The sequence below is a fragment of the Cupriavidus sp. MPR-AND1C genome (assembly GCF_058809705.1).
The window spans coordinates 57,672-108,148 of the sequence record NZ_JBXASU010000015.1 but is presented as its reverse complement, the minus strand read 5'-3'; the positions used below and the strand labels follow the sequence as shown (position 1 = coordinate 108,148).

The following is a 50,477-nucleotide window of genomic DNA, read 5'->3' as shown; positions in this document are numbered from 1 at the left end:
CTGGATCTGGCAGGACGGCGAGCGCCTGACCAAGGCGCCACTGAAGATCGAGAACGGCAAGGTGGCCGTGCCGACGGCGCCGGGCCTGGGCGTGGAGCTCGATATGGAGCAACTCGCGCTGGCGCACGAGCGCTACAAGAACATGGGCCTGGGTGCGCGCGACGACGCCGTGGCCATGCAATTCCTGATCCCAGGCTGGACCTTCGACAACAAGGCGCCCTGCATGGTCAGGTAGACCCCCTGGAAATCGCCCCTTCCCTCCCCTTGGCGCCGATTGATGTTCACGGCGCTCCATCTGACTTCCTCGCCAGTGCCAGCGCCAACGCACGGCAGCTCTTCCTGAACCGTGAGGCCAGCCAGCTGGAGTTCCACCGGCGCGTGCTCGCCGAGGCCGAGAACCACGACATTCCGTTGTTGGAGCAATTGCGCATCCTCTGCATCTTCAGCAGCAACCTGGACGAGTTCTTCGAGATCCGCGTTGCCGGCCTGAAGGAGAAGATCAAGCTGCAGGCGCCGGCGATCACCGGCCAGAATGGACTGGACGTGCAGCAGATCTACGCGCTTGTCAGCGCCCGCACCCACAAGCTGGTCGCGGAACAGTACCGCCTGTCGTGAAGTGAAGTAATCGCGCTCCGTTTATGAAGTAAAACTGGGTCTCCCGCACTTTGTGTGACGGCCGCGTCGATGGCTTGATTTCAGGCCGATCTGGCCCCACGTTGATCGTTACCATGGGCCAAGTTCTCGGTGCCATCGATCGTATTCTCGCCCGTGTGGGTAAGCGCGTCGTCTCCAGCGACGCGCGAGGGAAGACCATCACTGTCGAAGCCAGCAGTACGATTCGCGCGGCACCGTGTCCTGCCTGCCATCGTTGGAGTCACCGACGCCACGGCAGCTATGTGCGCAGGCTGGAAGAACGTCCGATGCTGGAGCAGCGGGTCGTTCTCGCCGTTGAGGTGCGTCGCTTCAAGTGCGCGAACGCCAGCTGCCCCCGTCGTACGTTTGCCGAGAACATCGACGCCTTGGCCGGTCGGCATCAACGCCGAACGCGATCGCAGGCTCGGGCGTTGCACGCGCTGGACCACGCCCTCGGTGGTGAGGCCGCAGCCCGGCTTGCTAACGCCTTGGGCTTGCGCACCAATGCCGACACCGTGCTGCGGGAGTTGCGAAGAGCTCCTGAGCGCAAGCGAAAACCGCGACCGCGGGTCGTCGGCATCGATGACTGGGCGATCGCGCTCGGTCACCAATACGGAACGATCATCGTCGACATGGAGCGACGTGAGCCGATCGCAGTGTTCGCTGGCAGGGAAGCCATTGCGGTGGCTGCGTGGACGCGTGCGCACCCATCGATCGAGATCGTCGCCAGGGAGCGGGCCGGGGCCTACTCCGAGGCGGTCGACATCGCGCTGCCGGTAGCCAAGCAAGTCTCGGATCGCTGGTATCTGCTGAGCAACCTGCGCGACAACGTCGAGAGGCTGCTGTATCGACTCGGGCCGCAACTGCGCCAAGCCGCGCAGCAAGTCGAGGTCGGCGGAGTGACCTTGGGCCGGCAAGGGGTGCCGAGCCACACCTCACTGCGGTCATGGCAGCGCCTGAGCGATCAGCGTCGCGCCACGCGGCTGGCGCTGTACGAGCGGGTGTTAGCGGCGGTGTAAAACCGCGCATAAATGGCGGCGCAAGGTTGAGTGAATTGTTCAACAACAAAGGAGCCCGCGCGGCCCTTTTATTTGTGATGCGCGACAGACGTCAGAATGCTGCGTCGCCTGGCTCGCGGCACTGGTGGAGGATCCGCGCTCTTCTCCCATCAAGTCCTGGATCTGATGTAGATAGCGCGAGCAGACGACTTCGCGTAGATCGTCGAGCAACTCGAACACGGCGATCGCCTGCTCGGGTGTCCAGTCGTCAGGCACGACGAACGGCAGGCCGCGTCGGCGTCCCGACGGCAGCAAGGGATCGTGGCTAATGCTGCGGCTCCTTTTTCCGTGACGATCTTCTTCGCGGCCCGCTGGCGGGAACGGGCTTCGGCGCTCTCGCGCGCTTCCTTCAGGCGATAGGACTCACCCTCGATTGAGAGGACCTCGGCACGATGCACCAGCCTGTCGACTAGCGAGACGACACAGGCGGCATTCGGGAACACCTCGGACCATTGTGCAAACGGCTTGTTGGTCGTGACAATAGTGGAACGGGCCTCGTATCTCCGACTAATCAGCTCGAACAGCAGGTCGGCATGACGGTTCGAGCACGACAGATAGCCGACCTCGTCGATTCATGCCATCAGTCCAGCAATTGGTCGGCCGGCGTGTATTCGTAGCCAAGCGCCTTTGCCACCGCCTTGTACGTCACTCGGCCCTCACACACATTCAAGCCGGCCTTCAGGTGCTTGTCCTCAGCAAGCGCGCGCTTCCATCCCTTGTCCGCCAACGCGGCCGCGTGGCCGATGGTTGCATTGTTCAGCGCGAACGTTGAGGTTCTGGCGACGGCTCCAGGCATATTCGCAACGCAGTAATGCACCACGCCGTCCACCACATAGGTCGGCTCCGTGTGGGTGGTGGCGTGCGATGTCTCGAAGCATCCGCCCTGGTCGATCGCAACGTCGACGACAACCGCGCCGGTCTTCATCCTTGCCACCATGCCGCGTGTAACAAGTTTAGGTGCAGCTGCCCCCGGTAACAGAACGCTTCCGATCACCGCGTCGGCGTCCAGTACCGACTCTTCGATGTTGTGTCCGCTGGAGTAAAGCGTCGTGACGCGATTGCCGAAGATCAAATCGAGTTGCCGCAGGCGGTCCACGTTCCTGTCCAAAATCGTGACTCTGGCCCCCATGCCGATAGCTACCTGCAAGGCGTGCGCCCCCACGACGCCCGCACCAATCACGACGACATGCGCCGGAGCGACGCCGGGTACGCCAGCGAGCAGCAAGCCCATCCCGCCCTTTGACTTTTCAAGGTTGGCCGCAGCCACCTGGACGGACATTCGGCCCGCTACCTCGCTCATGGGTGCCAGCAATGGCAGGCCGCCGCTGGGCCCGGTAATCGTCTCGTAGGCGATGCAGACGGCGCCGGACTTCAAGAGATCCGCCGTTTGCTCGCGATCCGGGGCCAGATGCAGATACGCATAAAGAATCTGTCCCGGTCGCAGCATGGCGCGCTCGGCAGCTTGCGGCTCCTTGACCTTGACGATCATGTCGGCACGGGCGAATACATCGCCTGCGTCGCCACATACCGCCGCTCCGGCCGCGATGTAGGCTTCATCCGCCAGGCCGATCGCCACGCCAGCGCCCGACTGGACCAGCACCTGGTGGCCCCGGCTTGTCAATTCCCGTGTACTGGCCGGAGTCAGTCCGACCCGATACTCCTGATCCTTGATTTCCTTTGGCACGCCGATCAGCATTTTCTGCCTCTATCCAGTTGTTATCGAGATTTGGCCCGACCTCGGCAAATCGGATTTCAAGAGAAGCGCGCACATGAACAAGACCTCGCGCGCAGACTCGGGCACGCTAAATGCTTCTCCTTGGCTTGGCTTACCCCAAACCAAGCTGCACCAACTAACAAGTGACATGCAGGACGGCATTGGTCCGGTCGGGGTGCTCCTTCAGATCGGCGATGGCCTCTACCGTCGGCACTATCACCAGTTTGACGCGCCGCCGCCGAGCCTCGCGCTTGACCTCGCCCATGACTGGCAGCGCCCCGGTCCCTGTTCCAATCACCAGCCTCCGGCATTTCCAAGGTATATCCTCCGCCACCGACAGCGGCGTGTGGCCAAAAGCCTGGCGAAAAGCCTTGGATGGCTTCTTCTTGCGCTTGCGGATCTTTCCGTTATCAATTACGACGTCGTGCCCATAGGTCACACCATCAATTTGGATTGAGCCGAAGGAAAAACCTTGGAAGCGCATCAAAAACCCTCGCTCCTGTGCTGGCAGCCGCACGGCGGCTCACCCCCCCGAGTGTCGCCGCCCGGCAAGATCATTATAGGTTGAGGGAAGCCGTCACTTGGCCCCGGATTCGATTTCGCGCACCTTCCCGTTGCGTGTCTAGAAGGCTATATTGATGCCAATGGGAAGTGAGGAACGATGGAATCTTCGTCGATTATCCACAAGACAGCCTCCGATCTGCGGTTAGCGCCCAACCTGGGCGACTATGAAGCCGAGCGCCGCGTTTTTTCCTGGGCTGCCGTGAGCCGCGAGCTGGCGGACCAGCCGCAACGCGCGTTGAATATCGCGTGGCAGGCGGTGGATCGCCATGCCGCCAGTAGCTTACGCGGCAAGGCGGCTTTTCGCATCCTGGCCCGCGGCACACCCACCCACTTCGTCACTTACGGCCAGTTGTCCGCGCTCACCAACCGATTCTGCAATGTGCTGCGAGACCTGGGCGTTGGCAAGGGCGAACGTCTGTTCATTCTTGCCGGCCGCATCCCGGAACTCTACATCGCCATACTTGGCAGCCTGAAGAACGGCACTGCAGTTTCGCCGCTATTCTCGGCTTTCGGCCCCGATCCCATCGCCACGCGCGTCAACCTCGGCGAAGGGGCTGTGCTGGTGACAACCGATATGCTCTTCGAGCGCAAGATTGCCAAATGGCGCGACCGCATGCCGAGCTTGAAGCACGTGTTGCTGGTGGCAGAGGACGGCGGCACCACGGCAGTGCCGGGGACCCTCGACCTTTCTTCGCTGATGGCCAGCGCGTCGGACGCTTGCGAGATCACGCCGACCACGGCCGAGGACATGGCGCTATTACATTTCACCAGCGGCACCACGGGCACGCCGAAGGGTGCCGTCCACGTGCATGGCGCCGTCTTGACCCACTGGTCTACCGGCAGATATGCGCTTGACCTGCATGTCGACGACATCTACTGGTGTACCGCCGATCCCGGCTGGGTGACGGGCACTTCCTATGGCGTTATCGCTCCGCTGCTGCACGGCGTGACGTCGATCGTTGATCGGGAAGAGTTCGACGCCGAGCGCTGGTACGCCATCCTCCAAGACGAAGGCGTGAGCATCTGGTACACGGCGCCTACGGCGATTCGGATGCTGATGAAAGCCGGTGCCGACATCGCAAAGAAATATGCCTTCCCTCGGCTGCGCTTTGCCGCCAGCGTCGGCGAGCCGTTGAACCCGGAGGCCGTATGGTGGGGCAAGCAGGTGCTGGGCTTGCCGTTCCACGATAACTGGTGGCAGACCGAGACTGGCGGCATCATGATTGCCAACACGCCCGCCTTCGATATCAAGCCCGGCTCGATGGGCCGGCCGCTGCCGGGCGTAGAGGCTGCGATCGTGTCGCGGCAGGCAGACGGCAGCGTGCAGGTAATAGAAGCACCCAACAAGGAAGGCGAACTGGCCCTCAAGCGCGGCTGGCCATCGATGTTCCGCGGATATCTCAACAGCGAGGAGCGCTACCGCAAGAGTTTTTCCGGCGAGTGGTACCTGACCGGGGACTTGGCGCGGCGCGATGCGGATGGCTACTACTGGTTTGTCGGCCGCGCCGACGACGTCATCAAGTCGGCTGGACACCTGATCGGACCGTTCGAGGTCGAGAGTGCACTGATGGAACATCCGGCCGTAGCCGAGGCCGCCGTGATCGGCAAGCCGGACCCCATAGCTGGCGAGGTGGTCAAGGCGTTTGTGTCGCTGAACAATGGTTTCGAACAAAGCGAAGCCTTGCGCATGGCGTTGCTGGGCCACGCCAGAACACGGCTCGGCGCGGCCGTCGCGCCAAAGGAGATTGCCTTCCTGACCCAGCTTCCGCGCACGCGCAGCGGCAAGATCATGCGCCGGCTGTTAAAGGCGCGCGAGCTGGGCTTGCCCGAGGGCGATACATCGACACTGGAAGCCGGGCCATGACAGCGGTTGACCATCCAGCCCCGGCGCCGCCAAGCGGTCCGGTACCGTACGATAAAGTCGTCGCGCTCGACTTGCTGCGCGACATGCTGCGCGTCCGCCGGCTCGAAGAAAAGTGCGCAGAATTATATGGCGCGGGCAAGATACGCGGCTTCCTGCACCTTTACATCGGTGAGGAGGCCGTCGGTGTCGGCGTGCTGCATGCGCTTGCACCGGAGGACAACGTCGTCGCCACCTACCGCGAGCACGGCCACGCACTGGTTCGCGGCATGGACATGGGCGTGCTGATGGCCGAGATGTACGGCAAGCAGCAAGGCTGCGCCCGCGGGCGCGGCGGCTCCATGCATCTGTTCGACCGGGCGACCAGGCTCTTCGGCGGCAATGCCATCGTCGGCGGCGGCCTGCCGCTGGCTGTGGGCCTCGCGCTCGCCGAGAAGATGCAGGCGGGACAGCGCGTGACGGCCTGCTTCTTCGGCGACGGCGCCGTCGCCGAAGGCGCGTTTCACGAATCGATGAATCTGGCCTCGCTGTGGAAGCTGCCGGTCCTCTTCTGCTGCGAGAACAATCTCTACGCGATGGGTACGGCCCTGGAGCGGCACGAGTCCCAGACGGATCTCTGCGCCAAGGCAGCGTCCTACAATATGACAGCTGTGGCCGTGGATGGCATGGACATCGTCGCGGTGCACGAGGCGGCACGGGATGCGGCGGCGCACGTCAGAAGCGGCGCCGGGCCGGTATTCCTCGAACTGCGCACCTACAGGTTTCGCGCGCACTCGATGTACGATGCCGAACTCTACCGTCAGAAGGCCGAGGTCGAGGCGTGGGAGGAGTGTGGCCCGATCCATACATTCACCGCGCGTTTGAAGGCCGGCGGCAAGCTGGCGGAAGAGGAATTTCTCGCCCTTGATGCCGCGGCGAACGCCGAAGTGGCCAAGGCCGAAGCCTTCGCCGAGGCGGGCACCTGGGAACCTGTCGAGGATCTCTTGAAGGACGTTTACACGCCCGCGGGAGCCACTCGATGAGCCGCCTCAGCTACCGCGACGCGCTGCGCGAGGCCCTGCGTGAAGCGCTCGCGAACGATCCACGCGTCTTCCTGATGGGCGAGGACGTGGGGCGCTACGGCGGCACCTATGCGGTCTCCAAAGGGCTGCTCGCCGAGTTCGGGCCCGAGCGCGTACGCGATACGCCGCTCTCCGAGCTCGGCTTCACTGGCGCCGGCATCGGTGCGGCGCTGGGCGGCATGCGTCCTATTGTCGAGGTGATGACAGTCAACTTCAGCCTGCTGGCGCTCGATCAGATCGTAAATACGGCAGCGCTCTATCACCATATGTCCGGTGGACAGTTCTCCGTCCCGCTCGTAGTACGCATGGCCACCGGCGCTGGCCGCCAGGTGGCGGCCCAGCATTCGCACAGCTTCGAGGGATGGTATGCCGGCATACCCGGTGTCAAGGTGCTGGCGCCGGCCACCATCGAAGACGCGCGGCATATGCTCGCACCGGCGCTGGCCGATCCGGATCCGGTACTGATCTTCGAACATGCTGCCCTCTACAATATGGAGGACGAATTACCCGACGTGTCCGGCGTGGATATCCGCTCGGCGAAGGTGCGACGCGAGGGCAAGGACGTGGCCATCGTTGCCTACGGCGGCACGCTGGCGAAGGCGCTGCAGGCGGCCGACACGCTCGCAGCCAAGGGCATCGCCGCCGAAGTGATCGACCTGCGGGTGTTGCGCCCGCTGGACGATGCAACGATCATGGCCTCGGTCGCCAAGTGCCGCCGCGCAGTGATCGTCGACGAGGGCTGGCGTAGCGGCAGCCTCGCCGCCGAAGTGATGGCGCGCATTGTCGAGCAGGTCTTCTACGAACTGGACGCGCCGGTGGCGCGGGTGTGTTCCGAGGAGGTGCCGATCCCCTATGCCAGGCACATGGAAGAGGCGGCGCTGCCCCAGGCCGGCAAGATCGTCGCCGCAGTGAAGCAATTGCTTTCATGAACTCCTCCCTGCCCTCGCCGCCCCTCGCAAGGACGGGCGTGCCAAAATGATCGAGTTCAGGCTGCCCGCGCTGGGTGCCGACATGGACGAGGGCACGCTCCTTGAATGGACCGTGAAGCCCGGCGATCCGCTGAAGAGGGGCCAGGTGGTTGCTGTCGTTGATACCAGCAAGGCGGCCGTCGAAGTTGAGTGCTGGCATGAAGGTACGGTGGCCGAGTTGATCGTCACGCCTGGTGCGAAAATCCCCGTTGGCACGCTCATGGCGGTTTTCCTCGAACCGGGTGAGACACCCGGGGCCGCAAGGCCTGCGACCGGACCCGCCGATGCGCCGGCGCCATCCGCCGCCCACGGGCTGCCCGGCATCGCTATGGCACCGCCGACGCGACACATGGTTTCCCCCGCAGCGCGCAAGTCCGCGCTGGAACTCGGTATCGATATTGACGCCGTTTTCGCCACGGACCCCAATGGCATAGTAAAACTTGCAGATGTGGAGCGGGCAGTACGAGAAAGGGCCGCAGCACCAGTCGACAAATCCGCCGGCATCAGGAAAGCCATCGCCGTGGCGATGGCGCGCTCGAAGCGAGAGATCCCCCACTACTACGTGGGCGAGACGATCCCCCTGGGGGCGACGCTGGCCTGGCTCACGCGGGAGAACGCGAATCGTCCGATGGCCGAGCGCCTGCTACCGGCAGCGCTGCTAATCAAAGCGGTGGCTGTCACTCTGAAGAACTACCCCGAACTCAACGGCTTCTTTCGCGACGAGGTATTCCATGCCGTGTCGCAAGTGCATGTCGGCGTTGCAATCTCGCTGCGCCAGGGCGGGCTGATCGCGCCGGCACTGCTCGACGCAGACACCAAGCCGCTGACACTGCTGATGCGGGAATTGAGCGACCTGGTGAAGCGCTGCCGGGCCGGATCGTTGAGAAGCTCCGAGATGGCAATGCCGACAATCACCGTGACCAACCTCGGAGACCAGGGCGCGGAAGCAGTGTTCGGCGTCATATACCCGCCCCAGGTGGCGTTGGTGGGAATTGGTCGCGTGATAGAGCGGCCCTGGGCCGAGAACGGCGAGCTTAAGGTGGTCCCGGCAGTCACCGCCAGCTTGTCGGCCGATCACCGCGTCTCCGATGGTCATCGCGGCGCCCTGTTCCTCGTCGAACTTCGCGAACTGCTGCAACACCCCGAGGAACTGAACCAATGAAGGATGCCGATATCCGCGCCGTCGCCCTGGCCACCCTCCGCTCGATCGCGCCCGAGGTAGAAGCGGAGAAACTTCGCCCGGATCGTCCGCTGCGGAAACAGGTGGACCTTGACTCGATGGACTGGCTCAATTTCCTGATTGACTTGCACGAGAAGCTGGGCGTGGAAATTCCAGAGTCCGACTATGCCAGGCTGGTTACCCTTGACGATGTTGTCGCTTATATTGCGAACGCAACGGGGAATTAGTTCTACTATGTCACAAATTAAGCGGACCATCCATTGATGCGCAGCACGGGCAAAGGGTCAGAATTCGGTGAAAATCAACACTCGCCCCCCCATCGCTTGCACAACAGTTGCGCCGAGCTAGATGGCCGCGACGAACAGCTGCTGCGATGAATCACCGACTCTAGCATCGCCGCCATCCGAATGGCTTCTTGATCGTGGTCATTCGAGATCGGCGTCGACTCGTGCGATAAGGCCTTCGGCATTTATGAACATCTCCAGCAAACCGATCTCGTGCCCAAAATCGCCGGTGAAATCGACCCGCACGCGCGCCCGATTTTCGTCGCGGATCGCAATCGACAGAAAGCGAGTCACAGTGTGATAGCCGATGAAATACCGCTCGATATAGTCGCGGACGCCCGCATGGCCATCGAAACGGTCGCCGGTAGACGGATCATCGATCACCGCCTCTGGCGTGAACAGAGACAGCGCGCGTTCGACATCAAAAGCGTTCGTTGCGGCGATCAGTGCGTCAGCGGCTTTGCGCAGTTTCTCATTCTGTTGGATCATCACATCAACTCCCGTGCTGCCAACTTTTGTAGACGAACTCTAGGCTGTAGCCGTCCAAGTCCGTGACTTGCGCCGCATTGTATCGAGGATCGTAGTGAAGTTGCGGTCCGGGCGGATGGATCTCAGTCGCGCCGGCCGCCAATGCTTCTGCGTAAGCAGAGTTGACCATCTGTTCGGAGTCTGCAACGAAGCCGACATGCACGGCGTCCGGCGCCGCTGTACCCTGCCTCTGCCGGAAAAATATACGGCCCTTTGTGCAGAAGCCCTTCAGGTAGGGATGACCTGCCAGGCCGTCCTCGCCGTCATAGTCGAGGAGGTTGGGGATTTCGAGGATCGGAGGCACCCTCTCATAGAAGGCAATCGAACGATCGATGTCACTGACGGTAAGAAAGATGTGATCAAGCGTGGAGACATTCCTCAAATAATGTAGCCGCCGGCGACTTCGATCGACTGGCCGTTGATCCAGCCGCCATCCTCCGTCAGCAGAGAGGCGATTACCCGGGCGACGTCCTCCGACTCCCCCACGCGCCCGAGGGCTGTCTGGGAAGTCAGTACGGCTTCGAACTCAACACTCAGCCCGCCACCGAGTTCTGTTCGGATCGCTCCAGGCGATACGGCATTAACCCGAACGCGACGGTCACCGAACTCCTTGGCCATGTATCGGGTCAGCACCTCCAATCCGCCCTTAAACATGGCATAGGGCGCAACACCAACAGTCGCCACACGAGTGGTCGCGCTGGTGAGGTTGACGATGCCTGCGCCCTCCCTCAACAGCGGCAGCCGTGTCTGAGTCAGGAAGAATGGGCCTTTCAGATGCACGCCCATCAAACCATCGAACTGGGCCTCGGTGACGGCTTCGATGGGGTTGTACAGACCATATCCGGCATAGCCTGATGCGGCGCTAAGCTCTGCGCTCTGCTTTGCACCCTCATCGATCATTGGATTGGGTAGGAGTACCAATTCTTGGCGATCTGCGTAAGACACCAAGTAGTCGGCGAGGTAGCGTCTGCCGCGAAACTGAATGAACCCAGGACGCTCACAAAAGCGGCCGATTGCCGGATCGGATTCGATCAACACCCATTGGTCGAACGCGCAGCGTCAGTAGAGGGTCAGCCGCCGCTTCAGCTTCGGGCTGAAGGCTTCTAGGCGGTGCGAGCCACGCGGCCGGACGAGTGCAATCGGCTCCGTTATGTGCAGAGAATCTTCCATAAGATCAATGCCTTACGAGCGGGATTGGAAGTCTAGGACGCCAATTGACAAAATTAATCCGGACTTATGCGAATTGACGGTTTTGCTTCGTTTTGAGTGGAAGCAATATTGTCAATTCGCCGGCCTGGCTTCTATATTCAGCGCGGTTTCGGCGGGATTCCGGAGTGACAGAATTACTTCGTTCTACGCCTGGCCATTCAGAATGGTACATCTCCATAGCGTGGATGAAGTGGGCTTCCCCCTGATGCGAAAGCCCTCCCCCCCGTTCGGCTCTCACTCCGCGGCCCTCCGCTGGGTGATGCCTCCCTAGCATTCCAGCCAGAACAGCTCAATTCTGCAAGAATTCCAGCACGGCGTCCGTGAACCCTTCGACCTGCTCGAGGTTCGAAAGGTGCGCAGCGTCCAGTTCGGCATAACGTGCGCCCGGAATCTTCTGCGCCAAATACTGGCCGTCGTGCGGCGGCGTGGGGATGTCGCCGGAGCCGGCGATCACCAGCGTCGGGCGGGTGATGCCTGCCACGGTATCGCGCAGATCCGAGTCCCGCACCGCGCGACAGTTGGCGGCGTAGCCGGCGGCATCGGTGGCGGACAACATGGCTTGCAGCAATTGCACCAACGCGGGCTGGCCCGCGGCGTAGCCCGGCGTCAGCCATTTGTCGACCACGGCGTTGGCGATCGAACCCACACCGTCGCGTTCCACAGCGGCTGCGCGATTCGTCCAGTTTTCCGCTGGGCCAATATAGGCAGCCGTGTTGCACAGCACAACCTTGTCGAATCGGCCGGCATGGTTCAGCGCAAGCCACATGCCCGTGATGCCGCCCATCGAGAGGCCGCAGAAATGCGCGCGATCGATCTTCAATGCGTCGAGCAATGCGATCACATCTTCGCCGAGCTGCGGGATCGTGTACGGACCAGGCGTGACGGACGACTGGCCATGGCCGCGCGTGTCGTAGCGCAGCACGCGGAAGTGTTTGGCGAAGGCCTCGATCTGCGGATTCCACATGTCGAGGTTGGTGCCAAGCGAATTGGCCAGAACGAGGACGGGAAGCGTGTCGTCCCCGTCGAGGCGGTAGTGCAGGCGCACGCCAGGAAATTCAGCAAAGGGCATGAACGATAGCAGGTTAAGGGCGCGGCGGACAAGGCGCGCGCCGGATTGACGGAACGGCGGCCTTAGTTCTGGGCAATGGCCGAGCTGTGCTGGGCCAGCGCCGTGACGCTGATCTCCATGTACGGATACAGCGGCAGCGACATCAACAGCGTATGCAGTTCGTCGTTGTCACGCACGTCGAAGATGCTGACGTTGGCATACTTGCCGGCCACACGCCACAGATGGCGCCACTTGCCTTCACGCTGCAACTGCTGCGACAGCGCTTTTTCGTTCGCCTTCAGCTTTTCGGCGACTTGCGGGTCGAGATCGTGCGGAATGCGGACGGTCATTTCGGCCATGAACAACATAGGGGTCTCCTTTTGCTAGCGGTGTCGGGGATATCGGGGTGACCGGCGCCTGATGACTAGACGGTGGCGACGGGCGTGACGGGCGAACCCATCGCGCCCGGCAGCCGCAGTGGCGGCGCGGTCAGGAAGAAGCGCGTGCGGCGGTGGCTGCGCAGCCACGCCGCCAACTCGCGCAGGTACCAGAGTTCGCCAAGCGGCAATCCCAGCTTGAACAGGCAATGGTGGTGCAGCGGCAACGCCGGCGCAGCGCCGGCCGCCTCGCGCGCCGGAAATCGTTCGACGGCGTAGTTATCGGCCGCAATGGCGGCGATGCCGGAGTCGGTGATCCATTGCAGCAGCCGTTCGTCGCGGCCATCTAGCGCGGCGCAACTGTTGTGCAAGCGATGGGGATCGGGTTCGCGCTGCATTTCCAGCACCATCTCGGCAAAGCCGGTGCGCAGTACCAGGATGTCGCCTGATTCGACATCGACCTGGTGGGCCTCCATCGCGCGCATCAGGTCATCGTAGCCGATCGTCCGGAACTCCCGCCCAAAATACTCGGCCAGGTCAACCAGCACGCCACGGCCCTGGATGCTGTGCTCGGCCAGCGTCTCGATGCCCAGCGCATTGGCGCGGCTGTGATCATGTCCGCAAGCGTGAGCAGCGAAGCCGTCGTCCTCGCGGTAGTCGACCGGTCCGAGGATGTCGGCGTTGGGGCGGTAGCCGTTGTAGTAGACGCGCTCCGGCACGCCATCGCCGTCGGCGTCGAACAGGGCGCCGACATGGGCCAGCGAATCCCACTGAGTCGAATACTGGAGCGACAACAACACTTGGTCGTCGCTGAGCACGTCGGTCGCGCGAGGATCCACCTTGACGAGGGGAAAGTTGACGTACGCGATGCCTTCACGGTACGTAGGGCGCAGCACCGGCGGATGCCGCCGGATGTTGAGGCCGTTGCCGCCGGGATAGTCCAGCGGTAATGACAGGCAGAAGCGCTGGCCGGTGCGGATTTCGCGAGCCGCGGCGCGGATCCGTTCGGCGGTGAGCAGGTTCAGGCGACCGAGTTGGTCGTCGTGGCCGAAGTCGCCCCAGTTGGAGCCTTCCGGCCGATTCTTCCATCGCATGGCTTGCGTTTTCCAGTAGCGGGCTGGGGCGGCATGATGCCATGCCGCGCGCGTGGCACCGAGGCCTGTCGTTGATTGCGGTTCAGAGGCAGCAGGTGCCGTCGAGATAGGCCTTGCGCCAGCGCATGATGCGGACCTCGGCGAACAGGCTGGCTTTCGTGAAGGGGTCGGCGTCGATGAACGATTGGGCAGCTTCGCGCGTATCGACATCGATGATATAGACACCGCCGCCCGCATCGCTGCCGTCGTCGTTCAACTTGGCACCGCACGCGAGCAGCAGTTGCTTGTGTTGCTCAAGGAACTCGAGGTGGACTTGGCGGATCGCCTGGCGGACCGTCTGGTGGTTCGGCTTGTCCCAAGTTTCGATGAAGTAAGGCATCTAGCGTCGCCTGGTCAATGGCCCGCCGGCAGCGGGCCGTGGCAAATAAAGAGCGGACGCGTCGTCAGACGATCTGCGCGCCCCACAAGAGCATCGACACAATGAAGATGAAGCCCACCCAGAACATCATGATGACGGTATAGCCCATCACGTCCTTCAGGCTGAGCTTGGACAGCGCCAGCGCGGGCAGGATCCAGAACGGCTGCACAAGATCGTTCCAGGCGTTGCCAAGCATCACCGACATCGAGGTCTGGCTCACGGAGCTACCAATCGCCTTGGCGGCGTCGATCATGAACGGACCTTGGATCACCCAGTGGCCACCGCCCGACGGCGCGAAGAAGTTGATCACAAACGAGCTGACCAGGCCCCAGAACGGCAGCGTCTGCGGCGTGGCTATATCGACGAACACGCGCGATATGGTATCGACCAGGCCCGAGCCCGCCATGATCGCCATGATGCCGGCGTAGAACGGATATTGCAGGATGATGCCGGAGATCGTCTTGATGCCCTCGTTGAGCTTCGCCACGTACTTGACGGGCGTGCCCAGCAGCAGCACGCCGATGAACAGGATCAGGAAGTTGATCAGGTTCAGGTCCAGTGTGCCCCCCTGCGTGAAGTACAGCACGGCGTACGCGAGCCCGCACACGCCAATCACGAGGCTCAGCAACCGGCTGTTGTTCATGCGCCAAGCCAGTGTGCCGTCGCCGCCGATGCTGTGCGAGACTGCAGCGGCAGCATCGTCCTTATCCTCGGCGCGCGTGTCCAACTCGACCACGTCCTTGGCATCGCGTGGGTGCAGCCAGGCGTTGAGCAGCGGCAGCGTGACGATGACCGCCAGGCTGGTTAGCAGCATCGGCATGGAAAAGATGGTTTCGGACAAGGGGATCACGCCCATCAGCTTTTCCATCGGGTGCCCCTTGGTGGAGATCAGCACCGGGATGCTGGCCGACAGGCCGAGGCCGTACATCGTGAAGCCGCTATAGGCCGAAGCGATGATCAGCGGGTAGTGCACGCCCTTGACGCGGCGGGCCAGTTTCTTGGCGATGATGCCGCCGATGACCAGACCGAAGCCCCAGTTCAGGTAGCTGCCGATGCCGCCCACCAGGGTGGCAACGATGATGGCGCCATGCGGCGTGTTGACCTTGCCGACGATCCGGTCGAGCAGGCGGTCGGTCAGTGGCGCGGTGGCCAGCACGTAGCCCATGGCCAAAATCACCGCCATCTGCGTGGTGAACGCGAGCAGATTCCAGAAGCCCTTGCCCCAACTGACGATCACGGCCGGCGCGGCTTGGCCCTGCACCAGCATCGCCATAACCATCGTCAGCAGCGTCAGCCCGATGGCGAAAACAAACGGATCCGGCAAATACCGGCGCATCAGTTCTGTAAAGAACCCAGCAATCTTATTCACTTCACTGTCCCCTAAATGTAGCCAAATTCACCGTATGTCGAACATTAGTTCTGTAGACGAACAAATGCGGCGGTTGCGCGCATCCTAGACGCTTAGTTTTGTGGCGTCAAGTCAACAAATAAGCGAATTATTGCGTTTTCACAAATAATCCAAATTTGTGCAGCGCGGCATTGCGAGTCCAAGCGATCGCCCAAAAAGGTCCGCGCCAATCGCTATGACGTCACACTGGCGTACCGACACTGGAGATCGCTCCACTGGGGATGAAGGAACGGAACTCGCTCGGAGGGACGCCCGTGACCATGGAGCAAACCTTGGCGGATTCCTTGGCCGCAAGAGTGATGGCGAGCCCGGCGTGAAGACGATTTGGCTGGGGCTGAAAGAAGTGCATGTCGCGGCGAAGACACTGCGAGGCTTACGAGCCGTCGACGATGGGGGCAATTGTGTATACCCCACATGCTCATAGTGATGCACCGCTTCCATCATCAGCGCCACGACCAGATCGATCAGGCTGCGGGCTTCCTCGGGATCCAGCTCCTGGATCAATGCCGTCGAGCCGGCCACATCCGCGAACAGTGCGGAGATGGCCTTGCGCTCACCACCGGCGTCCCCGCCCTTTGCCTCCATGGCGGCCTGCTCGGCGCGAATCCGCTCCGCCAGATGGGGCGGCGTATAAAGAATAGGAGCTGGCAATGCGTGCAGTGCATCTCGCCCCGCGAATGCCTGTGCCTGCCCCGCAGCTGCAATCCGGGCGGTTGGCAAGGCGGCGCTGCAGCAACCGAGACTGCCCTTGCCGCCCCAGGTTTGGCAGAGGGCAGCAAGACACGGCTGGTGCCGGCCGCCGATGAGCTGATGGTGGACCTGCGCTTTGTACGGGATAATTTTGGGCACGCGTCCATCTCGACCACCAGCGCCTATCTGCACACCGAGGACGATGCGCGACACGAGGCAACCCAGGAGCGGCACCGATTCGGTTGGACACGCGAAGGGTGACGGGCTATGGCCTGAAGACCGTCGATATCCTTGTCGAACTGGGTCGTCGAAAGATGGTCGGTGGGCAGGAGGATATGATTGTGGACGTCGCACTGGATCTCGCGCGAGAGGCCGTCTGACTCCGTACAATCTGGAACCCCGGGAGCCCCGGGCGCGAACCGTCCCTCAGGTTCCTGCGTTTCACAGGCCAGCGCGATCAACTGTAGCCGCGCCTCGTGCGTGATGCGTGGCGGACGGCCACTACGCTCGCCCTCGCGAATGCCTTGGGCACCGTGCTTGGCAATGCGCTTACGCCAGAGGCAGACCGTTTGTACCGATACGTCCAATTCCCGCGCAATGGCGGTATTGGAGTGGCCCTCGTGAGCCCACAACGCGATTCGCGCGCGCATGACATCTCGCTATCCCACCCATTTACAGGATGTTGTACTAGTCCAGATGTTCCCCAGCTTCATTCTCGCTCGAGAAGAGCCTGAGATCGCCCAGATGCTGCGCCAACGCGCTCTTGAGTTGAGCGCGCTCGAAGGCACTGGTGGTGTAGCGAGTCACGCTGCGATAATAACGTGCGCTCAAATCGGCCATCATCTCCGCGTAGGCCTCGGCCAGCTCCGGCAGGAAACTGAAATGCTCATAGTTGACGATGGCCGATACCTTCTCGCCGATCGGCGCCAGGCGCTCGTCAACAGCGCGTCGGATACGCTCGATATCGTCGACGCTGCAGACCTCCATTCCCGCGAGATTGATATAGAGGCACTTGGTCTCTGCGTCGTAGCGCAACCGCTGCGCTATCGGCAGATCCAGCAACTGAGCACGCAATCCCATGGGGGCGTGAGCAAAGATGCGCGCGTCCATGATTTTCAGTGGCGTGCGAACAGAGGGACGGAAGGTCATGTGCGCAAGAATATCGCCTTGCAGATCCATCCCCGGTGCGATCTCTGTCAACTCAATCCCGGACTCGCCCAACTCGAATACGCATCGTTCAGTGATGTATAGAATCACTGTTCCGGCCTCGCGTGCGAATCCGCCGCTGAAGGTTCGGTGCTCGACTGCGTCAACGAATTTGACTGCGGGCCTGTCGTGGCGCACGCTCACCCTGCCTTCTTCGACGACAAGCTCGAACTTGTCGGCGGTAAACGTCCCGACAAATACGACCTTGCGCGCGTTCTGCGAGATATTGATGAAACCGCCCGCCCCGGCCAGCCGGTGGCCAAAGCGACTGACGTTGACGTTGCCTTGCGCATCCGCCTGCGCCAGACCGAGAAAGGCAACGTCGAGTCCGCCGCCATCGTAGAAATCGAACTGGCTTGGCTGGTCAATCACGGCTTGCGGATTGGTCGCAGCGCCGAAGTTCAACCCGCTGGCCGGAATGCCGCCAATCACCCCTGGCTCCGCGGTCAGCGTCAGCAGATCAATGATTTTCTCCTCCGCCGCAACGCTTGCGATGCCCTCCGGCATACCGATGCCCAGATTCACAACGTCGTTGTTACGCAGCTCCATCGCCGCACGCCGGGCAATGATTTTCCTCGCGTTCAGGGGCATGCCGCCGATGCTCGCCAGCGGCACACGCAACTCACCCGCGAATGCCGCGCTGTATGGCACGGCAAATGTCTGCATGTGATACTCCGGCTTTTCCGCCACCACCACCGCATCGACCATCACCCCGGGAATCTTGACCTCGCGCGGCCTGAGCGTGCCGCGCTCTGCCAGGCGCTCGACCTGCGCTATGACAATGCCACCGCTGTTATGCGCCGCCATCGCAATGGCTTGTGCTTCGAGCGTCAGCGCCTCGCGCTCCATCGTGATATTGCCATCCGGATCGGCAGTGGTGCCGCGGATGATACCGACGTGGATCGGAAAAGCCTGATAGAAGAGGTACTCGCGGCCATCGATCGGCATCAGCCGCACAAGGTCGGTCTGCGTGCGGGCGTTGAGTTTTCCGCCGCCCCACCGTGGATCGACGAAGGTACCGAGGCCGACGCGCGTCAATGTGCCTGGTTTGCCGGCAGCAATGTCGCGAAACAGGTGGCAGATCACCCCCTGCGGCAAATTCCACGCCTCGATCGCATTGTTGACGGCCAGTTCCCCCAACCGCGGCACCAGGCCCCAGTGACCGCCGATCACGCGTCGTACAAGACCCATGTGGCCGAGATGATTTAGCCCCCGGTCCTTCCCGTCGCCCTGCCCGGCCGCGTAGACCAGTGTCAGATTGCGCGGATAACGCAGATCGGATGACTCGGCTGCCTGGCTCTCCAGAAACAACTCTTCCATCGCGACCGCGATGTTCTCCGCGAAACCGATACCGACGAAGCCGCCAGTGGCAACCGTATCGCCATCCCGTATCAACTGCACCGCCTGGCGCGCGCTCATTATCTTGCCGGTCCGCGCACCATAGAGATCCTGTTTCGCAAAGGAATCGCTCACGTTGTTGTCTCCCGCCCGTCTTTAGTCACAATACGCCGGCTGGCACTATTATGCGATACCTGTGAAGTAGTGCGCTGCCATTGGCGATGGAGGTGTCGGAGGCTGCTGCCAGTGCGCTCCCCATGCCGGCAAATGGGGATCCGGCTGCGTCCGACACCCAGGCAGAAGCCCTCTACTTGCTCCCAGGTTCGAGGCCGCCTACTGCGCCGTCCAGCCGCCGTCAATCTTCAGTTCGGCGCCGCGCATCTCGCTGGCGGCGCCGGAGCACAGGAACACGGCCAGTTCGCCGATCTGCTCCGGCGTGACGAACCGCGCCGAAGGCTGCTTCTCGCCCAGCAGCCTGACGCTGGCCTCGTCCGGCGCAAGGCCTTCGCGCCGGGCAAGGTCGTCGATCTGCTGCTGCACCAGCGGGGTCAGCACCCAGCCCGGACAGATTGCGTTGACCGTGATGCCGCTGCGCGCGGTTTCGAGCGCGGCCACCTTGGTCAGGCCGATCACGCCGTGCTTGGCCGCCACGTAGGCGGACTTGCCCGCAGACGCGACCACCCCGTGGACGGAGGCGATATTGATCACCCGGCCCCAGCCGCGTGCGCGCATGGCCGGCAAGGCAGCGCGCATGGCGTGGAACGTGGCGTTCAGGTTGATGGCGATCACCGCGTCCCAGCGCTCCGCGGGGAAGTCCTCGATGGGCGCGACGAACTGGATGCCGGCATTGTTGACGAGGATGTCCACGCCACCGAAGCGTTCGGCCGCGAAAGCGACCATCGCTTCGATCTCGCCGGGCCGGCTCATGTCCGCGCCGTGGTGGATGGCACGCACGCCAAGCGCCTCGATCTGTGCGACGGCGCCCTCGGCGTCGCCGAATCCGTTCAGCACGATGTCGGCGCCCGCCTTGGCCAACGCCCTGGCGATGCCGAGGCCGATCCCGCTGGTCGAGCCGGTGACGAGGGCGGTCTTGCCCGCGAGCGGGGCGGAAGAGGTAGTAGTCATGATGAATCAGCTCCGAAGCGTAGTCAGACCAGGCCGGTCACATAGAACGTGACAATCACGAAGAACACGGCGAGCGTCTTGATCAGCGTCACGGCGAAGATCTCGCGATAGGATTCCCGGTGCGTCAGCCCGGTCACGGCCAGCAAGGTGATGACCGCGCCGTTGTGCGGCAGCGTATCCATGCCGCCGCTGGCCATCGCGACCACGCGATGCAGGACATCCAGCGGTATCTGCATTTCCTGCGCGGTCTTGATGAAGGTGTCCGACATCGCGGCCAGCGCGATGCTCATGCCGCCCGAGGCCGATCCCGTGATGCCAGCCAGGGTCGAGACCGAGACGGCGGCATTGACGAGCGGGTTCGGGATGCTCTTGAGTGCATCGCCGACCACAAGAAAGCCGGGCAAGGCCGCGATGACGCCGCCGAAACCGTACTCCGACGCGGTGTTGAGCGTGGCCAGCAATGCGCCGGAGATCGCCACCTTGGTACCGGAGGCGAAGCGCTCGCGCACGCGGCCAAAGGCGGTGGCCAAGACCAGCAGGATGCCGAGCAGCAACGCGCCCTCGACGGCCCAGATCGCCACCACGCTCTTGATCGACACGGTCAGCGGGGCGTGCACGCCCGGCAGCACGGACGGATCCACCGAGTACTTGTCGCCGTACCACTGCGGGATCAGCTTGGTCAGCGCGAAGTTGGCCACGCCGACCAGAATCAGCGGAGCGATCGCGAGCATCGGGTTGGGCAGGTGGGTCGAGTCGACATGCTCAGGTTCGTTGAGCAGCGAGTCGCCATAGCCCTCGCCTCGCGCGGCCGCCGCGCGCCGGCGCCATTCCAGGTAGGACAGCCCGACCACGACGATGAAGGCCGCGCCCAGGGTACCCAGCATGGGTGCCGCCCAGGCAGTGGTCTTGAAGAAGGTGGTGGGGATGATGTTCTGGATCTGCGGCGTGCCCGGCAGCGAATCCATCGTGAAGCTGAAGGCGCCCAGGGCGATCGCGCCCGGCATCAGCCGCTTGGGGATATTGCTCTGCCGGTACAGTTCCGCAGCGAAAGGATAGACCGCGAACACCACGACGAACAGCGAGACACCGCCGTAGGTCAGCAGCGCGCACACCGCGACGATGACTGCATTGGCGCGTGAGCGGCCGATGTACTTGATTGCCGCGGCAACGATGGATTCCGAAAAGCCCGACAACTCGATGACCTTGCCGAACACGGCGCCGAGCAGGAATACAGGAAAGTACAGCTTGACGAAGCCGACCAGCTTCTCCATGAAGATGCCAGAGAAGACCGGTGCCACGGCTTCGGGGTTGACCAGCAGAACCGCGCCGAGCGCAGCGACGGGGGCGAACAGGATCACGCTATAGCCGCGGTACGCGACCAGCATCAGGAACGCCAGTGCGGCGATCACTATCAGGAAGGACATCTTGTCTCCAATCGTTTTGTCCGTGTGAATACGCTGCCGGGCGGTTGGCTTGCCCGTCAGGGCGTGGTGAAAGGCACCGCGCGGCGGTGATGCAACGCACAAAACGTGCCACTGGCGCGCAAATCCTTGTCCCACGCGGCATTCCGGCTTCCCTGGCGGCTCACGGCGAGGGCACGGTCCCGTCGGTCCGGTGATTGCGGGTACAATCCGTCTCGATCTGGAGACACAACCTGGGGCGATCTCCGCCGCAAGGGCCACCGACCGCCCCAGGAAGCAGGGAAAGTGGCCGAATGTCTTTCGGATGCCACGTCTCAAAACATGGACACACTGTCTCCATTAAGAGACCAGAGACGAGTAGGCCGGCATGCGCGGCGCCATCAGGAACGTTGAAATGAACGCTAACGACAGCGGCAAGCTGCTGGCCGACTACGGTCACGTACGCAAGCTGGCCATGCAGTCACTGTTCGATACGCTGGACGCCTCGAGCGAAGGCACGGTGGTGGTCGACCAGGATGCGCGCATCGTCTGGATCAACCAGGACTATGCGGCGCGCTTCGGCTTCGCCGATCCGCGCAATGCCATCGGCCGGGACTGCGAAGCCGTGATCCCTCACAGCCTGATGCGCGAGGTGGTGACGAGCGGCGAGCCCATCCTGCTCGATATCCTCGAAACCAGCCGCGACCCGCTGGTGGTCACGCGGCTGCCAATCAAGGACGGCCAGGGGAACACGATCGGCGCGGTGGGCTTCGCTCTGTTCGCCGAGCTGAAGGCGCTGACACCGTTGTTCAGCCAATACTCGCGCCTGCAGGCGGAGTTGATCGCCACACGACAGTCACTCGCCCAGGCCCGCCGCGCCAAGTACACCTTCTCCAGCTTCGTCGGCACCAGCGCCGCCAGCCTGGAAACCAAACGCCTGGCGCGCCGCGCGGCGCAGCTCGGCTCGCCGGTGCTGCTGCTGGGCGAAACCGGCACCGGCAAGGAACTGCTGGCGCACGCCATTCACGGCGCCTCGGGGCGCGCCGACAGGCCACTGGTCACCGTCAACGTCGCCGCCATCCCGGACACCCTGCTCGAGCTGGAGTTCTTCGGCGCCGCCGCCGGTGCCTATACCGGGGCGGACCGCAAGGGGCGCGTCGGCAAGTTCGAACTCGCGCACGGTGGGACACTGTTCCTCGACGAGATCGGCGACATGCCGCTGCCGCTGCAGGGCAAGCTGCTGCGTGTTCTGCAGGACAAGGAGTTCGAGCCACTGGGTTCCAACCGCATCGTGCGCGCCGATGCCCGCATCATTGCCGCAACCTCAGCCGACCTGCCGGCCCTGGTGGCGCAGGGGAGGTTCCGCGCCGACCTGTACTACCGGCTCAATGTGCTGACCATCCACGTACCGCCGCTGCGCGAGCGCCTGTCGGATATCGAGGCGATGTCCTACGCCATCCTCGACCGACTCTGCTCGCAGCGCGATGCCGGCCATCTGGAATTGGACGAGGAAGCGTTGCGGCTGCTCTGCGCCTACCACTGGCCCGGCAATGTGCGTGAACTCCAGAACACGCTGGAGCGCGCGGTCATGCTGTCGGACAGCGAGCGAATCGACGCGCGCTCGCTGGCGCGCTTCATCGGCGATGGCCATGGCATGGCGGGCCTCGGCACGCACGCGGATGCCCCGCGCGGCGGGGAGGACGCTGCCCCGGGCAAGGACGATGCGAGCGAGGCGACTGCCGCCGCCACGCCGCAGCGGTACGAGGAGGCGATGCGGGCATTCGAGCGGCGCCTGCTGTCGGATGCGCTGCGCGCCACCGGCGGCCGCGTCGCCGAGGCTGCCAGCCGGCTCGGCATCGGTCGCGCGACGCTGTACAAGAAGATCGCAGCGCTCGGCATCGAACCCTAGATGTCCTCGCGGCGATTCCGGGAACCGTTCACGAGCAAAGAAACACCCTGCAGCAGGATCGGCGGCAGGGTGAATATGGCAGTTTCATTGCATGTGGCAAGCCTCACGGCGGCGCTTTCCAAATCGGGCCGGCCTGTCGAATGAATCGCCCCGCGACCCCACATCGCGGCGACTCACGGACAATTGCCGATGACATAGCAGCCAGCGGCCGTCTGCGCCAGCGTGTTTGTGTAGAACAAGTTGTCCAGCCCCATGTTCTGGTTCGAGCCGTTCGCGTTGGCAGTACCGGCGCTGTTGTTGCCGGGCCAGTGGAAGTATCTGTAACGGGCGGTCGACCAGGCGGGAAATGCCATCAACTTCCCGCTGCGCGCCCAGCGAGACAAGGCCGCAGCACTGCGGTTTTCGAGAAGGCCATCGCGCAGCACGCCCAGCCGGTGTCACCCGGTGAATCCAGGAGCCTGAATCAAGAACCGCTCTGACAACGTCACGAAGCGCCGTAAATCACGGGGTATCATTCGCTAGAGGCCTACCCTTCTGGTAGCCATAACGTCGCTCACGCACGAGCGCTTCCTCGCTGCCCGCCAACCGCGCGCTGGCTGATGGCCGGCAGCAGGAAGAAGCTCCCGGGCGGCCACCCTGACTGGCGCTCGTTTGCCGCCGCGAAGGCACGCACGATGCGCTATCGGAGTCACGACCTGTGGCGGATCCCGTCCGCTCCGGCATAATGCCCGGCACACCATGGCGGCACTAGATTGAACTGGGTAATGCAAATGAAGCCGGACATCCCTCGCGAAAAGACCTCACAAAGCACAGACGGGGGCGACGACTGCCCCTTGCGCTGGTTCGATGCGGATCGCGGCGCATTCGAGTCGCTCGAACAATGGATCGCCGAGCATCCGGCGGATTTCTTCGCGGGCGAGCGTTTTGATCCGGTCGGCGCTTGCGCCACACGCGAGGCGGTGTTCGCGTCGGTAGAACTGCCAGAGACGCCGACATCGCCGCAAGCGCATGCCGATCATCTGCTCCACGACGTTTTTCGGCACGTGATGCCCGTGGCATCGCCAACATTCGTCGGACACATGACGTCGTCGCTACCGTCGTTCATGCCTTCGCTGGCCAAGGTGGTGGCGGCGCTGAACCAGAACGTCGTGAAACTCGAGACGTCGGGCGCGCTGACAGGACTCGAGCGCCAGGTCATCGGCATGCTGCACAAGCTGGTGTTTGCCCAGGACAGCGCGTTTTATGGGAGGTGGCTGCACGATGCCGACCACGCGCTCGGCGCGATCTGTTCTGGCGGCACGGTCGCCAACCTCACCGCGTTATGGGCGAGCCGCAACAAGTTGCTGGGCGCGTGTGATGGCTTCGCCGGCATCCATCGCGCCGGCATGGTGGCCGCGCTGCGCCACTACGGCCATGACGGGCTCGCGATCGTCGTCTCGGAGCGCGGCCACTACTCGTTGCGAAAAGCGGCCGATGTCCTTGGCATCGGGCGCGACAATCTTGTACCGGTCGCGGTCGATGCGGACGGGCGCATGCGCATCGACCTGCTGCGCGACACCCTGCGTGACCTGCAGCGGCGCAACATCCGGCCGATGGCAATCGTCGGCATAGCGGGGACGACGGAGACGGGCGCGGTCGATCCGCTCGACGCGATCGCGGATGTGGCCCAGGAGGCCGGCTGCCATTTCCACGTGGATGCCGCCTGGGGCGGCGCAACGCTCCTGTCGGAGCGCGAGCGCTGGCGCTTCGCGGGCATCGAGCGTGCCGATTCCGTCGTCATCGATGCGCACAAGCAGTTCTACGTGCCGATGGGCGCCGGCATGGTGCTGTTCCGGAGCCCGGCGTGGACGCAGGAAATCATCCAGCATGCGAACTACATTGTGCGCAAGGGCTCGGTGGACCTGGGGCGCCATACGCTCGAGGGATCGCGGGGCGCTGCGGCAGTCATGCTCTACGCAAACCTGCACCTGCTCGGTCGCAAGGGGTTGGCGCAGTTGATCGATCGCAGCATCGATAACGCCCGCTACTTTGCATCCCTGATAGCGCGGCAGCCGGATTTCGAGCTCAATAGCCGCCCGCAGCTTTGCATCCTGACCTATCGCCATGTGCCCGAGACCGTGCATGCCGCGCTGGCAACGGCGTGCGCCGAAAGGCGCGACAAGATCCTGGACGCCCTGGATGCGCTGACCATCAGCATCCAGGAAATGCAGCGCGATGCCGGCCGTTCGTTCGTATCGCGCACGCAGTTGATGTCGGCACAGTGGGGTGGGCGCCCGATCGCCGTTTTCCGCGTGGTGCTGGCCAACCCGGATACGACGCATGCCATCCTGCAGGACATCCTCGACGAACAGCGCGCGCTGGCGGCGGCCAGCCCATGCATGGCGCCGCTGATGGCGCTGGTGGCGGCGCCGGACGCAGCATGAAGCATTTGCAGCTGGCGGGCGCCGTTCGGCGCAAGACCGTGTCTCGCTGGTAACCCTGACCCAAGGAGGCAACAACTATCCCCGAGTCCGCCTCAACTGAAATGCCACGGATACACGGTCTGCAGGATAGATGGTGTCGGTAATTTCGAGGATCCGGCCCCCGGCACTCTTGTAATGGCGGATCAGGCGCAAACCGGCGGAGTTTGCTGGCACGCCCAGCTTGCTGGCCAGCGGTTCCTCGATCAGCATCCCGGTCACGACCTGGCGGATCTCGGCGATGGCCTGGCCGCACTCCCGCTCGATCAGGGCACTGACAAGCACGTCCGGATTGTCGCGGATCGTCTGACTGATGCGGGAGAGCGCAGCGTCGACGTAGATCTCAGCCCATGCCACCGGAGTGCCGCCCTTTCTCGCGGCAACGCGCGTGCCGGAAAACACCAGCCATTCGCTTTTTACTGGCGCCTGCAAGTGCCTCGCGGCGGCTCGATCCAGCGTGACATCGCGGACGTCCTCAATGGCGCGGACTTCCGTCGCCGCAACCTGCACCAGATCTTCCACGGTGCCGAACGATTGCGTAAACGATGCCTTGGGATTGGCGCTCTCGACCATGGTCCCGACCGACTTCCTGCGGGAGATGTAGCCCAGGTCCTGCAACCGTTGGAGCGCGGCGCGCACGGTGTGCCGGCTCACGCCGTGCAATGCCGCCAGTTCGTGCTCGGTGGGCAGCAAGCTGCCCACCACATGCCGGCCATCCGCGATATCGGTGACCAGCGTGCTGGCCAGTTCCGCGTAGCGTGTGGGCGAGCCGGTTGATTCGGGCCTGGTGTCTTTGGGTCTGGCGCTCATGGACGGTTTGCAGTGTGGTGGGGCATTTGCATCGCAAATTGTACGCACAATCCATGTGCCTTCGTCCTTGTGCTAAGCGCTGGCGCCCTCTTGGAAGAAGCGCGCCTCGGCTTCATCCGGCAACGGCATGCCGGTAATCTTCGCCTTCTCCAGGACGCTCCAGAAGTAGCGGTAGGTTGCGCGATCATGCAGCTCGCCCTTGTACTGGATCGGCCCCCAGTCGGCATCCTGCGCGGCTATCAGGATGGCGCTGGCATCGGCCACTTCCGTGAAGTCAGGCCGCATGGCATTGACGATGGGCTGGATCTGCGCCGGGTAGATGCTCCACATGCGCAGGAAGCCGAATTGCAAGCGCGCGCGGCTTGCGTCGCTGGCGATGACTTCGGCGTCTTTCAGGTTCAGGCAGACGTTGTGCGCGGGGACGATGCCGTTGGCCAGCGCGGCAGCCACCATGTCGGCCTTGGCACGGGCCAGCAGCGCATGCTCGAACTGGCCCGGGCTGCGCATGGCCGCGGCGGGAATGGCGCCATGATGGCCGCTGACAAAGTCCATCAGGCCAAAGTCGAGCACCTCGATATGCGGTAACGCTGCGATGTGAAATACGTCCCGCAGCGCGCCGTGCGTTTCGATCAGGACGTGGACCGGCACGATGCGGTTCACACCGGCTTCGCGGGTTTTATGGCCGATATAGTCGATCACCTCCCTCACCTGCTCGTGGTTCGTCGCTTTGGGGATGGTGATGTATGCCACCCGGCTTGCAGCTTGCCCGATGACGATGTCCACGTCTTGCCGCCATGCGGGGTGCGCGGGATCGTGAATGCGGACCCCCGCCTTGTCAAATCGGTTCCGGTCGGAGTTGATCATGCGCACGACCATGGCCGCGTGTTCCTTCTCCTGTCCGGCGGCGGCGCCATCCTCGCAGTCGCAGGTGATATCGAACACCGGGCCGTATTCGACCTGCAGGTCCATGGCCTTGCCGATCAGCTTCTCGCTCCCGGCAAAGTGTTCGCAGGCGGACAGTGCGGGGAATGCCCTTTCGCCGGCAAAGAGGGCAAGTTTCGGATGGGTGGCCGTGGTCATGACGTTCTCCAATTGTTGTGTTTCTTACTGTGCTGTTCGAGGGATGGCGATGGTGTAGTCAAGGTCGAGCACCACATTCGACGGATGCTCCGCCCTGCCGCCCTCCGGGCCGGGAAACTGGATTTCCGCGGCGCTACCGATGTTCTTTGCACCGATCGTGCGCAGCCGCAGCCCGCCAACGTGGCCGCTGCCAAGATCCAGCTTGTCCAACACCATCGACGCGCAACAGATGGTGTCGCCGGCATAGGTGGGATTGACGTGGCTGCCGCCGTTGACGGCGAGGATGGAGAGTGCGTTCTCCAGACCGTCATAAGACAGCGCCTTGCAGATCGAGATGATGTGGCCGCCGTAGACCAGCCGCTCCCCGCCCGGCGTGGACGCCATGGCAAAGCCGTCGAAATGGGCCTTCGCTGTGTTCTGGTACAGCCGCGTGGCGATGCTGTGATCGCTGTCGTTGACCGTCATGGCGGCACCGTGGTCGATCCGTTCGCCGGCTTCGTAGTCGTCCCACAGGTCGGTTACGCCGGTCGTCATGCAGATGTCCTGCACGCCAGCGGTGTAACCCTGCCGCGCAAGACGCGATGGCGCCACCACGCCTTCGAGCGACGGGATTACGGTGGGCCCGCATCGGGCGGCCGGATCGCGCTTGTGCACCATGACCCAGCGGATCCATGTCAGGACAGCCTGTCCGGTCTGGTTCATGGCGGTGGAACGCACATAGACCACACCGCTCTTGCGGTTCGAGTTCTCTTTCAGGCCGATGACCTCGCTTTCCACTGCGAGCGTGTCGCCCGCATAGACATGTGCCAAGAAGCGCACGTCCGAGTAGCCGAGATTGGCCACGGCATTCAGGGAAATATCCGGCACGGTCTTGCCGAAGGCGGTATTGAAAACCAACAGGTCTTCCAGGGGCCACCGCTCCAGTCCCGCCAGCCTGGCGTTGGTGGCAGCTGTGTACAGCGCGGCGCGGCTGCCGGTCAGCCCGATATACATGCCACGGTCGCCGTCGGTCAGCGTGCGCGGTGTGGCGTGGCGAAGCCTCATGCCGACGCGAAAGTCTTCGAAGTAATTGCCGCTGCGATTCTTGGTCATCTCCTGCCCTTCGTGCTGCTTGGCCCGCCTGCTTGCATGCACCGGTCCTTGCGACTTATCCAATTAGGTACGTACATAGTCTGGCTCGCAAGCCATCCAGTCAACGCCCCCACCCGATATTCCTCAAGAACTACCAAATTTCTTCTTTCTGTTTCAGACAAAAGGAAGCAAAAGAGCAAGCCGTGCGTCTTCTGATGCTCTGCATCACATTGTACGTACATATTTTCTTAGACTCTCATGTTATTCGACACATCGTAGAAATGTACGCCCCCTCGAAAAAAACCTTGCGGCAGATCGGCCCACTTCGTACACTGGTATCAAATCTCGTGGATATGTTCGATATTTCGGAGAAAAGACTTGCCAACCCAGATACCAGCTGTCGGCCGCACCATGGCTGTGTTCGAGGCGTTTGCCCGTGAAAAGCGAGACCTGTCCAATTCAGACATGGCCAAGCTGTTGTCGGTCGCTGACAGCAGCTGCTCCGACCTGCTGCACACCCTGCATTCGCTCGGCTTCCTGATGCGCACCTCGCGCACGCGGCGCTTCTATCCGACCGCGAGGTTGCTGGAAACCGCGCGGCAGATCGCCAGAAACGATCCGCTGACACAGCTGGCGCAGGAGGCCGTTGGCCTGCTGACCGAAAAGACCAACGAAAGCGCCTTCTTCGGCGTGCTGGAACCGCTCGCTGTCAGGGTTGCGGCTACCGCCCAGAGCAGGCTGCCGCTGCGCTACATCCTGGACGTCGGCGAGCGCGTCGCGCTGCACGCCTCCGCATTGGGCAAGGCCATGCTGGGCATGTTGCCCGAGGGCGAGGCCCGCGCCCGGCTAGACATCGTCAAGCGCCCGGCCGTCACGCCGAACACGGTGGTAGACCTGGAACCGTTGATGGCGCAGTTGGCGCTCGGTCGTGAGCAAGGCTGGTATGAGGCGCATGACGAAGGCACCGCCGGGGTCACGGCACTGGCCGTCTCGGCCCGCCTGGGCGACCGCCCGGTGGCCATCTCGCTGGCCGGGCCGACCGAACGTATCGAGACGCATCGCGAACTTTACCTGGCTGCCTTGCGCGAAGTGCGCAATGCGCTGCTAGCCAATAACTGAACCCACTGAACGCAACGCAACAGGAGCAGACATGGATCTTGGATTGAACGGCCGCGTGGCAATCGTCACTGGCTCGGCGCGCGGTATTGGCGCCGAAACCGCCCGCATGCTGGCCAAGGAGGGCATGGCGGTGGTCATCACCGACCTGGACCTTGATGCCGCTAGCGAAACCGCGCACGGCATTGAGGCGACCGGCGGCAAGGCCATTGCCGTGCAGTGCGATGTACGCAACGAAGAGCAAGTGCGCAACATGGTTGGCGCCGGCAAGGAAGCCTTCGGCAGCGTAGACGTGCTGGTCAACAACGCAGGACTGGTCAAGGACCGCACTATCCTGAAGATGGACGAGGCGGACTGGGACCTGGTGCTGAACGTGACCCTCAAGGGCAGCTTCCACTGCGTTCGCGCAGCGCTGCCGTACATGCATGAAAACGGGTGGGGCCGGATCATCAATATCAGCTCGCGCGCGCTGTTCGGCAATCCCGGCCAAGCCAACTATTCCACTGCCAAGGCCGGCATCATCGGCTTTACCCGTGCGCTGTCGCTGGAGCAGGCACGCAAAGGGGTGACCGTCAACGCCATCGCCCCGGGCTACATCGAGACCGAATACATCAAGAGCCTGCCCAACTACGACACCATCCTCGAGAACGTGATGGCCAAGAACGCCGTGACATTCCCGGGGCAGACCAGCGATATCGCCGGCGCCGTCGCCTTCATGGTGTCGGAACACGCCCGCTACATCACGGGTACCACCCTCTTCGTGACCGGAGGCCGCTATGGTTGATCCCAATGTCGACGTCGACGGCCTCGATGCCGATCAACGGCTGCTGCGCGACAACATCCGCCGCTACCTGAAGGAACACGTTGCCCCGCGCATCGACCAGGCGGAGAAGGACAAGCACTTCCCGCACGAGGTGCTGACCGGCCTCGCCGACTTCGGCTACTTCGGTGGCTATCTGCCGGAGGCCGACGGCGGCCTGGGCCTGGACTACCTGACCTGGGCTGTGATGATGGAGGAAGCCGGCTACTGCTGGCTGTCGCTGCGCATCCTGCTCAACGGGCTGAACATCGTCTCGGGCATCATCAACGCCTACGGCACCGAAGACCAGAAAGAGCGCTTCATGCGCCCACTCCTGCGCAACGAGCGCAAGGCCTTCGTGTCGATCTCCGAACCGGATGTCGGCTCCAACGTGGCGGAGATCAAGACCCGCGCCGACAAGCACGGCGACCGCTACGTGCTCAACGGCAGCAAGCTGTGGATCACCAACGGCCTGTTCGCCGACTTCGGCATTGTGGTAGCGCGCACCTTCAGCGAGACTTGCAACGGCGAACTGTCATTGTTCCTGGTCGAGCGCGACCAGACCAAGTATGACGCTACCCCGGTCGAAACGATGTTCACGCGCAGCACCGGCACGTCCGCCTTCACCTTCGAGAACGCCGAAGTGCCCGCCGCCAACCTGCTCGGGCAGGAAGGCCGGGGCCTGCGCCAGATCCTGATTGGCCTGAACTTCGGTCGCCTGAATGTGGCCATGGGCGCGGTAGGCGCGGCCCAGTCTGCGCTGGACCTGTCGGTCGACTACGCACTGCAGCGCAAGCAGTTTGGTCGCCAGATCGGTTCGTTCCAGCTGGTGCAGAAGCACATCGTGGACATGACCATGAAGACGCAGGCTGCACGCGCGCTGGGCTACCGCGCTGCACGTTCGATGCAGAACGGCAGCTCCCGCACGGAATGCTCCATCGCCAAGCTATACGCCACCGAAGCCGCCTTCGATGTAGCCAACCTGGCGTTGCAGGTGCACGGCGGCATGGGCTACGCCACCGGATACCCCATCGAGCGCATTTTCCGCGACACGCGCGGTGGAATGATTCCGGAGGGCACCACAGAAATCCAGACCCTCATCATCGGCCGCGAGATCCTGGGCATCAGCGCGCTGACCTGATCCCTGACACGCCATACGGAGACACAAGACATGACCCAACCCGCTATCCTCGAACAGATTGCCAACACCACGCTCTACTGGGAAGACCTCACGCCCGGCATGACATACGTTACCTCGTCGCGCACCATCACCGAGGCGGACGTGGCCGCCTTTGCCGCGCTCACCGGCGACTTCAACAAGGTGCATGTTGATGCCGAATACGCGAAGGGCACCATCTTCGGCCAGCGTATCGCGCATGGCATGCTGGTGGCCTCGTTCATGGCCGGCCTGACCTCGCGCTCGATTCCCAACCAGTTCTTCGAAGGTTCGCTCTTCAGCGTGCTGGAGAACCGCCTGAAGTTCCCCAAGCCCACCTTCATCGGCGATACGCTCCGCGTTGAGATCGAAGTGGTGGAGCAGAAGGCCACCAGCCGCCCGGACCGCGGCATCATCGCCTTCCTGCGCAAGGGCATCAACCAGCGCGGCGAAGTGGTGGCCGAAATGGCCGCCACCTGCCTGTTCAAGCGCCGCACGTCCGGAGAAGCGCAATGAGCAGCCAGGGCATCTGGTTCAGCGACCTGTCACGGCTGGTGAACCCGCGCTCCATCGCCCTGGTGGGTGCATCGGAGAAGCCGGACAGCATCGGTGGCCGCACGCTGGAGAACCTGACCACCTTCTCCGAGTTCAAGGGTGATCTCTACCTGGTCAATCCCGGGCGCACCGAAATCCACGGGCGACCGTGCGTCGCCTCGGTCCACGACCTGAAGGACGCACCTGACCTGGCCATCCTGGCCGTGCGCGCCGACATGGTCATCCAGACGCTGCGCGACTGCGGCAAGCTGGGGGTCAAATTTGCCATCGTCTTCACCTCGGGCTTTGGCGAGACCGGCGAAGACGGCCGCGCAGTGGAAGCCGAGATGCGCGAGATTGTCGTGAGCACCGGCATGCGCATCTACGGGCCGAACTGTCCGGGCCTGAACAACATGAACGCGCGCCTGGGCCTGACGTTCTCGCCCGCGTGGCGCATCGACCGCCGCCCTGGCCCCATCGGCGTGGCCACGCAGGGTGGCGGCCTGGGCCGCTCCTTCATCCAGGCGATGGACCGTGGCGTGGGCGTGGGCCTGTGGTGCTCAGGCGGCAACGAGGCTGACCTCGAGGTCAGCGACTACATCCACTACATGGCCGACGCGCCGGACATCGAAGTGATCGTCACCACGCTGGAAGGGGTGCGCAACGGCCCGCGCTTCATGGCCGCTGCGCTGCACGCGGCGCGCCGCGGCAAGCCCATCGTAGCCATCAAGGTGGGCAAGTCGGAATACGGCGCCAAGGCGGCGCAATCACATACCGCCGCCATAGCCGGCTCGGCCGAGATCAACACCGCCGTGTTCCGACAACTGGGCATCATCGAAGTCGACGATATCGACGAATTGATCGACGTGGCTTCCCTGCTGGCACGCCGCAAGCCCACGGGCAAGGAACAGCTGGCCGTGTACAGCTTCTCGGGCGGCACCGCGGCGCTGGCCTCCGACATGGTCGGCCTGGCCGGCCTGAAGCTGGCCGAGTTTGCCCCGGCGACAACCGAGGCACTCCGGGCTGCACTCCCTGGATTTGCCGCGTTCAGCAACCCGGTGGACGTGACCGCGGAGGTGCTGGTCAACACGGAAGTGAGCTACGCCACGCTCAAGGCCACCGCTAGCGACCCCAACACCGATCTGGTTCTCGTGCCGATCCCGGTCGAGTATGGCAAGACCACCGCCATGCTGGCAGACAGCATGGTGCGCGTGCAATCCGAGGAAGCCGCCACCCCCATCGTGCCAGTGTGGATGAGCGACCGCACCGGCGAAGGCCAGCGCAAGCTGATCGAGGGTGGACTGATGCCCATGCGCGCGGTTGGCAACGCCGTGCTGGCTGTCAAGCGCTTCATCGAATACGGCCGCTGGAAGGCCAGGTTCGACCGCCAATGGCGACCGCTGGCCAGCATGGCCGGCGCCTGCGCCACCGCCAACCTGTCGGAAGCCAAGACCAAGGCGCTGCTGGAACAGGCCGGTATCCCCACGCCTAAAGGCGTGGTGGCGCGATCGCCCGATGACGCGGCCCAGGCCTTCCGCGATGTGGCCAACGGCCGCGCGGTGATGAAGATCGTCAGTGCCGCCATCACTCACAAGACCGATATCGGGGGCGTGCGCCTGGGCATCGCATCTGAGAGTGCGGCCGTCGCGGCGTATGTGGAAATTCACGCCAACGGCAGCAAGGCCTGCGCCGCGCCGCAGATCGAAGGCGTGCTGGTGGAACCGATGCTGCCCTCGCCATTCATTGAAGCCGTGGTGGGCATCCACCGCGACCCGGTATTCGGCCATGTCTGCACCTTCGGCCTGGGCGGCGTCAGCATCGAGCTGTTCAAGGACGTCAGCCGCCGTCTGCTGCCGCTCACGCAGGCATCGGCGCACGAGATGATTACCGAGACGCGCTGCTACGAACTGCTGAAGGGATACCGGGGCCAGCCGGCTTTCGACATCGACGCGCTGGCCGGCGCGCTGGTGAAGCTGTCCGACTTTGTCGTCAGGCACGCAGGCACCATCGAAGAACTGGAAATCAACCCCCTTGCGGTGCGCCCGCAAGGCCAGGGAGTGACCGCGCTGGACGCTGTCCTCTCGTATCAGGGCAAGGAGCCTGCCACATGGTAAAGACTGAAATCGGCTACACCACCACGGACACGATCGTGGTGCGTGGCCTTAACCTCGCCACCGAAATCATCGGCAAGTTCGACTTTGTCGACATGATCTTCTTCACCACGCTGTCGCGCCTGCCCAGCCCGCAGGAAAAGACCATGGTCAACGCGCTGCTGGTCACCACCGCCGACCACGGCATCACGCCCAGCTCGCTGGCCGCGCGCCTGACCTACATCGGCGCGCCGGAAGCGCTGCAAGGCGCGGTGGCCACCGGCCTGCTCGGCGCCGGCAGCGTGTTCCTCGGCCCCATGCAGAACGCCACCGAGATGCTCAATGAAGGCACCCGCGAGCTGACGGACGACGCGACGGACGATCAGGTGCTGGAAGCCGCCCGCACGCTGATCCACCGCTACAAGGAGCGACGCCAGCAGGTGTTCGGCGTGGGCCATCCCATCCACGTGGACGGCGACCCGCGCGTGCCCGCGCTGCGTGAGCTCTCTCGTCAGAACGGCTACTACGGCCTGCACTGGCGCCTGATGGACGCCATCGCACAGGTGCTGGTGAAGGAGCAGAACCGAAAGCTGCCGATGAACGTGGTGGGCGCGATCGGCGCCATCGTGGCCGCCATGGGGCTGGACCCCCTGATCGCGCGCGGCCTGGCGCTGGTGGGCCGCTCGGCAGGCCTACTGGCCCATGTACTGGAAGAGAAACAGGAACCGATGGCGCGCGAGGCGTGGCAGCTCGTCCTGAAGGCCGACCCGCGCAACGTACTGCCGTAAGCGGCCGCCCCAGACTATCGAAGATCAAAGGAAGAGACGATGCAGAAACTGACCGAAGAGCGGCGCATGATCCAGGAGGCCGCGCGCCAGTTCACGATGGAGCGCGTGCTGCCGATCGCCAACAAGCTGGACCCGGAAAAAGGCCAGATTCCGCGCGAGCTGATCGACGAGATGGCCGAGCTTGGTTACTTCGGCATCCTGATCCCGGAGGAATACGGCGGCCTGGGCCTGGGCGCCTACGAATATTGCCTGGTGGCCGAGCAGCTCTCGCGCGGCTGGATGAGCGTGGGCAGCCTGATCGCCCGCGGCAACGGCTTGATCGGCGCACTCAAGGGCCTGTCGCCGGAGAAGAAGGCCGAATACCTGCCGCGCATGGCACGCGGCGAGTTCCTTGGCGCCTTCTCGCTTTCCGAGCCCAACGCCGGCTCGGACGTGGCAAATATCTCGTGCCGCGCCGTGCGCGACGGCGACGACTGGGTCATCACCGGCAGCAAGTACTGGTGCACCTTTGCCGATGAGGCCGATTTCATCCTGGTGATCTGCCGCACCGACCCCGTGATCGACCCCAAGGCGCGCCACAAGGGCCTGTCCGCCTTCATGGTGGAAAAGCCGCGCGGCGAACTCCCGGAAGGCGTCAAGGGCAGCATCATCCCCAAGATCGGCTACCACGGCTGGACCACCTGGGAGCTGGCCTTCGACGGCTGCCGCGTGCCGGCCTCGAAGATGGTCGGCGAACAAGGCAAGGCCTTCTACCTCGCCACCGCAGGGCTGGAAACCGCCCGTGCCCACACCGCAGCCCGCTCGATCGGCCTGGCCCAGGGCAGCCTGGAGGATTCCATCCAGTATGCGAAGGACCGCGCCCAGTTCGGCTCGCCCATTGGCAACTTCCAGGCCATCCGCTTCAAGCTGGCCGACATGGCCACGCAGATCGAAGCCGCGCGAGCGCTGCTCTATGCCGTGTGCGAGACGATTGACGACGGCACCCGTGCCGACACAGAAGCCTCGATGGTCAAGCTCTTCGCCAGCGAGATGTGCGAGCGCGTGACCAGCGAAGGCATGCAGATCCACGGCGGCGCGGGCTACACCACGCACTTCGCCGCCGAGCGTTACTGGCGCGATGCGCGCCTGACCAAGATCTTCGAAGGCACCTCCGAAATCCAGATGCGCATCATCTCCGATGCCATGCTGGGAAAGATTGCCGCCTGACAAGGAGTGCCTGTGCAGACCCAAGCCAAACCTATGGGCGCCCTCGCCGGCCTGCGCGTGATTGACCTCACGCAGATGCTGGCCGGCCCCTTCTGCACCCAGATCCTGGCCGACCATGGTGCCGACGTGATCAAGGTGGAAGCCATGACCGGCGACGGCACCCGTGTGACGGGGCCGTTTTGCGCCGACGACACGCTGCGCGACTTTGGCGGCTATTTTCAGAGCGTCAACCGCAACAAGCGATCGATCGCCATCGACCTGAAGACTGAGGAAGGACGCGCCATCCTGCGCGGGCTGATCGACAAGGCCGATATCGTGGTGGAGAACTTCCGCGCCGGCGTAATGGAACGGCTGGGCCTGGCCTACGAAACACTACGCCAGACCAATCCGCGCCTCGTCTACGGTACGGTCCGGGGGTTTGGGGATCCGCGCAGCGGGGCCAGCCCTTATGCGCAGTGGCCCGCCTATGACGTCGTGTCCCAGGCCATGGGTGGCATGATGGGCATCACGGGCCCTGACCGCAACACACCCACCAAGATCGGCCCCGGCGTTGGTGACACGATTCCCGCGCTGATGCTGTGCATCGGCATCCTGGCCGCGGTCAACCGCGTGCGCGAGACGGGCCGGGGCCAGTTCGTCGACGTGGCCATGACCGACGCCGTGCTGGCCATGTGCGAGCGCATCGTCTACCAGACCTCGTACACCACCACAGTGCCCGGTCCCGAAGGCAATCGCCATCCGCTCTTGTGCCCGTTCGGCCTGTTCCGTGCCCGCGACGGCCACGTCTCGATTGCCTGCGCCACCGACGCCTTCTGGGAGAAACTGGCCATCGCGATCGGCCGCCCCGAGATGGCCACTGACGAAGCCTTTGCCACCAATGCAGCACGCGTGCAGCGCCAGGAGCGGGTCATCGAAGCCATCGAGGCCTTTACGTCGGTGCGGACCAAGGAAGAAATCGCCGTTTGCCTTGGCGGCAAGGTGCCGTTTGGCCCGGTCTACACCTCGGCAGAAATTTTCGCGGACAGGCACTACGCGGTGCGCGAGATGCTGGTGGATGTGGAACAACCGGGCTCGGCCAAGCCGGTGAAAATCGCCGGCGTGCCGATCAAGCTGAGCGAGACGCCGGGCGCGGTGCGCCAGCGTGCGCCGCTGCTGGGCGAGCACACCGACGAGATCCTGCAGGTGGCAGGCTACGCCGGGAGCGATATTGACCGGCTGAGGCAAAGCGGCGTGGTGCGGTAGGCCGGCGGATTCGGCAGGCAGGCTTCTCAAGCTCTACGAAATTTCGTATAGTTCTGCCGTCAACCGAACCAAGTCCAGCCATCATGCCCACCCTGATTCCTGCCGCCAGCCGCGCCATGTCGGTCTTTGAAGTCTTCGCACGTGAAAAGCGCGAGCTATCCAACTCCGACATGGCGCGCCTGCTGTCTCTGCCGGAAAGCAGCACTTCCGACCTGCTCCACACACTGCATTCGCTGGGCTACCTGATACGCACCTCGCGCACCCGGCGCTTCTACCCCACCGGCCGCCTGTTCGAGATCGCGCGGCAGATCGCCGAGAATGATCCGCTGACCACCGTGGCACAGGAAGCGGTCGAGCAGTTGACGGCAAGGACCAATGAGAGTGCCTTCTTTGGCGTGCTTGACAAGACCGCGGTCAAGGTCATCGCCACGCAGCCCAGCCGGATGCCGTTGCGCTACATCATCGAAGTTGGCTCCCGCGTCGCCTTGCACGCCTCAGCGCTAGGCAAGGGACTGCTGGGCCTGCTGCCGTCCGAGGAGGCCCGCTCCGCGCTGGCCGGCAGCGATCTGCGCCCGATCACGGAACACACCATCGTCGACATCGACACGCTTATGACCCAGATCACGCAAGGGCGCAAGCGCGGTTGGTACGACGCACAGGAAGAAGGCAGCGAGGGTGTCCACGGACTCACCGTGTCGGGATGGCTGGGCGGCCAGCCGGCCGGCATCTCCCTGGCCGGGCCGGCCGAGCGCATGAAGAAGAACCACGACGAGTACCTGGCGGCGCTGGTCGAGGTACGTGATGCGTTGATGAGCGAGAATTGATGCGACGTTTTTCTTCGCGGGGCCCGATCATCTGATGTCTCCTGGGCTGCCGGCTTTGACGCTTCCATGCGTTTCGCACTGTGGCCAGTGCAGCCTAAAAGTGGCTGAAGCGCTGGGATATGGCGAGATGTCGAACTTCATTCGTGCCTATCGGCGTTGGAAAGGCGTAACGCCCCACCAGTACCGCAGCCGGTTGCGCGAGGCGGTTTAGCAAATTGGATGCGGCACGAATCTCACCGGCTGCCGGAGAGCGCGGGGGGTCTGACGACAGCTCGGTGGACCGCTCCGGCTCCCGTCCCCCGCCATGCCGCAAAGTTCGCTGCCATCACCCCCTGATACCGCGCGATACAGCCGATGTATTGCGCGACATACCAAAAGTATTTTCCACATCGCCCCATCATCCGTAGCATCGAATGGAACCTGTCCGGAGCGCCTGCTCCGGCGACGACCGACACCAGCCATTCCATTCGATACTCACCATGACCAGCTTTCTCGACTTCAAGCGCGAAGGCGCCGTCGCACTGATCACCATGAACCGCCCGGAAACGCGCAATGCGATTTCCGATGACGACGCAGTCGAGGCGGTGGCGGAGATGTGCGGCAAGCTCAATCACGACATGTCGATCCGCGCGGCGGTGCTGACCGGTGCGGGCCCCGCGTTCTCCTCCGGAGGCAACCTCAAGACCTTGCGCAACAAGATGGGCAGCGGCCTGGGCGAGCCCGTCAAGTCCAGCTATGCCTATCGGGACGGCATCCAGCGCGTGCCGCTGGCCCTGGGCAGCCTGGAGGTGCCGATCATCGCCGCGGTGAATGGCCCTGCGCTTGGCGCGGGCAATGACCTCGCCTGCCTGTGCGACATCCGCATTGCCTCGGAAAAGGCCGTGTTCGCAGCCACCTTCGTCAAGCTGGGGCTGATCCCGGGTGACGGCGGCGCCTGGCTGCTGCCGCGCGTGGTCGGCATGTCGCGCGCGTGCGAACTGGCCTTTACCGGCGACACCATCGACGCCCGCCGTGCGCTGGACTGGGGCCTGGTGTCGCAGGTAGTGCCGGCTGAAGCCCTGCTGCCGACGGCGATGGAACTGGCCCAGCGCATCGCGCGCAACTCCGGCCACGCGCTGCGCATGACCAAGCGTCTGCTGCGTGAATCCGTCCACTCCCGAATGAACACGATCCTGGACATGTCGGCCAGCTTCCAGGCACTGGCGCATCACACCGCGGAGCACGAAGCGGCCCTGGACGCCTTCCTCGAGCGGCGCGTCTGACCGCCAACGCCCCGGCCGCCACGCAGACGCGGCCGGGAAGACAACCACAAAGGAGACAACATGACATTCCACCACCTGAAGCTGTACCTGATCGCGGCGTCGCTGGCGCTGGCCTCGGTACCGGCCACGGCGCAGTCCCCATATCCGAACCGTCCGGTAAAGGTGATCGTTTCGCTGCCCCCGGGAAGTGGTGCAGACACCACGGCCCGCTTCATCTCGCAGCATCTGACCGAGAAATTCAAGCAGCCCTTTGTCGTGGAAAACCGCCCCGGCGCCAACAGCTTCATTGCGGCGCGCGCCGTAGCCGAGGCCGCTCCCGACGGCTACACGCTGTTCGTTGGCAGCAATTCGTCGATGGTGACCAACGTGGCGGTATTCAAGACACTGCCCTACGATCCCGTGAAAGACTTCACGCCGGTGGAGCGCATCGCCCGCTTTGCCATGGTGGTGGTGGTGCCCGCCAGCTCTGCCTGCAAGACGCTGGACGATCTGGTGTCGGCAGCGCGCAAGGCGCCCGGCAAGCTCAACTACGCCAGCGGCAGTGCCGGCTACCAGGTGGTGGTGGAAATGTTCCATGAGCGCTTCCGCATCAAGGGCAATCCCATCTCCTACAAGGGCACCTCGCCAGCCATGACCGACGTGGCGGCCGGCAACGTCGACTACTCCATCGGCGAGATCAGCGCCGTGCTGCCGCTGATCCGCGCCGGCCGTATCCGGGCGCTGGCGGTGACCGAGGCGCATCGGCTCAAGGATCTGCCGCAGGTCCCAACGATCGCCGAGAGCGGTGCGCCGGGCTTCGAGGTAAGCGCCTGGACGGGCCTGTTCGCGCCCGCGAAAGTGCCGGAGAAGATCGTCAGGGCGCTCTCCGATGCCGTGCGCGAAGCGATGCAACAGCGCGAAAGTGCGAAGTTCATCGAGAACCTGGGTGGCAACGTGTTCAGCGGCGGCCCGCAGCAGCTCCGGCAGTTCCAGCTGGCGGAGATCGAGCGCACCCGCGATATCGTGAAGACCGCCGCCATCCCGGTGGAATGAGCGCCCTCCCCGACCCGCACAAAGGAGCACCATGGGACCCCTCGCAGGCATGAAGATCATTGAACTGGCGGGCATCGGCCCCGGCCCCATGGCCGGCATGCTGCTCGCCGACATGGGCGCCGAAGTGCTGCGCATCGAGCGCCCCGGTGAAGCCGACCTGGGTGTAAAGCGCGAGCGCCGGTTTGACCTGATGCTGCGCAACCGCAAGTCGATTGCGCTGGACCTGAAAGATCCGCAGGCCGTGGCCGTGGTGCTGGACCTGGTGGAAAAGGCGGACGCGCTCATCGAAGGCTTCCGCCCTGGCGTCACCGAGCGCATGGGCCTGGGGCCGAAGGAATGCATGGCGCGCAATCCGCGCCTGGTATATGGGCGGGTCACCGGCTGGGGCCAGACCGGGCCGCTGGCGAACACCGCCGGGCATGACATCAACTACATCTCGCTGACGGGCGCCCTGAACGCGATCGGCGGACGCGGCCAGGCGCCGGCGATTCCGCCCGCCTACCTGGGCGACTTCGCCGGCGGCGCGATGTTCCTGGTCACCGGCGTGCTGGCCGCGCTGATCGAGACGGGCAAGTCCGGTGAGGGCCAGGTGGTCGATGCCGCGATCGTCGACGGCGCCGCCTCGCTCGGCACGGTGTTCTTCGGCATGACGGCCGCCGGGCAATGGCGGCCTGAGCGCGGCACCAATGTACTGGATTCCGGCGCGCACTACTACAACGTCTACCAGTGCAAGGACGGCCACTGGATTTCCGCCGGCCCGATCGAGGCACGCTTTTACCGCGACCTGCTCCAGAGGATCGGCATCGATCCCGCGAGCCTGGGCGAGCAGCTCGACCCCGGCAACTGGGAGTCCGCACACGAGCGTTTGGCCGAGGTGTTCCGCACCCGCACCCGCGACGAGTGGTGCGCGCTCCTCGAAGGCACCGATGCCTGCTTTGCGCCGGTGCTCAGCTTTGAGGAAGCGCCGCAGCACGCCCACCTCCGGGCGCGCGAGACCTTCATCGACATCGACGGCATCATGCAGCCAGCTCCAGCACCGCGCTTTAGCCGCACCCCGGCCGCGCGGCCTGCCCCGCCGTGCGCACCGGACGTGCACGACTACGGCAAGACTCTGGCCGGCTGGCTGCCGGACGGCGAAATCGAAAAGGTGCGCGCCCTCGCCCGGGCATAGTCCTGCACCGGGCACGGGTCGCGCCTGATTGCGCCTCGCCGTGGCCTCGCGCATAGTCTGTCCTGCGGCACACTCGCCGCGCGACCGGCTCGTTTCATCACGCATGGATCTTCGTCAAATCAAGCAGGCCCTGGTGCTGAGCGAAACGCTCAATTTCCACCGCGCGGCCGAGCGGCTGCACATGGCCCAGCCGCCACTCTCCACCGCCATCCGCAAGCTGGAAGATGAACTGGGCGTCATCCTTTTTGAACGGTTGCCCTCGGGCCTTCGCCTCACCCCTGTGGGCGAGACCGTGCTGCGCCAGATGCGCAATACCCTTTTCTTCGCCGATGAGATCCGCCGCGCCGCCAGCGAAGGCGAGCGCGGCGAACAAGGCAAGCTGCGCGTTGGCTTTGTCGGCTCGGCGGTATATTCGCTGATGCCGCGGCTGATCCGCACGTTCCGGCTGCAATATCCGCGCGTGGACCTAGTGATCGAGGAATCCACCACGGTGGAACTGCTGCGCCGGCTCGAGGAACATTCGCTGGACCTCGCCCTGGTGCGCCACCCCATCCTCGAGCGCACCAGCGCCAGCGTGCTTCTGCTCCAGCCCGATCCGATGGTGCTGGCCGTCAGTGCCGATTCGCCGCTGGCAGCGCGTGACGAGGTGGACTTGCCGGAACTCGGCGCCACGCCATTCATCCTGTATTCGCGAGCCTTTGTACCGGCCATGCATTCCATGACGATGATTGCCTTTCACGAGGCGGGCATTCAGCCGCCCATCGTCCAGGAAGCGGTGCAGGTGCCCTCCATCCTCGCGCTGGTGGAAAGCGGTCTCGGGGTGGCACTGGTGCCGGGCACCGCCGCCAGGCAGGCCGGCGAAGGTGTGAAGCTGATCCCGTTGACAGGCATGCCGGCCAGGCTGAATCTCGGCATTGCCCTGGTAACGCTGCCGGAAACGGTCAACGCCACCACGCGGAACTTCGTCGCCATCGCCCGTGAGCTCATGCCGGCGCCGCCTGCGGCATCGGCGCCGGACGACGCCTGATCCGCGCAGGCAACCAGCCTGCCTGCGCCGACATTCTGGAGATCAGGGCATCCACGGCCACGATGCGAGCCCGAACCCCAACGCCGGCGGAGTCAGGCCTCTTCCGCTCAGCTCGACAGGTGATACCCGCCGTTCACGCCGATGTGCTGGCCGAGGATATACGAGGCCGCATCCGACAGGAGGAAGCAGATCGGCTGCGCCACTTCATGCGGCTGCGACCAGCGCCCCATCGGGATCATGGAGAGGATGCCGTCACGGAAGCGCTCTGCGCGAATGGTCTCGGTCATCGGCGTTTCCACCACGCCCAGGCAAACCGAATTGGTGCGCACGCCATACTTGCCCCATTCACGCGCGGCGCTCATGGTCATGCCGAGCATGCCGGCCTTGGCACTGGCGTAGTTGATCTGGCCGATCGAACCCCGGCGTCCGGCTTCCGACGAGATGTTGACGATGGAGCCGCTGACCTTCTCCCCCTGCTTCGCCCGCTCCACCAGGTGCGCACCCACCGCTTGCAGCCACAGGAAAGAGCCTGTCAGGTGGCAGTCGATGACCTCGTTCCAGGTCTGCAGCGTCATGTTCTCGATCATCGCTGCGCGCACAATGCCGGCGCAGTTGACCAGGCCGTCGACCTTGCCGAAGTGCGACAGCGCATGCTCCATGGACGAGGCCACGAAGTCGGCATCGGAAACGCTGCCCGCATAGGCAACGGTGCGGCCGGGAAAGCGCGCAGTGATCTCCTCAAGCGCATCTGCCTTCAGGTCTACCAGGCCCACCTTTGCGCCCAGGCCGAGCGCCAGTTCCGCGGTGGCCTTGCCGACGCCCTGTGCGGCGCCGGTGATGATGATGACTTTCCCTTGCAGGGACATGAGTTCAGACATGGTGTGCGCCTCGCTTGCGGTCTGGTTTAGTGGGTTCAGTTGAGCGGGCTGCCTTCGAGCCGGCCCAGGTGGTATTGCGTATCGCCATGCAGTTGGTCGAGCAACAGCACGCGCCGCAGGTAGTGGCCAACCGCGTACTCCTCGGTCATGCCGATGCCGCCATGCATCTGGATGGCCTCTTGCGTGACGTGCCGCGCGGCCTGGCCGATATAGACCTTGGCGGCATGAACCTGCGCAGCGCCGCCGGCCAGGTCATTGCGGCCGGCCAGCGCCAAGGCCAGCGAGAGCGACAAGCTGCGGCTCTGCTCCAGCGCCACCAGCATGTCCACCGCGCGGTGCTGCAGCGCCTGGTTGGCGCCGATCAGCTTGCCGAACTGCTTGCGGGTCTTCAGGTAGTCGACGGTCAGCGTGTAGGCGCCTTCCATGGCGCCGACCATCTCGGCGCAGGCGGCATTGATGCCTGCGTTCAGCACCCGCTGCAGCACCGCATCCGATGCGGCAGCGCCATCCAGGCGCTGCGCCGGGGCGCCGTCCAGACTCACGTCGGCCGCCGTAGTGCCGTCGAGCAGCCGGTAGGCCTCCAGCCGCACGCCCGGCGCGTTGCATGCCACCAGGAAGAGATCGGGCGCCTGGCTGCCCGCTGCCCGCGCCGTGACGATCAGGTGGCCGCAGATGGACGCGTGCAGCACGCAGGGCTTGGCGCCAGAAAGCGCCCAGCCATCGCCGGCCCTGGCGGCTTTCGTAGCCAACGTCTCGGCGCCGCGCTCGGCATGTGCCCAACCCACGCGCAGTTCGCCCTGCGCTATCCCGGGCAGAAGCTCTGCCTTTTGTGCCTCGGAGCCGGCGACGCCGATCGCCGTGGCCGCCATCACCGCGGTACCGTGGTAGGGCTCCAGCGACATCGAGCGCGCCAGGGCCTGCGAGATCAGCATCTGGTCGACCGCATCGCCGCCAAAGCCGCCGTGGGTTTCCGGAATGGCGGCGCCCGGCACGCCCAGTTCGGCCAGCGCGGCCCAGGCTTCGGGGCTGTGGCCGCTGTCGCGCGCCGCATACTGCTGGCGCTTCTCGAAGCTGTATTCGCGGCCCAGCAGCCGCGACAGGCTGTCCAGCAACTGCTGCTGGATGTCGTTCAGTTGCAGGTTCATCGCAGATCCAGGACAGTGGCTGAAAGGATGTTCTTCTGCACCTCGGTGCTGCCGCCGAAGATGGAAACGGCGCGCGAGTACAGGTAGGACTTGGTGAGCGTGCCGGTGTCCAGGCGCAGTGCGTCGGTGCCGCTCATGCGGCAGATGACGTCGGTGATGGCCTGGAAGATCTCACTGCCGCGGACCTTGAGCATGGGCGACAGGTTCGTGCCGGCATGACCGCCATGCATGCGCAGTTGCGTCACTTCCAGCGCATGCAGGTCGGCCCCGATCATGGCGATGCGACCGCGCCACGCCGCCAGCCGCCCGGCTGCCTCCCCTTCCTGCTCAAGGCGCCCCAGCAGCGCCTTGGCATAGGCGACACGCTCCTTGCTGCGGCCGATGCCAGCGATATATGCGCGCTCATGGCCAAGCAGGAACTTGGCGTAGTCCCAGCCGTGGTTCTCCTCGCCCACCAGGTTTTCGGCGGGCACCAGCACGTTGTCGAAGAACACTTCATTGAGGCTGTGGCGGCCGTCGATGCTGATGATCGGGCGCACCGTGATGCCGGGCGCCTTCAGGTCGATCAGGATGAACGAGATGCCCGCCTGCGGTTTCACCGCGTTGGGGTCCGTGCGCACCAGGCAGAAGATCCAGTCCGAATAGTGCGCCTGGCTGGTCCAGATCTTCTGGCCATTGACCACGTAGCCGTCGGCGGTACGCTCGGCACGGGTCTTCAGCGAGGCCAGGTCCGAACCGGAACCCGGCTCCGAAAAGCCCTGGCACACCTGGATATCGGCGTTCAGCAGCTTCGGCAAGAAGTACCCGCGCTGTGCGTCGCTGCCGAAGTGGGCGAGCACCGGGCCCAGCATGGTGATGTTGAAGATGTGCGGTGGCGGCGCTGGTGCGCAGGCGCACTCGTCGGCAAAGATCTGCTGTTCGGCGGCATCCCAGCCGGCGCCACCGAAGGCCTTCGGCCAGGCCGGGGCACCCCAGCCGCGGGCGTTCAGCCTGCGCTGCCAGAATTCGGTATCCGCCTTGCTGGCAAAGCCGCCGGCACGCAGGCGCTGGCGCAGGTCGTCGGGCAGGTTGGCGGCGATGAAAGCGCGGATCTCCTGCCGGAACGCCTTGTGGTGCTCGGAGTAGAGCAGGTCCATGGTTGTCCTTCCGGTTGATTGGGGGTCAGCACCCCTTGAAGTCGGGCGAACGCTTCTCCGCGAACGCGCGCAGCCCCTCTTGCATGTCGTGGGAACGCTGGTGGTCGCGCAGCGCCAGCAGCTCATGGCGCAACGCGTCGGCCACCGGCTTGTCCGAGGCTTGCGCTGCGACCTGTTTCATGCGCGCCAGCACCAGCGGGCTCTTCGCTGCCAGCTTTTCGGCCAGCGCCTGGGCGCGGTCGCACAGCTCGGCGCCGGCCACCACGTCATTGACCAGGCCAAGGCGCTGCATTTCGGCAGCACTGAAGGTATCGCCCGTGAACAGCAGGTAGCGGGCCACGTTGACAGGGACCTTGCGCGGCAGCACTGCCGCGCCACCGGCGCCGGGGAATACGCCAAAGTTGGCGTGCGCGTCTCCGAGCCGCGCCGACTCGGCCGCCACCACCAGGTCGCAGGCGAGCACCACTTCCAGCCCGCCCGCCATTGCCAGCCCGTTGACCGCCGCAATCACCGGCTTGGGAAAGCCGCGCAGCGTGTCGAAGAACTCCACGGCCACGTCGATGAAATCCGGTTCGCCAGCCCCGGCCGGCGCGGCGACTTCCTTCAGGTCGGCGCCGGCACAGAAGGCTCGGCCATTGCCCGTCAGCACCACCACGCGGATCCCCGGATCGTCGCGCCACAGCTTGAGATGCGCACTAAGCCCGCTCACCATCTCCCGGCTGAGACTGTTCATTGCGCCGGGCCGGTCCATGGTCAGCCAGCCCACCGCCCCTTGCCGTGCATGCAGATAGCTCATCGTGCGTCCCCGCTCAGCACAGCTCGATGCCGACAGCGGTGGCTTCGCCGCCGCCCAGGCAAAGACTGGCCATGCCACGGCGCAGGCCACGCCGCTTCAGCGCATGGATCAGCGTCACCAGCAGCCGCGCGCCAGTGGCGCCGACCGGATGCCCAAGGGCGCAGGCGCCGCCGTTGACGTTCACGCGGTCGTGCGTGATGTCCAGTTCCCGCAGTGCGACCATGGTCACCACGGCGAAGGCCTCGTTGATCTCATAGAGATCCACATCCTGCGCGGTCCAGCCAGTCTTGGCCAGCACACGGCGGATAGCGGCCACCGGCGCATCTATGAATTGCTGCGGCGCCTGCGCGTGCGTGGCATGGCCGACGATGCGGGCCAGCGGCGACAAGCCCCGCCATTGCGCATCGCTTTCACGCATCAGCACCAGCGCGGCGCCACCGTCCGAGATGGACGACGCATTGCCGGCCGTCACCGTGCCCTCCTGGCGAAACACGGCCTTGAGCTTTGGCAGCCTGGCGGTATCGCACTGCCCTGGCGTCTCGTCCCGCGCAAACGATGTTCCCGCACTCTTGCGCTTGAGGTTGACCGGGGTAATCTCGTCCGCAAACACGCCCTCCTCCACCGCGCGCTGGGCGCGCAGCAGGCTTTCGCGGGCATAGGCGTCCTGCGCTTCGCGGCTGATGCCGCGCTCCTGCGCGTCAAGGTCCGCGTAGTAGCCCATCAGGTGGCCCTCATAGGCGTCCTCCAGGCCATCGCAGTACATGTGATCGAGGAACTGGCCGTGGCCAAGCCGGTAGCCATGGCGGCCGCGCGGCACGATGTACGGTGCATTGCTCATCGATTCCATGCCGCCCGCTACCGCTACTGAGCAGGTGCCGGCCAGCAACAGGTCATGGGCTAGCATCACGGACTTCATACCCGAGCCGCACATCTTGCTAAGCGTGGTGGCCGGGGTGGAAACCGGCAGGCCAGCCCCCAGCACGGCCTGGCGCGCGGGCGCCTGCCCGAGGCCGGCAAACAGGCAGCAGCCCATGATGGCTTCGTCGACCGAAGCCGGATCGACGCCGGCTTCGGCCACCGCGGCGCGGATGGCCACGGCGCCGAGCTCGGGAGCGGTGTGGGAAGCCAGCGAGCCATTGAACGCCCCGATGGGTGTACGTTTGGCGCCGACAATCACGATGGATTCAGGTTTCTGCATGGTGTGTGTCAGGGATTAAGGGGTTCAGGCCGCCGGCGCAAGTTGCAGCCGCGCAAAATCCAGGATCTCCTGGCTGGCGCCGCTGTTCTGGGCGAACAGCGCATCTCCCAGCAGCGTGGCGCATGAGGTTTCCGTGCCGGCGCAGCCTCGCCACTCGTGCAGGCGCCGCGTAAAGAGCCCCAGCGCCAGTTCCTCGGTGATGCCGATCGCGCCGTGCACCGCATGGGCAATCGCCGCGACCCGGCTGGCGGCCTCGGCGCAACGCAGCTTGGCGGTGGCCGCCAGCAGCGGCGCCGGCAGGAAGCCGTCGCCTGCGCAGCCCAGGCGCGCGCCGAAGGTAGACGAACTTGCCTGCTCGGCCAGCACGCTCAGTTCCTGCTGCATGGCCTGGAACTGCGAGATGGCGCGCCCGAACTGCTGGCGGTTGTTGACGTACTCAATGCTCATGGCCTGGATGCGTGTCATCGCCCCGGCCATGCCGGCTGCGTGCGCGGCGTTGCAGATCGCCACCGCCTCGCCGTCACCGGCCGGCATGCGGAAAACCGCCTGGCCAGCCGAGCTCCAGCGCAGCGTGGCGGACGCCTGCGGGCGCCACGCACCCGGCGTTGCCTGTGCCAATGCGCGCGGCATCAGCAGCCATTCGCCCCGCCAGCCCACCAGCACCTGGTCCGCCAGCGCACCGCCGGGCACCTCGCGGCACACGATGGCATCACCGGCCTGCCGCTGCGCCGGGGCAACGGCAATGCACTCGCCCTGGTGCACACGGCCTGCGTTGGCCAGGATCGCACGGGCGATGGCGGTTTCCGCGAAAGGATGGCTCAGCCCCGCACGGCCGGCGGCAACAAATAGCGGGAAAACCTCGGCCAGCGACAGCCCGGCCCCACCCTGTCCGGCCGGAATGAGCGCATCAGTGAAACCCAGCGCATCGATGGCGCGCCATTGCGCATCGGCACCCTGGCCGGACTCGCTGCGCCGCACTTGTTCATCCGCGCACAGGTCGGCCAGCGCGCGCTCGAAAGCATCCACAAGTGAATCAGTCATGATGTGTCCGTATCAGCGAAGTCCAAGGGAGCGGGCAATGATGCCGCGCAGGATCTGACGGGTGCCGCCGCGCAGCGAAAAGCTCGGCGCCAGCTGCGTGATGTAGGCATGCGAGCGCAGCAGGTCGTCGGACGGCACAAAGCCTGGCATCTGCTCGAGCGCTTCGCTGATCCAACCCGGCACGGTCTGCTCGAACTCGGTGCCCAGGTCCTTGACGTAGGACGCGTCGGTCTCGGGGTTCAGGCCATTGTCGAGACGATCCGCCACGGCCAGCGACATGGCGCGCAGCACGGCCATGCGGCCGACGATGCTCCCGGCAATGGCCTTGACCGAATCCGGCACCGGCAGGCCGGACGCCTTCACCTCCGCCAGCCAGGTCTCGGCCAGCATCAGGCTGGTCAGGATGCGTTCCGGGCCGCTGCGCTCGAAGGCGAGTTCCGCGGTGACCTGCTTCCAGCCGGAGCCTTCTTCGCCGATGAGCGCATCGGCCGGCAGGTCCACGTCCTCGAACACGACCTCGCAGAAATGGCCGTCACCGGCGAGATCGCGGATCGGCCGTGCGGTGATGCCGGGCAGGCTCAGGTCGATCAGCACCTGCGACAGGCCCTTGTGGCGGTCGCCGTGCTGACCAGAGGTACGCACCAGCGCGCACATGTACTGGGCCCGGTGGGCGTTGGTGGTCCAGATCTTGCGGCCGTTCAGGCGCCAGCCGGTCTCGGTGCGCAAGGCGCGGGTGCGCACGGAAGACAGGTCCGAACCGGTATCGGGCTCGCTCATGCCGATGCAGATGAAGATCTCGCCGCCGATCAGCTTTGGCAGGAAGAACTGCTTCTGCGCTTCGCTGCCATAGCGCAGGATCAGCGGTGCGGTCTGGCGGTCGGCAAACCAGTGCGCCGAAACCGGCGCTCCGGCTGCGATCAGTTCTTCCACCAGCACGAAGCGGGCAAAGGCGCTGCGACCAGCGCCGCCATACTCGCGCGGCAGGGACAGGCCAATCCAGCCCTGCCGGCCCAGCGCGCGGCTGAATTCGCCGTCAAAGCCCATCCACGTGCGGGCGCGCACGGGCGGGGGCACATTGCGCAGCGCCGCTTGCAGGAATTCCCGAATGGGGCCGCGCAGTGCCTCATCCTCGGGTGGGATGGTCACGAGCGGCAAGGTGTCGAAGTTCGCGTTCAAGATGGCTCCCGGTATCTGTTCAGGGTCATGCGTTGGCATCGCCGGCCAGGCGCGTCGCGCCCAGCGCGGCGAGCTCGCGGATCTGTTCCCGGCTGTAGCCGGCCTCAGCCAGCACCTGCGCGCTGTGCTCGCCCAGGCGCGGCGCCTGGCGCGCGACTTGCGGCTGCGACTTCGACCACTTGGACGGAATCGCCATCGAGCGGATCGCGCCTTCGCTGGGGTGTTCCACTACGTCGAAGAAGCCCACCGCCTCCAGGTGCGGGTCGGACATCAGGGAATCCACCGTATGCAGCTGCATCACCGGCATGTCCGCCGCTTCCAGCACCGATGTCCACTCTGCCGTGGTGCGGGTGGGCATGATCTCGGC

Annotated in this window: 47 protein-coding genes and 8 pseudogenes (1 of these 55 only partly in view); 27 read left to right on the top strand and 28 right to left on the bottom strand. The window is 64.4% G+C overall.

Features of this window, described 5'->3' with window-relative positions:
* The 3 genes and pseudogenes from gudD to AC1RWI_RS11590 all read left to right on the top strand — a co-directional run.
* A pseudogene (gene gudD / locus AC1RWI_RS11600) lies at nt 1-235 on the top strand (glucarate dehydratase); the annotation flags it as partial.
* A 29-nt stretch (nt 236-264) separates the two neighbouring features.
* Nucleotides 265-615, top strand: coding sequence for a hypothetical protein (locus AC1RWI_RS11595; RefSeq protein WP_043346422.1), 351 nt, complete (start codon nt 265-267; stop codon nt 613-615).
* A gap of 113 nt (nt 616-728) precedes the next feature.
* A pseudogene (locus tag AC1RWI_RS11590) lies at nt 729-1,643 on the top strand (ISL3 family transposase); the annotation flags it as partial.
* A gap of 344 nt (nt 1,644-1,987) precedes the next feature.
* Here AC1RWI_RS11590 and AC1RWI_RS11585 read toward each other — a convergent pair.
* The 3 genes and pseudogenes from AC1RWI_RS11585 to AC1RWI_RS11575 all read right to left on the bottom strand — a co-directional run.
* A pseudogene (locus tag AC1RWI_RS11585) lies at nt 1,988-2,263 on the bottom strand (ATP-binding protein); the annotation flags it as partial.
* Between the two features lie 8 nt (nt 2,264-2,271).
* Nucleotides 2,272-3,387 (bottom strand): alanine dehydrogenase, encoded by a 1,116-nt coding sequence (ald, locus tag AC1RWI_RS11580; RefSeq protein ID WP_043346424.1) that lies wholly within the window; start codon nt 3,385-3,387, stop codon nt 2,272-2,274.
* A gap of 154 nt (nt 3,388-3,541) precedes the next feature.
* Nucleotides 3,542-3,889, bottom strand: a complete 348-nt coding sequence (locus AC1RWI_RS11575; protein ID WP_043346428.1) for an MTH938/NDUFAF3 family protein — start codon at nt 3,887-3,889, stop codon at nt 3,542-3,544.
* Between the two features lie 177 nt (nt 3,890-4,066).
* On the opposite strand from AC1RWI_RS11575, the gene acsA reads away from it, so the two are divergent.
* From acsA to AC1RWI_RS11550, 5 genes are read left to right on the top strand one after another with little or no spacing between them, the layout of a single operon-like run.
* The gene (gene acsA, locus AC1RWI_RS11570; protein WP_492866505.1) at nt 4,067-5,833 is read left to right on the top strand and encodes an acetate--CoA ligase; all 1,767 of its coding nucleotides are present in this window, start codon (nt 4,067-4,069) and stop codon (nt 5,831-5,833) included.
* Nucleotides 5,830-6,852, top strand: coding sequence for a pyruvate dehydrogenase (acetyl-transferring) E1 component subunit alpha (gene pdhA / locus AC1RWI_RS11565; protein WP_492866503.1), 1,023 nt, complete (start codon nt 5,830-5,832; stop codon nt 6,850-6,852). The genes acsA and pdhA overlap by 4 nt, the downstream gene beginning before the upstream one ends.
* The gene (locus tag AC1RWI_RS11560; RefSeq protein ID WP_043346436.1) at nt 6,849-7,820 is read left to right on the top strand and encodes an alpha-ketoacid dehydrogenase subunit beta; all 972 of its coding nucleotides are present in this window, start codon (nt 6,849-6,851) and stop codon (nt 7,818-7,820) included. The genes pdhA and AC1RWI_RS11560 overlap by 4 nt, the downstream gene beginning before the upstream one ends.
* Before the next feature lie 46 nt (nt 7,821-7,866).
* Nucleotides 7,867-9,021, top strand: coding sequence for a dihydrolipoamide acetyltransferase family protein (locus AC1RWI_RS11555; protein ID WP_043346441.1), 1,155 nt, complete (start codon nt 7,867-7,869; stop codon nt 9,019-9,021).
* Nucleotides 9,018-9,266 carry an acyl carrier protein gene (locus tag AC1RWI_RS11550; protein WP_043346444.1) on the top strand — a complete coding sequence of 83 codons (249 nt, stop codon included), beginning with the start codon at nt 9,018-9,020 and terminating at the stop codon, nt 9,264-9,266. Before AC1RWI_RS11555 ends, AC1RWI_RS11550 begins: the two co-directional genes overlap by 4 nt.
* A 198-nt stretch (nt 9,267-9,464) precedes the next feature.
* Here AC1RWI_RS11550 and AC1RWI_RS11545 read toward each other — a convergent pair whose 3' ends face one another.
* The 8 genes from AC1RWI_RS11545 to AC1RWI_RS11510 all read right to left on the bottom strand — a co-directional run bounded on the left by AC1RWI_RS11545 (nt 9,465) and on the right by AC1RWI_RS11510 (nt 15,366).
* On the bottom strand, nt 9,465-9,812 hold the full coding sequence (locus tag AC1RWI_RS11545) for a nuclear transport factor 2 family protein (protein ID WP_082054871.1): 348 nt from the start codon (nt 9,810-9,812) through the stop codon (nt 9,465-9,467).
* 4 nt (nt 9,813-9,816) lie between these two features.
* Nucleotides 9,817-10,233, bottom strand: coding sequence for a VOC family protein (locus AC1RWI_RS11540; protein ID WP_492866500.1), 417 nt, complete (start codon nt 10,231-10,233; stop codon nt 9,817-9,819).
* A complete protein-coding gene (locus AC1RWI_RS11535) occupies nt 10,230-10,889 on the bottom strand; it encodes an SDR family NAD(P)-dependent oxidoreductase (protein ID WP_236701898.1) in 660 nt (219 codons plus the stop codon). Before AC1RWI_RS11535 ends, AC1RWI_RS11540 begins: the two co-directional genes overlap by 4 nt.
* Nucleotides 10,890-11,349: 460 nt before the next feature.
* Nucleotides 11,350-12,129: a 3-oxoadipate enol-lactonase gene (gene pcaD, locus AC1RWI_RS11530; protein ID WP_492866497.1), complete on the bottom strand. Its 780-nt coding sequence runs from the start codon at nt 12,127-12,129 to the stop codon at nt 11,350-11,352.
* Between the two features lie 62 nt (nt 12,130-12,191).
* Nucleotides 12,192-12,476, bottom strand: coding sequence for a muconolactone Delta-isomerase (catC, locus tag AC1RWI_RS11525; RefSeq protein ID WP_043346455.1), 285 nt, complete (start codon nt 12,474-12,476; stop codon nt 12,192-12,194).
* 56 nt (nt 12,477-12,532) lie between these two features.
* Nucleotides 12,533-13,579, bottom strand: a complete 1,047-nt coding sequence (locus AC1RWI_RS11520; RefSeq protein WP_043346457.1) for a cyclase family protein — start codon at nt 13,577-13,579, stop codon at nt 12,533-12,535.
* A gap of 82 nt (nt 13,580-13,661) precedes the next feature.
* Complete coding sequence (locus tag AC1RWI_RS11515) at nt 13,662-13,958, bottom strand: YciI family protein (RefSeq protein WP_043346459.1); 297 nt, start codon at nt 13,956-13,958, stop codon at nt 13,662-13,664.
* A 64-nt stretch (nt 13,959-14,022) separates the two neighbouring features.
* On the bottom strand, nt 14,023-15,366 hold the full coding sequence (locus tag AC1RWI_RS11510; RefSeq protein WP_043346462.1) for a short-chain fatty acid transporter: 1,344 nt from the start codon (nt 15,364-15,366) through the stop codon (nt 14,023-14,025).
* Nucleotides 15,367-15,670: 304 nt separating this feature from the next.
* On the opposite strand from AC1RWI_RS11510, the pseudogene AC1RWI_RS11505 reads away from it, so the two are divergent.
* Nucleotides 15,671-15,829 (top strand): annotated as a pseudogene (locus tag AC1RWI_RS11505) (IS4 family transposase); the annotation flags it as partial.
* On the opposite strand, the pseudogene AC1RWI_RS11500 reads toward AC1RWI_RS11505, so the two are convergent.
* Nucleotides 15,823-16,242 (bottom strand): annotated as a pseudogene (locus tag AC1RWI_RS11500) (hypothetical protein); the annotation flags it as partial. The pseudogenes AC1RWI_RS11505 and AC1RWI_RS11500 overlap by 7 nt on opposite strands.
* Nucleotides 16,243-16,361: 119 nt before the next feature.
* Here AC1RWI_RS11500 and AC1RWI_RS11495 point away from each other — a divergent pair.
* A pseudogene (locus tag AC1RWI_RS11495) lies at nt 16,362-16,475 on the top strand (4-hydroxy-2-oxovalerate aldolase); the annotation flags it as partial.
* A gap of 66 nt (nt 16,476-16,541) precedes the next feature.
* Here the strand turns inward: AC1RWI_RS11495 and AC1RWI_RS11490 are convergent.
* From AC1RWI_RS11490 to AC1RWI_RS11475, 4 genes and pseudogenes are all read right to left on the bottom strand, one after another.
* Nucleotides 16,542-16,745, bottom strand: a pseudogene (locus AC1RWI_RS11490) (helix-turn-helix domain-containing protein); the annotation flags it as partial.
* 37 nt (nt 16,746-16,782) lie between these two features.
* Nucleotides 16,783-18,720 carry an acyl CoA:acetate/3-ketoacid CoA transferase gene (locus AC1RWI_RS11485; RefSeq protein WP_492866511.1) on the bottom strand — a complete coding sequence of 646 codons (1,938 nt, stop codon included), beginning with the start codon at nt 18,718-18,720 and terminating at the stop codon, nt 16,783-16,785.
* Nucleotides 18,721-18,972: 252 nt separating this feature from the next.
* Nucleotides 18,973-19,764 (bottom strand): 3-hydroxybutyrate dehydrogenase, encoded by a 792-nt coding sequence (locus AC1RWI_RS11480; RefSeq protein WP_492866494.1) that lies wholly within the window; start codon nt 19,762-19,764, stop codon nt 18,973-18,975.
* A gap of 23 nt (nt 19,765-19,787) precedes the next feature.
* Nucleotides 19,788-21,188 (bottom strand): GntP family permease, encoded by a 1,401-nt coding sequence (locus tag AC1RWI_RS11475; RefSeq protein WP_043346470.1) that lies wholly within the window; start codon nt 21,186-21,188, stop codon nt 19,788-19,790.
* Nucleotides 21,189-21,579: 391 nt separating this feature from the next.
* Here AC1RWI_RS11475 and AC1RWI_RS11470 point away from each other — a divergent pair, with 391 nt between their 5' ends.
* Nucleotides 21,580-23,073 carry a sigma-54 interaction domain-containing protein gene (locus AC1RWI_RS11470; RefSeq protein ID WP_492866492.1) on the top strand — a complete coding sequence of 498 codons (1,494 nt, stop codon included), beginning with the start codon at nt 21,580-21,582 and terminating at the stop codon, nt 23,071-23,073.
* A 173-nt stretch (nt 23,074-23,246) separates the two neighbouring features.
* On the opposite strand, the gene AC1RWI_RS11465 is transcribed toward AC1RWI_RS11470, so the two are convergent.
* The gene (locus AC1RWI_RS11465; protein ID WP_492866513.1) at nt 23,247-23,426 is read right to left on the bottom strand and encodes a hypothetical protein; all 180 of its coding nucleotides are present in this window, start codon (nt 23,424-23,426) and stop codon (nt 23,247-23,249) included.
* Here AC1RWI_RS11465 and AC1RWI_RS11460 point away from each other — a divergent pair.
* Together AC1RWI_RS11460 and panP are read left to right on the top strand one after the other, a co-directional pair.
* Nucleotides 23,377-23,507, top strand: a pseudogene (locus AC1RWI_RS11460) (DDE-type integrase/transposase/recombinase); the annotation flags it as partial. The gene AC1RWI_RS11465 and the pseudogene AC1RWI_RS11460 overlap by 50 nt on opposite strands.
* Nucleotides 23,508-23,837: 330 nt before the next feature.
* Nucleotides 23,838-25,496: a pyridoxal-dependent aspartate 1-decarboxylase PanP gene (gene panP / locus AC1RWI_RS11455; RefSeq protein ID WP_492866490.1), complete on the top strand. Its 1,659-nt coding sequence runs from the start codon at nt 23,838-23,840 to the stop codon at nt 25,494-25,496.
* A 75-nt stretch (nt 25,497-25,571) separates the two neighbouring features.
* Here the strand turns inward: panP and AC1RWI_RS11450 are convergent, their stop codons facing one another.
* The 3 genes from AC1RWI_RS11450 to AC1RWI_RS11440 form a co-directional block, all read right to left on the bottom strand.
* The gene (locus AC1RWI_RS11450; protein ID WP_492866488.1) at nt 25,572-26,342 is read right to left on the bottom strand and encodes a GntR family transcriptional regulator; all 771 of its coding nucleotides are present in this window, start codon (nt 26,340-26,342) and stop codon (nt 25,572-25,574) included.
* A gap of 72 nt (nt 26,343-26,414) precedes the next feature.
* A complete protein-coding gene (locus AC1RWI_RS11445; RefSeq protein ID WP_492866486.1) occupies nt 26,415-27,422 on the bottom strand; it encodes an HpcH/HpaI aldolase/citrate lyase family protein in 1,008 nt (335 codons plus the stop codon).
* Between the two features lie 24 nt (nt 27,423-27,446).
* Nucleotides 27,447-28,514, bottom strand: a complete 1,068-nt coding sequence (locus tag AC1RWI_RS11440; RefSeq protein ID WP_492866484.1) for a MaoC family dehydratase — start codon at nt 28,512-28,514, stop codon at nt 27,447-27,449.
* Between the two features lie 357 nt (nt 28,515-28,871).
* Between AC1RWI_RS11440 and AC1RWI_RS11435 the strand changes: the two genes are divergently transcribed.
* The 14 genes from AC1RWI_RS11435 to AC1RWI_RS11370 all read left to right on the top strand — a co-directional run bounded on the left by AC1RWI_RS11435 (nt 28,872) and on the right by AC1RWI_RS11370 (nt 42,740).
* The gene (locus tag AC1RWI_RS11435; RefSeq protein ID WP_492866482.1) at nt 28,872-29,612 is read left to right on the top strand and encodes an IclR family transcriptional regulator; all 741 of its coding nucleotides are present in this window, start codon (nt 28,872-28,874) and stop codon (nt 29,610-29,612) included.
* A 31-nt stretch (nt 29,613-29,643) separates the two neighbouring features.
* Nucleotides 29,644-30,393, top strand: coding sequence for an SDR family NAD(P)-dependent oxidoreductase (locus AC1RWI_RS11430; RefSeq protein ID WP_492866480.1), 750 nt, complete (start codon nt 29,644-29,646; stop codon nt 30,391-30,393).
* The gene (locus AC1RWI_RS11425; RefSeq protein ID WP_492866478.1) at nt 30,386-31,549 is read left to right on the top strand and encodes an acyl-CoA dehydrogenase family protein; all 1,164 of its coding nucleotides are present in this window, start codon (nt 30,386-30,388) and stop codon (nt 31,547-31,549) included. The genes AC1RWI_RS11430 and AC1RWI_RS11425 overlap by 8 nt, the downstream gene beginning before the upstream one ends.
* 30 nt (nt 31,550-31,579) lie before the next feature.
* Nucleotides 31,580-32,080, top strand: coding sequence for a MaoC family dehydratase (locus tag AC1RWI_RS11420; protein ID WP_492866476.1), 501 nt, complete (start codon nt 31,580-31,582; stop codon nt 32,078-32,080).
* Complete coding sequence (locus tag AC1RWI_RS11415) at nt 32,077-34,212, top strand: acetate--CoA ligase family protein (protein ID WP_492866474.1); 2,136 nt, start codon at nt 32,077-32,079, stop codon at nt 34,210-34,212. Before AC1RWI_RS11420 ends, AC1RWI_RS11415 begins: the two co-directional genes overlap by 4 nt.
* The gene (locus tag AC1RWI_RS11410) at nt 34,206-34,976 is read left to right on the top strand and encodes a citryl-CoA lyase (protein WP_492866472.1); all 771 of its coding nucleotides are present in this window, start codon (nt 34,206-34,208) and stop codon (nt 34,974-34,976) included. The genes AC1RWI_RS11415 and AC1RWI_RS11410 overlap by 7 nt, the downstream gene beginning before the upstream one ends.
* A gap of 39 nt (nt 34,977-35,015) precedes the next feature.
* On the top strand, nt 35,016-36,182 hold the full coding sequence (locus tag AC1RWI_RS11405; protein ID WP_492866470.1) for an acyl-CoA dehydrogenase family protein: 1,167 nt from the start codon (nt 35,016-35,018) through the stop codon (nt 36,180-36,182).
* Nucleotides 36,183-36,215: 33 nt separating this feature from the next.
* Nucleotides 36,216-37,424, top strand: a complete 1,209-nt coding sequence (locus tag AC1RWI_RS11400) for a CaiB/BaiF CoA transferase family protein (RefSeq protein WP_492866468.1) — start codon at nt 36,216-36,218, stop codon at nt 37,422-37,424.
* A gap of 83 nt (nt 37,425-37,507) precedes the next feature.
* Entirely contained in the window at nt 37,508-38,248 is a 741-nt protein-coding gene (locus AC1RWI_RS11395) for an IclR family transcriptional regulator (protein WP_492866466.1), read from the top strand.
* Nucleotides 38,249-38,282: 34 nt separating this feature from the next.
* Nucleotides 38,283-38,459: a helix-turn-helix domain-containing protein gene (locus AC1RWI_RS11390; protein ID WP_492866464.1), complete on the top strand. Its 177-nt coding sequence runs from the start codon at nt 38,283-38,285 to the stop codon at nt 38,457-38,459.
* 268 nt (nt 38,460-38,727) lie between these two features.
* Nucleotides 38,728-39,510, top strand: a complete 783-nt coding sequence (locus tag AC1RWI_RS11385; protein ID WP_492866462.1) for a crotonase/enoyl-CoA hydratase family protein — start codon at nt 38,728-38,730, stop codon at nt 39,508-39,510.
* A 60-nt stretch (nt 39,511-39,570) separates the two neighbouring features.
* On the top strand, nt 39,571-40,542 hold the full coding sequence (locus AC1RWI_RS11380) for a Bug family tripartite tricarboxylate transporter substrate binding protein (protein ID WP_492866460.1): 972 nt from the start codon (nt 39,571-39,573) through the stop codon (nt 40,540-40,542).
* 31 nt (nt 40,543-40,573) lie between these two features.
* Complete coding sequence (locus AC1RWI_RS11375; RefSeq protein WP_492866458.1) at nt 40,574-41,713, top strand: CaiB/BaiF CoA transferase family protein; 1,140 nt, start codon at nt 40,574-40,576, stop codon at nt 41,711-41,713.
* Nucleotides 41,714-41,816: 103 nt separating this feature from the next.
* Nucleotides 41,817-42,740, top strand: a complete 924-nt coding sequence (locus AC1RWI_RS11370; protein ID WP_492866456.1) for a LysR family transcriptional regulator — start codon at nt 41,817-41,819, stop codon at nt 42,738-42,740.
* Between the two features lie 107 nt (nt 42,741-42,847).
* Here AC1RWI_RS11370 and AC1RWI_RS11365 read toward each other — a convergent pair whose 3' ends face one another.
* The 8 genes in view from AC1RWI_RS11365 to AC1RWI_RS11330 are tightly spaced (at most 35 nt apart) and all read right to left on the bottom strand, a layout consistent with a single transcriptional unit that may run on beyond the window.
* A complete protein-coding gene (locus AC1RWI_RS11365; protein ID WP_492866454.1) occupies nt 42,848-43,618 on the bottom strand; it encodes an SDR family NAD(P)-dependent oxidoreductase in 771 nt (256 codons plus the stop codon).
* A gap of 35 nt (nt 43,619-43,653) precedes the next feature.
* Complete coding sequence (locus AC1RWI_RS11360; RefSeq protein WP_492866452.1) at nt 43,654-44,763, bottom strand: acyl-CoA dehydrogenase family protein; 1,110 nt, start codon at nt 44,761-44,763, stop codon at nt 43,654-43,656.
* Nucleotides 44,760-45,899 (bottom strand): acyl-CoA dehydrogenase family protein, encoded by a 1,140-nt coding sequence (locus AC1RWI_RS11355; protein WP_492866450.1) that lies wholly within the window; start codon nt 45,897-45,899, stop codon nt 44,760-44,762. The genes AC1RWI_RS11360 and AC1RWI_RS11355 overlap by 4 nt, the downstream gene beginning before the upstream one ends.
* Before the next feature lie 25 nt (nt 45,900-45,924).
* Nucleotides 45,925-46,695, bottom strand: coding sequence for an enoyl-CoA hydratase/isomerase family protein (locus AC1RWI_RS11350; protein WP_492866448.1), 771 nt, complete (start codon nt 46,693-46,695; stop codon nt 45,925-45,927).
* Between the two features lie 13 nt (nt 46,696-46,708).
* Nucleotides 46,709-47,893 (bottom strand): acetyl-CoA C-acyltransferase, encoded by a 1,185-nt coding sequence (locus AC1RWI_RS11345; protein WP_492866446.1) that lies wholly within the window; start codon nt 47,891-47,893, stop codon nt 46,709-46,711.
* A gap of 24 nt (nt 47,894-47,917) precedes the next feature.
* Nucleotides 47,918-48,934, bottom strand: coding sequence for an acyl-CoA dehydrogenase family protein (locus tag AC1RWI_RS11340; RefSeq protein WP_492866444.1), 1,017 nt, complete (start codon nt 48,932-48,934; stop codon nt 47,918-47,920).
* A gap of 12 nt (nt 48,935-48,946) precedes the next feature.
* A complete protein-coding gene (locus AC1RWI_RS11335) occupies nt 48,947-50,149 on the bottom strand; it encodes an acyl-CoA dehydrogenase family protein (protein ID WP_492866442.1) in 1,203 nt (400 codons plus the stop codon).
* Nucleotides 50,136-50,477, bottom strand: partial view of a CaiB/BaiF CoA transferase family protein gene (locus tag AC1RWI_RS11330; RefSeq protein WP_492866440.1) — the 3' end only. Its footprint extends 873 nt past the window's final position; the window shows 342 of its 1,215 coding nt (coding positions 874-1,215); its start codon lies beyond the right edge, outside the window; it ends in the stop codon at nt 50,136-50,138. The genes AC1RWI_RS11335 and AC1RWI_RS11330 overlap by 14 nt, the downstream gene beginning before the upstream one ends.

What these genes read in the sequence shown, in the direction of transcription:
- AC1RWI_RS11375 (WP_492866458.1), top strand. Translation starts at nt 40,574, where the DNA reads ATGGGACCCCTCGCAGGCATGAAGATCATTGAACTGGCGGGCATCGGC.
- AC1RWI_RS11385 (WP_492866462.1), top strand. Translation starts at nt 38,728, where the DNA reads ATGACCAGCTTTCTCGACTTCAAGCGCGAAGGCGCCGTCGCACTGATC.
- AC1RWI_RS11465 (WP_492866513.1), bottom strand. Translation starts at nt 23,426, where the DNA reads ATGGCATTTCCCGCCTGGTCGACCGCCCGTTACAGATACTTCCACTGG.
- AC1RWI_RS11400 (WP_492866468.1), top strand. Translation starts at nt 36,216, where the DNA reads ATGGGCGCCCTCGCCGGCCTGCGCGTGATTGACCTCACGCAGATGCTG.
- AC1RWI_RS11345 (WP_492866446.1), bottom strand. Translation starts at nt 47,893, where the DNA reads ATGCAGAAACCTGAATCCATCGTGATTGTCGGCGCCAAACGTACACCC.
- AC1RWI_RS11370 (WP_492866456.1), top strand. Translation starts at nt 41,817, where the DNA reads ATGGATCTTCGTCAAATCAAGCAGGCCCTGGTGCTGAGCGAAACGCTC.
- AC1RWI_RS11515 (WP_043346459.1), bottom strand. Translation starts at nt 13,958, where the DNA reads ATGCCTTACTTCATCGAAACTTGGGACAAGCCGAACCACCAGACGGTC.
- AC1RWI_RS11445 (WP_492866486.1), bottom strand. Translation starts at nt 27,422, where the DNA reads ATGACCACGGCCACCCATCCGAAACTTGCCCTCTTTGCCGGCGAAAGG.
- catC (WP_043346455.1), bottom strand. Translation starts at nt 12,476, where the DNA reads ATGTTGTTCATGGCCGAAATGACCGTCCGCATTCCGCACGATCTCGAC.
- AC1RWI_RS11480 (WP_492866494.1), bottom strand. Translation starts at nt 19,764, where the DNA reads ATGACTACTACCTCTTCCGCCCCGCTCGCGGGCAAGACCGCCCTCGTC.
- AC1RWI_RS11520 (WP_043346457.1), bottom strand. Translation starts at nt 13,579, where the DNA reads ATGCGATGGAAGAATCGGCCGGAAGGCTCCAACTGGGGCGACTTCGGC.
- AC1RWI_RS11575 (WP_043346428.1), bottom strand. Translation starts at nt 3,889, where the DNA reads ATGCGCTTCCAAGGTTTTTCCTTCGGCTCAATCCAAATTGATGGTGTG.
- AC1RWI_RS11420 (WP_492866476.1), top strand. Translation starts at nt 31,580, where the DNA reads ATGACCCAACCCGCTATCCTCGAACAGATTGCCAACACCACGCTCTAC.
- AC1RWI_RS11545 (WP_082054871.1), bottom strand. Translation starts at nt 9,812, where the DNA reads ATGATCCAACAGAATGAGAAACTGCGCAAAGCCGCTGACGCACTGATC.
- AC1RWI_RS11360 (WP_492866452.1), bottom strand. Translation starts at nt 44,763, where the DNA reads ATGAACCTGCAACTGAACGACATCCAGCAGCAGTTGCTGGACAGCCTG.
- AC1RWI_RS11380 (WP_492866460.1), top strand. Translation starts at nt 39,571, where the DNA reads ATGACATTCCACCACCTGAAGCTGTACCTGATCGCGGCGTCGCTGGCG.
- pcaD (WP_492866497.1), bottom strand. Translation starts at nt 12,129, where the DNA reads ATGCCCTTTGCTGAATTTCCTGGCGTGCGCCTGCACTACCGCCTCGAC.
- AC1RWI_RS11440 (WP_492866484.1), bottom strand. Translation starts at nt 28,514, where the DNA reads ATGACCAAGAATCGCAGCGGCAATTACTTCGAAGACTTTCGCGTCGGC.
- AC1RWI_RS11485 (WP_492866511.1), bottom strand. Translation starts at nt 18,720, where the DNA reads ATGAGCGCGCGCCAGGCGGTGCAGTTGATACGGGATGGCGATACGGTT.
- AC1RWI_RS11410 (WP_492866472.1), top strand. Translation starts at nt 34,206, where the DNA reads ATGGTAAAGACTGAAATCGGCTACACCACCACGGACACGATCGTGGTG.
- AC1RWI_RS11555 (WP_043346441.1), top strand. Translation starts at nt 7,867, where the DNA reads ATGATCGAGTTCAGGCTGCCCGCGCTGGGTGCCGACATGGACGAGGGC.
- AC1RWI_RS11475 (WP_043346470.1), bottom strand. Translation starts at nt 21,188, where the DNA reads ATGTCCTTCCTGATAGTGATCGCCGCACTGGCGTTCCTGATGCTGGTC.
- AC1RWI_RS11390 (WP_492866464.1), top strand. Translation starts at nt 38,283, where the DNA reads ATGTCTCCTGGGCTGCCGGCTTTGACGCTTCCATGCGTTTCGCACTGT.
- acsA (WP_492866505.1), top strand. Translation starts at nt 4,067, where the DNA reads ATGGAATCTTCGTCGATTATCCACAAGACAGCCTCCGATCTGCGGTTA.
- AC1RWI_RS11405 (WP_492866470.1), top strand. Translation starts at nt 35,016, where the DNA reads ATGCAGAAACTGACCGAAGAGCGGCGCATGATCCAGGAGGCCGCGCGC.
- AC1RWI_RS11340 (WP_492866444.1), bottom strand. Translation starts at nt 48,934, where the DNA reads ATGACTGATTCACTTGTGGATGCTTTCGAGCGCGCGCTGGCCGACCTG.
- AC1RWI_RS11550 (WP_043346444.1), top strand. Translation starts at nt 9,018, where the DNA reads ATGAAGGATGCCGATATCCGCGCCGTCGCCCTGGCCACCCTCCGCTCG.
- AC1RWI_RS11560 (WP_043346436.1), top strand. Translation starts at nt 6,849, where the DNA reads ATGAGCCGCCTCAGCTACCGCGACGCGCTGCGCGAGGCCCTGCGTGAA.
- AC1RWI_RS11425 (WP_492866478.1), top strand. Translation starts at nt 30,386, where the DNA reads ATGGTTGATCCCAATGTCGACGTCGACGGCCTCGATGCCGATCAACGG.
- AC1RWI_RS11450 (WP_492866488.1), bottom strand. Translation starts at nt 26,342, where the DNA reads ATGAGCGCCAGACCCAAAGACACCAGGCCCGAATCAACCGGCTCGCCC.
- AC1RWI_RS11470 (WP_492866492.1), top strand. Translation starts at nt 21,580, where the DNA reads ATGAACGCTAACGACAGCGGCAAGCTGCTGGCCGACTACGGTCACGTA.
- AC1RWI_RS11415 (WP_492866474.1), top strand. Translation starts at nt 32,077, where the DNA reads ATGAGCAGCCAGGGCATCTGGTTCAGCGACCTGTCACGGCTGGTGAAC.
- AC1RWI_RS11350 (WP_492866448.1), bottom strand. Translation starts at nt 46,695, where the DNA reads ATGAGCTATCTGCATGCACGGCAAGGGGCGGTGGGCTGGCTGACCATG.
- AC1RWI_RS11335 (WP_492866442.1), bottom strand. Translation starts at nt 50,149, where the DNA reads ATGCCAACGCATGACCCTGAACAGATACCGGGAGCCATCTTGAACGCG.
- AC1RWI_RS11395 (WP_492866466.1), top strand. Translation starts at nt 37,508, where the DNA reads ATGCCCACCCTGATTCCTGCCGCCAGCCGCGCCATGTCGGTCTTTGAA.
- panP (WP_492866490.1), top strand. Translation starts at nt 23,838, where the DNA reads ATGCAAATGAAGCCGGACATCCCTCGCGAAAAGACCTCACAAAGCACA.
- AC1RWI_RS11365 (WP_492866454.1), bottom strand. Translation starts at nt 43,618, where the DNA reads ATGTCTGAACTCATGTCCCTGCAAGGGAAAGTCATCATCATCACCGGC.
- ald (WP_043346424.1), bottom strand. Translation starts at nt 3,387, where the DNA reads ATGCTGATCGGCGTGCCAAAGGAAATCAAGGATCAGGAGTATCGGGTC.
- AC1RWI_RS11430 (WP_492866480.1), top strand. Translation starts at nt 29,644, where the DNA reads ATGGATCTTGGATTGAACGGCCGCGTGGCAATCGTCACTGGCTCGGCG.
- pdhA (WP_492866503.1), top strand. Translation starts at nt 5,830, where the DNA reads ATGACAGCGGTTGACCATCCAGCCCCGGCGCCGCCAAGCGGTCCGGTA.
- AC1RWI_RS11355 (WP_492866450.1), bottom strand. Translation starts at nt 45,899, where the DNA reads ATGGACCTGCTCTACTCCGAGCACCACAAGGCGTTCCGGCAGGAGATC.